50 protein-coding genes and 1 pseudogene (2 of these 51 running past the window's edge) are annotated in these 55,263 nt (G+C 70.4%); 29 read left to right on the top strand and 22 right to left on the bottom strand.

Translation table 11 applies throughout. The features are described from left to right. The 3 genes in view from gspD to gspF are tightly spaced (at most 15 nt apart) and all read left to right on the top strand, a layout consistent with a single transcriptional unit that may run on beyond the window. On the top strand, positions 1-1,120 hold the 3' portion of the coding sequence (gspD, locus tag ACG04R_RS19630; protein WP_394414718.1) for a type II secretion system secretin GspD. 1,085 nt of this gene lie to the left of the window's left edge; the window shows 1,120 of its 2,205 coding nt (coding positions 1,086-2,205); its start codon lies beyond the left edge, outside the window; the stop codon is at positions 1,118-1,120. A 15-nt stretch (positions 1,121-1,135) separates the two neighbouring features. Next, positions 1,136-2,563, top strand: a complete 1,428-nt coding sequence (gspE, locus tag ACG04R_RS19625; protein WP_394414715.1) for a type II secretion system ATPase GspE — start codon at positions 1,136-1,138, stop codon at positions 2,561-2,563. Between the two features lies 1 nt (position 2,564). Next, positions 2,565-3,776: a type II secretion system inner membrane protein GspF gene (gene gspF / locus ACG04R_RS19620; RefSeq protein ID WP_394414712.1), complete on the top strand. Its 1,212-nt coding sequence runs from the start codon at positions 2,565-2,567 to the stop codon at positions 3,774-3,776. Positions 3,777-3,959: 183 nt separating this feature from the next. Here gspF and ACG04R_RS19615 read toward each other — a convergent pair whose 3' ends face one another. Together ACG04R_RS19615 and ACG04R_RS19610 are read right to left on the bottom strand one after the other, a co-directional pair. Next, a complete protein-coding gene (locus tag ACG04R_RS19615) occupies positions 3,960-5,519 on the bottom strand; it encodes a methyl-accepting chemotaxis protein (RefSeq protein ID WP_394414709.1) in 1,560 nt (519 codons plus the stop codon). A gap of 90 nt (positions 5,520-5,609) precedes the next feature. Next, positions 5,610-6,398 (bottom strand): substrate-binding periplasmic protein, encoded by a 789-nt coding sequence (locus ACG04R_RS19610; protein WP_394414706.1) that lies wholly within the window; start codon positions 6,396-6,398, stop codon positions 5,610-5,612. Between the two features lie 62 nt (positions 6,399-6,460). Here ACG04R_RS19610 and ACG04R_RS19605 point away from each other — a divergent pair, with 62 nt between their 5' ends. Then, positions 6,461-7,378 carry a 5'-nucleotidase gene (locus tag ACG04R_RS19605; protein WP_394414703.1) on the top strand — a complete coding sequence of 306 codons (918 nt, stop codon included), beginning with the start codon at positions 6,461-6,463 and terminating at the stop codon, positions 7,376-7,378. On the opposite strand, the gene ACG04R_RS19600 is transcribed toward ACG04R_RS19605, so the two are convergent. After that, positions 7,375-7,887 (bottom strand): DUF3455 domain-containing protein, encoded by a 513-nt coding sequence (locus tag ACG04R_RS19600; RefSeq protein WP_394414700.1) that lies wholly within the window; start codon positions 7,885-7,887, stop codon positions 7,375-7,377. The genes ACG04R_RS19605 and ACG04R_RS19600 overlap by 4 nt on opposite strands. Positions 7,888-7,945: 58 nt before the next feature. After that, positions 7,946-9,046 carry a HupE/UreJ family protein gene (locus ACG04R_RS19595; RefSeq protein ID WP_394414697.1) on the bottom strand — a complete coding sequence of 367 codons (1,101 nt, stop codon included), beginning with the start codon at positions 9,044-9,046 and terminating at the stop codon, positions 7,946-7,948. A gap of 129 nt (positions 9,047-9,175) precedes the next feature. On the opposite strand from ACG04R_RS19595, the gene ACG04R_RS19590 reads away from it, so the two are divergent. Both ACG04R_RS19590 and ACG04R_RS19585 read left to right on the top strand, forming a co-directional pair. Continuing rightward, positions 9,176-12,520 (top strand): S41 family peptidase, encoded by a 3,345-nt coding sequence (locus ACG04R_RS19590; protein WP_394414694.1) that lies wholly within the window; start codon positions 9,176-9,178, stop codon positions 12,518-12,520. Between the two features lie 215 nt (positions 12,521-12,735). After that, positions 12,736-14,358 (top strand): diguanylate cyclase, encoded by a 1,623-nt coding sequence (locus ACG04R_RS19585; RefSeq protein WP_394414691.1) that lies wholly within the window; start codon positions 12,736-12,738, stop codon positions 14,356-14,358. Positions 14,359-14,394: 36 nt separating this feature from the next. Here ACG04R_RS19585 and ACG04R_RS19580 read toward each other — a convergent pair whose 3' ends face one another. The 4 genes from ACG04R_RS19580 to tyrS all read right to left on the bottom strand — a co-directional run bounded on the left by ACG04R_RS19580 (position 14,395) and on the right by tyrS (position 18,983). Further along, the gene (locus ACG04R_RS19580) at positions 14,395-16,752 is read right to left on the bottom strand and encodes a TonB-dependent receptor plug domain-containing protein (protein WP_394414688.1); all 2,358 of its coding nucleotides are present in this window, start codon (positions 16,750-16,752) and stop codon (positions 14,395-14,397) included. A 110-nt stretch (positions 16,753-16,862) separates the two neighbouring features. After that, complete coding sequence (locus ACG04R_RS19575; protein WP_394414685.1) at positions 16,863-17,192, bottom strand: hypothetical protein; 330 nt, start codon at positions 17,190-17,192, stop codon at positions 16,863-16,865. Between the two features lie 14 nt (positions 17,193-17,206). Beyond that, complete coding sequence (locus tag ACG04R_RS19570) at positions 17,207-17,743, bottom strand: hypothetical protein (protein WP_394414682.1); 537 nt, start codon at positions 17,741-17,743, stop codon at positions 17,207-17,209. 13 nt (positions 17,744-17,756) lie between these two features. Continuing rightward, entirely contained in the window at positions 17,757-18,983 is a 1,227-nt protein-coding gene (tyrS, locus tag ACG04R_RS19565; RefSeq protein ID WP_394414679.1) for a tyrosine--tRNA ligase, read from the bottom strand. 235 nt (positions 18,984-19,218) lie between these two features. Between tyrS and ACG04R_RS19560 the strand changes: the two genes are divergently transcribed. Beyond that, complete coding sequence (locus tag ACG04R_RS19560; RefSeq protein WP_394414677.1) at positions 19,219-20,607, top strand: M23 family metallopeptidase; 1,389 nt, start codon at positions 19,219-19,221, stop codon at positions 20,605-20,607. Continuing rightward, positions 20,585-21,700 (top strand): anhydro-N-acetylmuramic acid kinase, encoded by a 1,116-nt coding sequence (locus tag ACG04R_RS19555; protein WP_394414674.1) that lies wholly within the window; start codon positions 20,585-20,587, stop codon positions 21,698-21,700. Before ACG04R_RS19560 ends, ACG04R_RS19555 begins: the two co-directional genes overlap by 23 nt. Here the strand turns inward: ACG04R_RS19555 and mdtD are convergent. The 4 genes from mdtD to rplM all read right to left on the bottom strand — a co-directional run bounded on the left by mdtD (position 21,697) and on the right by rplM (position 24,528). Beyond that, complete coding sequence (mdtD, locus tag ACG04R_RS19550; protein ID WP_394414671.1) at positions 21,697-23,145, bottom strand: multidrug transporter subunit MdtD; 1,449 nt, start codon at positions 23,143-23,145, stop codon at positions 21,697-21,699. The two genes, ACG04R_RS19555 and mdtD, sit on opposite strands and share 4 nt — an antisense overlap. Before the next feature lie 61 nt (positions 23,146-23,206). Further along, positions 23,207-23,569 (bottom strand): iron-sulfur cluster insertion protein ErpA, encoded by a 363-nt coding sequence (erpA, locus tag ACG04R_RS19545; RefSeq protein ID WP_268167289.1) that lies wholly within the window; start codon positions 23,567-23,569, stop codon positions 23,207-23,209. A 128-nt stretch (positions 23,570-23,697) separates the two neighbouring features. Continuing rightward, positions 23,698-24,090: a 30S ribosomal protein S9 gene (gene rpsI / locus ACG04R_RS19540; protein ID WP_394414668.1), complete on the bottom strand. Its 393-nt coding sequence runs from the start codon at positions 24,088-24,090 to the stop codon at positions 23,698-23,700. 9 nt (positions 24,091-24,099) lie between these two features. After that, positions 24,100-24,528 (bottom strand): 50S ribosomal protein L13, encoded by a 429-nt coding sequence (gene rplM, locus ACG04R_RS19535; protein ID WP_088482271.1) that lies wholly within the window; start codon positions 24,526-24,528, stop codon positions 24,100-24,102. Positions 24,529-24,737: 209 nt separating this feature from the next. Between rplM and ACG04R_RS19530 the strand changes: the two genes are divergently transcribed. The 3 genes from ACG04R_RS19530 to ACG04R_RS19520 all read left to right on the top strand — a co-directional run bounded on the left by ACG04R_RS19530 (position 24,738) and on the right by ACG04R_RS19520 (position 27,658). Next, positions 24,738-25,547, top strand: coding sequence for a GNAT family N-acetyltransferase (locus tag ACG04R_RS19530; protein ID WP_394414665.1), 810 nt, complete (start codon positions 24,738-24,740; stop codon positions 25,545-25,547). A 132-nt stretch (positions 25,548-25,679) separates the two neighbouring features. After that, complete coding sequence (locus ACG04R_RS19525; RefSeq protein WP_394414662.1) at positions 25,680-26,564, top strand: DUF2726 domain-containing protein; 885 nt, start codon at positions 25,680-25,682, stop codon at positions 26,562-26,564. Positions 26,565-26,599: 35 nt separating this feature from the next. Continuing rightward, positions 26,600-27,658 carry a serine/threonine protein kinase gene (locus ACG04R_RS19520; protein WP_394414659.1) on the top strand — a complete coding sequence of 353 codons (1,059 nt, stop codon included), beginning with the start codon at positions 26,600-26,602 and terminating at the stop codon, positions 27,656-27,658. Positions 27,659-27,661: 3 nt separating this feature from the next. Here the strand turns inward: ACG04R_RS19520 and ACG04R_RS19515 are convergent, their stop codons facing one another. Then, a complete protein-coding gene (locus tag ACG04R_RS19515) occupies positions 27,662-28,060 on the bottom strand; it encodes a YybH family protein (protein WP_394414656.1) in 399 nt (132 codons plus the stop codon). A gap of 190 nt (positions 28,061-28,250) precedes the next feature. Between ACG04R_RS19515 and ACG04R_RS19510 the strand changes: the two genes are divergently transcribed. The 11 genes and pseudogenes from ACG04R_RS19510 to ACG04R_RS19460 all read left to right on the top strand — a co-directional run bounded on the left by ACG04R_RS19510 (position 28,251) and on the right by ACG04R_RS19460 (position 40,391). After that, positions 28,251-29,126, top strand: coding sequence for a recombinase RecA (locus tag ACG04R_RS19510; RefSeq protein ID WP_394414653.1), 876 nt, complete (start codon positions 28,251-28,253; stop codon positions 29,124-29,126). Next, the gene (locus ACG04R_RS19505; protein ID WP_394414650.1) at positions 29,095-30,393 is read left to right on the top strand and encodes a DNA polymerase Y subunit UmuC family protein; all 1,299 of its coding nucleotides are present in this window, start codon (positions 29,095-29,097) and stop codon (positions 30,391-30,393) included. The genes ACG04R_RS19510 and ACG04R_RS19505 overlap by 32 nt, the downstream gene beginning before the upstream one ends. After that, positions 30,390-33,764, top strand: coding sequence for an error-prone DNA polymerase (locus ACG04R_RS19500; protein WP_394414647.1), 3,375 nt, complete (start codon positions 30,390-30,392; stop codon positions 33,762-33,764). Before ACG04R_RS19505 ends, ACG04R_RS19500 begins: the two co-directional genes overlap by 4 nt. An 84-nt stretch (positions 33,765-33,848) precedes the next feature. Next, positions 33,849-34,820, top strand: coding sequence for a protein-methionine-sulfoxide reductase catalytic subunit MsrP (msrP, locus tag ACG04R_RS19495; protein ID WP_394414644.1), 972 nt, complete (start codon positions 33,849-33,851; stop codon positions 34,818-34,820). 85 nt (positions 34,821-34,905) lie between these two features. Continuing rightward, positions 34,906-35,517 (top strand): protein-methionine-sulfoxide reductase heme-binding subunit MsrQ, encoded by a 612-nt coding sequence (locus ACG04R_RS19490; protein ID WP_394414641.1) that lies wholly within the window; start codon positions 34,906-34,908, stop codon positions 35,515-35,517. Positions 35,518-35,556: 39 nt separating this feature from the next. Further along, a pseudogene (locus ACG04R_RS19485) lies at positions 35,557-36,096 on the top strand (NAD(P)/FAD-dependent oxidoreductase); the annotation flags it as partial. Between the two features lie 312 nt (positions 36,097-36,408). Then, the gene (locus ACG04R_RS19480) at positions 36,409-36,807 is read left to right on the top strand and encodes a dihydroneopterin aldolase (protein WP_394415000.1); all 399 of its coding nucleotides are present in this window, start codon (positions 36,409-36,411) and stop codon (positions 36,805-36,807) included. A 6-nt stretch (positions 36,808-36,813) separates the two neighbouring features. Next, complete coding sequence (gene ttcA / locus ACG04R_RS19475) at positions 36,814-37,728, top strand: tRNA 2-thiocytidine(32) synthetase TtcA (protein WP_394414638.1); 915 nt, start codon at positions 36,814-36,816, stop codon at positions 37,726-37,728. A gap of 61 nt (positions 37,729-37,789) precedes the next feature. Next, positions 37,790-38,407, top strand: coding sequence for a DUF4136 domain-containing protein (locus ACG04R_RS19470; RefSeq protein ID WP_394414634.1), 618 nt, complete (start codon positions 37,790-37,792; stop codon positions 38,405-38,407). A 78-nt stretch (positions 38,408-38,485) separates the two neighbouring features. Beyond that, a complete protein-coding gene (gene glmU, locus ACG04R_RS19465) occupies positions 38,486-39,865 on the top strand; it encodes a bifunctional UDP-N-acetylglucosamine diphosphorylase/glucosamine-1-phosphate N-acetyltransferase GlmU (RefSeq protein ID WP_394414631.1) in 1,380 nt (459 codons plus the stop codon). A gap of 106 nt (positions 39,866-39,971) precedes the next feature. Then, positions 39,972-40,391 carry a hypothetical protein gene (locus ACG04R_RS19460; RefSeq protein ID WP_394414628.1) on the top strand — a complete coding sequence of 140 codons (420 nt, stop codon included), beginning with the start codon at positions 39,972-39,974 and terminating at the stop codon, positions 40,389-40,391. A gap of 60 nt (positions 40,392-40,451) precedes the next feature. On the opposite strand, the gene ACG04R_RS19455 is transcribed toward ACG04R_RS19460, so the two are convergent. After that, complete coding sequence (locus ACG04R_RS19455; protein ID WP_394414625.1) at positions 40,452-41,603, bottom strand: BON domain-containing protein; 1,152 nt, start codon at positions 41,601-41,603, stop codon at positions 40,452-40,454. 142 nt (positions 41,604-41,745) lie between these two features. Then, entirely contained in the window at positions 41,746-42,591 is an 846-nt protein-coding gene (locus ACG04R_RS19450) for a phytanoyl-CoA dioxygenase family protein (RefSeq protein ID WP_394414623.1), read from the bottom strand. Positions 42,592-42,676: 85 nt separating this feature from the next. On the opposite strand from ACG04R_RS19450, the gene ACG04R_RS19445 reads away from it, so the two are divergent. Further along, positions 42,677-43,207: an SRPBCC family protein gene (locus tag ACG04R_RS19445; RefSeq protein ID WP_394414620.1), complete on the top strand. Its 531-nt coding sequence runs from the start codon at positions 42,677-42,679 to the stop codon at positions 43,205-43,207. 3 nt (positions 43,208-43,210) lie between these two features. Here the strand turns inward: ACG04R_RS19445 and ACG04R_RS19440 are convergent, their stop codons facing one another. Further along, positions 43,211-43,897 carry a hypothetical protein gene (locus tag ACG04R_RS19440; RefSeq protein WP_394414617.1) on the bottom strand — a complete coding sequence of 229 codons (687 nt, stop codon included), beginning with the start codon at positions 43,895-43,897 and terminating at the stop codon, positions 43,211-43,213. Positions 43,898-44,009: 112 nt separating this feature from the next. Next, entirely contained in the window at positions 44,010-46,244 is a 2,235-nt protein-coding gene (locus ACG04R_RS19435) for a penicillin-binding protein 1A (RefSeq protein ID WP_394414614.1), read from the bottom strand. Between the two features lie 150 nt (positions 46,245-46,394). Between ACG04R_RS19435 and ACG04R_RS19430 the strand changes: the two genes are divergently transcribed. Both ACG04R_RS19430 and ACG04R_RS19425 read left to right on the top strand, forming a co-directional pair. Continuing rightward, positions 46,395-47,432 carry a M4 family metallopeptidase gene (locus tag ACG04R_RS19430; RefSeq protein WP_394414612.1) on the top strand — a complete coding sequence of 346 codons (1,038 nt, stop codon included), beginning with the start codon at positions 46,395-46,397 and terminating at the stop codon, positions 47,430-47,432. Between the two features lie 6 nt (positions 47,433-47,438). After that, positions 47,439-47,744: a protealysin inhibitor emfourin gene (locus ACG04R_RS19425; RefSeq protein WP_394414609.1), complete on the top strand. Its 306-nt coding sequence runs from the start codon at positions 47,439-47,441 to the stop codon at positions 47,742-47,744. A gap of 33 nt (positions 47,745-47,777) precedes the next feature. Here ACG04R_RS19425 and ACG04R_RS19420 read toward each other — a convergent pair whose 3' ends face one another. From ACG04R_RS19420 to ACG04R_RS19405, 4 genes are all read right to left on the bottom strand, one after another. After that, positions 47,778-48,470: an ABC transporter ATP-binding protein gene (locus ACG04R_RS19420; protein WP_394414606.1), complete on the bottom strand. Its 693-nt coding sequence runs from the start codon at positions 48,468-48,470 to the stop codon at positions 47,778-47,780. After that, complete coding sequence (locus ACG04R_RS19415; RefSeq protein WP_394414603.1) at positions 48,467-49,693, bottom strand: ABC transporter permease; 1,227 nt, start codon at positions 49,691-49,693, stop codon at positions 48,467-48,469. Before ACG04R_RS19415 ends, ACG04R_RS19420 begins: the two co-directional genes overlap by 4 nt. Before the next feature lie 13 nt (positions 49,694-49,706). Further along, on the bottom strand, positions 49,707-50,909 hold the full coding sequence (locus ACG04R_RS19410; RefSeq protein WP_394414600.1) for an efflux RND transporter periplasmic adaptor subunit: 1,203 nt from the start codon (positions 50,907-50,909) through the stop codon (positions 49,707-49,709). Positions 50,910-50,996: 87 nt separating this feature from the next. Continuing rightward, the gene (locus ACG04R_RS19405) at positions 50,997-51,842 is read right to left on the bottom strand and encodes a transposase (protein ID WP_394414596.1); all 846 of its coding nucleotides are present in this window, start codon (positions 51,840-51,842) and stop codon (positions 50,997-50,999) included. A gap of 74 nt (positions 51,843-51,916) precedes the next feature. Between ACG04R_RS19405 and ACG04R_RS19400 the strand changes: the two genes are divergently transcribed. The 3 genes from ACG04R_RS19400 (at position 51,917) to ACG04R_RS19390 (ending at position 53,178) form a co-directional block, all read left to right on the top strand. Further along, positions 51,917-52,156, top strand: coding sequence for a hypothetical protein (locus ACG04R_RS19400; protein ID WP_394414593.1), 240 nt, complete (start codon positions 51,917-51,919; stop codon positions 52,154-52,156). Between the two features lie 17 nt (positions 52,157-52,173). Further along, positions 52,174-52,803, top strand: a complete 630-nt coding sequence (locus tag ACG04R_RS19395; RefSeq protein ID WP_394414590.1) for a UPF0149 family protein — start codon at positions 52,174-52,176, stop codon at positions 52,801-52,803. 63 nt (positions 52,804-52,866) lie between these two features. Continuing rightward, entirely contained in the window at positions 52,867-53,178 is a 312-nt protein-coding gene (locus tag ACG04R_RS19390) for a hypothetical protein (RefSeq protein ID WP_394414587.1), read from the top strand. 18 nt (positions 53,179-53,196) lie between these two features. Here the strand turns inward: ACG04R_RS19390 and ACG04R_RS19385 are convergent, their stop codons facing one another. After that, positions 53,197-55,014 (bottom strand): ABCB family ABC transporter ATP-binding protein/permease, encoded by a 1,818-nt coding sequence (locus ACG04R_RS19385; RefSeq protein WP_394414584.1) that lies wholly within the window; start codon positions 55,012-55,014, stop codon positions 53,197-53,199. Positions 55,015-55,067: 53 nt separating this feature from the next. Between ACG04R_RS19385 and ACG04R_RS19380 the strand changes: the two genes are divergently transcribed. After that, positions 55,068-55,263, top strand: the 5' portion of a protein-coding gene (locus ACG04R_RS19380; RefSeq protein WP_394414581.1) for an acyl-CoA thioesterase. The gene runs 209 nt beyond the window's last position; the window shows 196 of its 405 coding nt (coding positions 1-196); the start codon lies at positions 55,068-55,070; the stop codon falls past the right edge of the window.

The raw sequence follows: 55,263 nt of genomic DNA, 5'->3' as shown, positions 1-55,263 counted from the left end.
CACCGCCTCGACGTCGCCGCTGTCGGCCTCGGCCGGCCCGTCCACCGGTGGCTTCGTGCAGGCCGACCCGTCGACGAACTCGCTCATCATCACGGCCGCCGAGCCGCTGTACCGCCAGGTGCGCGCCGTCATCGACCAGCTCGACGCGCGCCGCGCCCAGGTCTACGTCGAGTCGCTGATCGTCAAGATCGACAACACCAAGGCCGGACAGTTCGGCGTGCAGTGGCAGAACCTGTTCGGCAGCAGCGGCGACGGCTCCATCACCGGCGCCGGCACCAACTTCGGCACGGGCCTGTCCAACATCATCACCGCCACGGCGGCCGTGGCCAGCGGCACCTCCGGCGTGACGACGGCCCTGAGTTCCAGCTCCGCCCCCGCGGGCCTGAACCTCGGCGTGCTGAAGAAGTTCGGCACCCACTACACGCTGGGCGCGATGGCCAACTTCCTGGAGAGCCAGAGCGGCGCCAACGTGCTGTCCACGCCCAACCTGATCGCGCTGGACAACGAGGAAGCCCGCATCGTCATCGGCCAGAACGTGCCCTTCGTGACCGGCTCCTACGCCAGCAGCACCAGCAGCTCCAGCACGGTCAGCCCGTTCACGACGGTGGACCGCAAGGACGTCGGCCTGACGCTGAAGATCAAGAGCCAGATCGGCGAAGGCGGCACCATCCGCATGCAGGTCTACCAGGAGAACTCCTCCGTCGTGTCCGGCACCAGCAGCAGCACCAACGGCCCGACGCTGGACAAGAGCGCCATCGAGACCTCGGTGGTCGTCGACAACGGCGACGTCATCGTGTTGGGCGGCCTGCTGAAGGACGAGTACAGCGACGGCGACGATGGCGTGCCAGGCCTGTCCAAGATCCCGGTCATCGGCAACCTGTTCAGCAGCAAGAGCCGCAAGCGCGTGAAGACCAACCTGATGGTCTTCCTGCGCCCCGTCGTACTGCGCACGGCGGATAGCGCCAACGAGATCTCGTTGAGCCGCTACGAAAGCATCCGCGCCGTACAGCAGGACCTGCAGCCCGCCAAGAGCGTCCTGCTGCCCGACACCGGCGCACCCGTGCTGCCCGATCCCAAGGCGCCGGTCGGCAAGATCGTGCCACCACAGCCGCAGCAGTAAGGCCGAGCGTCGCCCATGGCCGCCAACCGCCACCCCCTGCCCTACGCCTTCGCGAAGGCCAACTGCGTGCTTCTGGAAGACGACGGCAGTGCGCTGACGTTGTGGATGCCGCCCGAAGTCGGCTGGGCCACGCTGTCCGAGGTGCAGCGCCAGTACTCGGTGGACCGCCTCGAAGCGGAGCCCGCCAACACGCTGATGGCACGCATCAACGCGGCCTACGCCGGCAGCGAGAGCAGCGCGGCCGTCGTCGTCGGCGAGGTCGAGAGCGCGGTGGACCTGTCGCGCATGATGCAGGACCTGCCCGCCGTGGAAGACCTGCTGGAAGCTGCCAACGATGCGCCCATCATCCGCATGCTCAACGCGCTGCTGACGCAGGCCGCGAAGGACGGCGCGAGCGACATCCACATCGAGCCCTACGAGCGCAGCAGCTCGGTGCGCTTCCGCGTCGACGGCACGCTGCGCGAGGTCGTGCAGCCCAACCGCGCGCTGCACGCGGCGCTGATCTCGCGCCTGAAGATCATGGCCGAGCTGGACATCGCCGAGAAGCGCCTGCCACAGGACGGCCGCATCTCGCTGCGAATCGGCGGCCGCGCCATCGACGTGCGCGTGTCCACGCTGCCTTCCGCCCACGGCGAGCGCGCCGTGCTGCGCCTGCTGGACAAGAGCGAATCCAAGTTCACGCTCGAAGGCCTGGGCATGGACGGCCATGTGCTGTCGGCGTTCAAGAAGCTCGTGCAGCAGCCGCACGGCATCGTGCTCGTCACCGGCCCGACCGGCTCGGGCAAGACGACCTCGCTGTACGCCTCGCTGCAGACCGTCGACACCAGCACGACCAACGTGCTGACCGTCGAGGACCCGATCGAGTACGAGCTGCCCGGCATCGGCCAGACCCAGGTCAACGCCAAGATCGACCTGACCTTCGCCAAGGCCTTGCGCGCCATCCTGCGCCAGGACCCGGACGTCATCATGATCGGCGAAATCCGCGACTACGAGACCGCGCAGATCGCCATCCAGGCGTCCCTCACGGGCCACCTGGTGCTGGCCACGCTGCACACCAACGACGCGCCCAGCGCCGTCACGCGGCTGACCGACATGGGCGTCGAGCCCTTCCTGCTCAGCAGCTCGCTGCTGGGCGTGCTGGCCCAGCGACTCGTGCGTCGGCTGTGTCCCGTCTGCAAGACGCAGGACGACCACGGTCGCTGGCACCCCGTCGGCTGCGAAGCCTGCGGCCAGACCGGCTACAAGGGACGCACGGGCGTCTACGAGCTGATGGTGGCCGACGAAGCCGTGCGCGGCCTCATCCACAACCGTGCGCCGGAAAGCCAGCTGCAGGCGGCCGCCACGGCCAACGGCCTGCGCTCGATGCGCGAGGACGGCGAACGGCTCATCGAGGCCGGCGTGACGTCGCTCGAAGAAGTGCTGCGCGTGACCCGGGAAGGCTAAGGTGCCCGCCTACAAGTACGAAGCCCTCACCGATTCCGGCCGCCAGACCAGCGGCCTGATCGAGGCCGACAACCCGCGTGCCGCGCGTGCCGCCGTGCGGGCCCAGGGCATCACGCCGCTGTCCATCGAGGTGGTGCAGCAGCACGGCGCGCAGGAAGGCAGCCGCTTCGCGCGCCGCGTGTTCAGCGCGACCGCACTGGCCGTCTGGACACGCCAGCTCGCCGGCCTCGTCGGCTCGGGCCTGCCCATCGAGCGCGCGCTGACCGCACTGGCCGACGAGAGCGAGGACACCCGGCAGCGCGAGCTCATCAGCCAGCTCAAGGCCGAGGTCAACGCCGGCTCGGCCTTCGCACGCGCGCTGGCCACAGCGCCGCGCGAGTTCGACGACGTCTACCGCGGCGTCGTCTCGGCCGGCGAGCAGAGCGGCGCACTGGGCCAGGTGCTGGAGAAGCTGGCCGACGACCTGGAGGAGCGCCAGGACCTGAAGTCCAAGCTCGTCGGCGCCATGGCCTATCCGGCCATCGTCTCGCTGATCTCGGTCTTCATCGTCATCTTCCTGGTCACCTACGTCGTGCCACAGATCGCGACCGTGTTCACCAGCTCCAAGCGCGCGCTGCCGGCGCTGACGGTTGCGATGCTGGCCATCAGCGACTTCGTGCGCCACTGGGGCTGGGCGATGCTGATCGCGCTGATCGCCGGCGGCCTGCTGCTGCGCCAGGCGCTGAAGGCACCGGCCTTCCGGTTGCGCTTCGACGCCGGCATCCTGAGCCTGCCGCTGCTGGGCCGCCTGGCCCGCGGCTACAACGCGGCGCGCTTCGCCGGCACGCTGGCCATGCTGGCGGGCGCCGGCGTGCCCATCCTGAAAGCCTTGCAGGCCGCGGCCGAGACGCTGTCCAACCGCGCCATGCAGGCCGACGCGCTGGATGCGCTGGTGCAGGTGCGCGAAGGTGCGCCGCTGGGCTCGGCGCTGGCGGGCAAGAAGCGCTTCCCCGGCATCCTGGCGATGTTCGCGCGCCTGGGCGAGCAGACCGGCCAGTTGCCCGAGATGCTGGGCCGCGCCGCGCGTCAGCTCAGCGTGGAAGTGACCCGCCGCTCCATGGCTGCCGCCACGCTGCTGGAGCCGCTGCTCATCGTCGCGATGGGCGCCGTCGTGCTGCTCATCGTGTTGGCGGTGCTGCTGCCGATCATCCAGCTCAACACCTGGGTCAAGTAGACCACCCCTACCGCAGCGGAGCTGCGGCCCCTCAAGGGGCACTCCCGACTGACCGGCGAAGCCGGATCAGTGGGAGTCGCTGGAAGGGATGCGGCGCCGCGCGCGCATCGGGCATTTCGGGCCGAACACCGGGCGGCTCCCAAGTCGTTCCACGTGGTCAAGGTCCCGCTCGGACCGGGAGCCTCAGTTCAAGCGGAAGGTGGCGACGACGCTGCTGAGGCGGCTGGCCTGTTCCTTCAGGCTTTCGGCGGCGGCGGTGGATTGCTCGACCAGCGCCGCGTTCTGCTGCGTCATCTTGTCGAGGTCGGCCACGGCCAGGTTGATCTGGCCGATGCCCTGGCTCTGCTCCTGGGTGGCCGTGCTGATCTCGCCCACGATGTCGGTCACGCGCTGCACGCTGTCGACGATCTCGTTCATCGTGCTGCCGGCGTCCGCCACGAGACGCGAACCCGCCTCGACGCGATCCACGCTGGCGCCGATGAGTGCCTTGATCTCGCGCGCCGCCTCGGCACTGCGCTGGGCCAGCGTGCGCACTTCGCCGGCCACGACGGCAAAGCCGCGGCCCTGCTCGCCGGCACGCGCGGCCTCGACCGCCGCATTCAGCGCCAGGATGTTGGTCTGGAAGGCAATGCCGTCGATGGTGCCGATGATGTCGCCGATCTTGTGGCTGGACTGCTGGATATCGGTCATCGTGTTCACCACCTGGGCCACGACGTTGCCGCCGCGCCGGGCCACGTCGGCCGCGGAACCGGTCAGCTGGTTGGCCTGAGCGGCCGAGTCGGCGCTGTGCCGCACGGTGCCCGTCAGCTCCTCCATCGCGCTCGCCGTCTCCTCCAGGTTCGACGCGGCCTGCTCCGTGCGGCTGCTCAGGTCCAGGTTGCCGGTCGCGATCTCCGCGCTGGCCGTGGAGATGTTGTCGACAACGCTGCGCACCTCCTGCAGCGCGCGGCGCAGGGCGTCACGCATCGCGTCGATGGCGCGCAGCAGCTGGCCGGTCTCGTCGTTGCCGTAGTGGCGCTGGGCCTCGCCGGTCAGGTCCATGTCGGCGATGGCGCGGGCCGAGCGCTCGGCCTCGCGCAGCGGGCCGGTGATGCCGCGCGTCAACACGACGCTCAGCGCGATGCCGGCCACCAGCGCCAGCGCCGTGCAGCCCACCAGCAGCCAGACAGTGCGCTCGCGCAGCGCCTCGACCTGCCGCGCCGAAGCGTCCAGCTGTTCACGCTGGCGCTGGGCCAGGCTGGCGACGGCATCGAGATACGTCTTGGACGCCGGCTCGAAACGGTCGGCGAACAGCTTGGCAGCGCCCTCTGCATCACCCGCCTTCTTGGCCTTGCTGACCTCCTCTCGTGCGGCCAGGTAGGCCTTGCGCTGCTCGCCGATGCGGGCGAACAACTCACGCTCCTCGGGAGAGTCCAACGCGGTCTCGATCTGCTTCTGCAGTTCGCTGGTCTCCTTGATGGCTGCCGCGGTGGCTGGCGCGAAATACTCGATCAACGAGGGGTCGCTGCTCTTGGCGATGGCCGCAGCGCGCTGCACGCCCGAGCTGGTGTTGCGCATCCAGTCCACCGCGGCGCGCTCGACCTTCAGGCTGCGCTCCAGCATGTCCTCCACCTCGGCACCCAGCGCGCGCAGCTGCCAGACGGCCACAAGGCTGCTGAACACCGACAGGCCGAGGATGCAGGACAGCACCAGCGCCAGCCGGCGGCCGATGGAGCCCTGGCGGGCAGCAGAGAACGAAGTCATCGCGAGCACTCCCAAAACCACGCATGTTCCGCCGTGGTGCGCCTGCGCACCAGCCCGGACAGAGGGTAAACCCTAGATTCGCGAAATGCGTCACGCAATTGACGCCACACCGCCGCGCCCCCGCACCAACTCGGCCGCCGCGGCGATCTCGCGCGCGACCAGCGGCTCGACCTGGCCGTCCCGCTGCAACTGCTCGACGGCGGTGTTGAAGGCCGCCAGCAGCGCCGCGCCCCCCTCGTGACTGCGTGGCAACGCGAGATGGATGGGCGTCACGCCCAGCGCGGCGGCACCGCTGGCGATGCGCCTCTCGAAGGCCGGCAATTCCAGCAGCATGCGACCGCCCAGCTCGGTGGCCACCACGTAGTCGAGGCGGCCGCGCAGCAGCTTGGCGAAGTTGTGCTCATCGGCCGAGACCTCCTCGCAGTGGAAGTCGCCCAGCCGACGCGCCGCATCAAAGGCCTCGCCGTAGGACCAGCCGCGGATGACGCCGACGCGCTTGCCGGTCAGATCGGCCAGGCCGCGAAAGGGCACGCCGGCCGAGTAGACCGACAGCCGCTCCAGGAAATAGGCCTGACTGAACAGCCAGCGCTGCTCGCGCTCCGGCGTGCGGATGACGGCGCCGGCCAGCAGCTGGCCACCGTCCACGTCGGCCAGCAGGCGCTTGAACGGCAGCGCCCGCAGCTCGCAGGGCCGCCCCAGCGCCGCGAAAGCCAGGCCGACCAGCGCCGGATAGATGCCGCGCGCGGCCGGTTGCGCGCCAGCCCGGTACATCGTCGGCAGGCTGCCCTCGTCGAAGCCGATGGCCAGCGGGCGCAAGCCCTGGCCCCGGGCCTGCCCGGCCAGGGCGGCACACGCGGCGAGGCAGTGTCTGCGCTTCAACGCTTCTCTCTCCCGAAGACGTGCATCCTAGGCCGAGGTGGGAGCCCGCGACAATGCCGCCCATGCCTGCCACGCTCACCGGTCAACTCGTCGTCGCGATCTCGTCACGGGCCCTGTTCGATTTCGAGGCCGAGAACGAGGTGTTCGAGGCCGGCGACGACCATGCCTACATGGCCTTGCAGCAGCAGCGCCTGGACGAGCCCGCGCCACCCGGCGTGGCCTTCTCGCTGGTGCAGAAGCTGCTCGGCTTCAACGCCGGCGGGCCGCCGCAGGTGGAGGTGGTGGTGCTGTCGCGCAACGACCCGATCTCCGGCATGCGCGTGTTCCGTTCGGCCAAGCACTACGGCCTGGCCATCGAGCGCGGCGTGTTCACGCGCGGCGCATCGCCGTGGCGCTACCTGCGGCCGCTGGGTGCGCAGATGTTCCTGTCCACCAACGAGAGCGACGTGCGCCAGGCGCTGGCCGCCGGCGTGGCCGCCGCGCGCGTGATGCCGCAGGCCGCACGCGCGTCCGCCGCCCATCCGCGCGAGCTGCGCATCGCCTTCGACGGCGATGCGGTGCTGTTCTCCGACGAGGCCGAGCAGGTCTTCCAGCGCGACGGCCTCGCGGCCTTCCGCGAGCACGAGCTGCAGCGCGCCCACCTGCCGCTGCCGGCCGGGCCGTTCAAGCCGGTGCTGGAGGCGTTGCACCGGCTGCAGCAGTCCCCCGGCGGCGGCATGCATGTGCGCACGGCGCTGGTCACCGCGCGCAGCGCGCCGGCGCACGAGCGCGCCATCCGCACGCTGATGGACTGGGACATCGAGGTCGACGAGGCCATGTTCCTGGGCGGCCTGGCCAAGGGCGAGTTCCTGCGCGAGTTCGAGCCGGACTTCTTCTTCGACGACCAGGTGGGCCATGTCGAGAGCGCCGCCGCGCACGTGCCGGCGGGCCAGGTGGCGGCCGGCGTCGCGAGCACGCTCGCCCGCGGGCAGCGGCCCTAGCGGTAGAAGAGGTAGGTCGCCGTGTAGTAAACGCGCTGCTCCTGGCCGGCAGCCGTACAGGACTCCGCTGGCGGCGCGACGCCTCCGACTGTAGCCACGCGCTGGATGCTCCTGGCCTCGGCGAGCACGCCGCTGCCGTCGTGGCCCTTGGCCGCCAGCAGCAGCCAGGGGATGGCCGTGGCCGGCGTCGGCCCGGGGTCGCGCGCCTTCACCTCGCCGACGACGCGGCTGCCGTCCAGGGCCTCCCAGGTCGGCCCGGCGTAGTGCTTGCCCAGCGGCTTGCCGGCGCGGTCGGTGAGATTCGCCTCCGGCGCGCGGAAGGTCCAGGCCAGGCCGCTGCCATCAGGCTTGGCCGCGCAGTCGTAGATCTGCACACCCCGCGCCAGCGCCTCCAGGTACAGCGTCTGCCCCGCGGGCGGCTGCAAAGCGCCGGGCACCTGCGGCGGCATGGGCGCCGTGGCGCAGGCCGCCAGACCGAGGGCGGGAAGCAAGACGAGGGCTGCACGCATGGGTCGCCTTTCGGGACGCAAAAAAGTCATTCTAGGAAGAGGCCAGGCGGCCGGTGCATCAGGGCAGCAGCTGCAGCGTCAGGCTGCGCTCGGCCAGCCACAGCGCCGCCAGCGCGGCGATGGCACTGGAGCCGGCCGGCACGACCCAGCGACGGTAGGCCGCGCGGTTGCGCAGCGCCAGCGCCACCGGCAGCAGCAGCGCGACGACGCCGAGCTGGCCCAGTTCCACGCCGACATTGAAGCCCAGCAACGGCCCCACCAGTTCGGTCCCGCGCAGGCCCAGGTCCGTCAGCGGCCCGGCGAAGCCGACGCCGTGCACGAGCCCGAACATGCCCACCATCGCCCAACGCGGGCCGGGCACGATGGGGTGGAGGTTGTCCAGCGCGGCGAGCAGCACGGTCAGCGCGATCAGCGATTCGATCCAGCGCGACGGCGGGGCGATGGCGCCGCTGGCCGCCAGGCCCAGCGTGATGGAGTGCGCCACCGTGAACGCGGTGACGAGCTTCAGCGTCTCGACGAACGCGCTGCGCGCGCTGGCCCGCGGCGCCCAGCCCGCGCCGTCGCGCCGCCACACGGCGACGAGCAGCAGGGTGACGAGGAACAGCACGTGGTCCAGCCCACTGGCGATGTGGGCCATGCCCTCAACGACGAAACCGGCCAGGCCTCGACCCTCGATGCCCAGCCGCTGCGGGCCGGCGCCAGGCACCAGCACCAGCGGTTCGCCCGCCGCACCGGCCAGGCGCGCCAGCGCGCGATGGCTGGCATCGGTGCGGGCGAAGACGCGGTAGTCGATCTGCAGCTCGCGCACGGGGGCCGGGCAATGCCAGTGGCTGACGAGCACCGCGTGCTGACTATCGCTGTGCTCGCCGAGCTGCGGTGGGTCGCGGCGCAGCAGCATGCACGGCGCACCGTCGGCCGTGAAGCTCAAGCCCTCGGCGGCCAGGCGTTCGATGTCGGGCCAGCGCGCGCTCACCTCGTCCCAGCTCGGCGTGCCGTCGCCGTCGGCGTCCAGGCCCAGATCGCGATCCAGGTCGCGCAGCGACAGGTCCAGGCGCTGCTCGACGTCCGCGCCGTCGACACGGAAAAACAGGTAGCCCTCGCTACCCTGGTGGGCCCAGGCAGCGGTGCAAAGCAGCAGCAGGATGAGCCCGCGGATCACAAATCGGGTTCCGTTCGAGAGCGAAGAGACGGGCATCTTGCCAGCCCGCCCGGCCTCGGGATTCACCCGGCGTGACGAATCGCCCCCCTTCCCTGCGGCAACACAATCCGCGCTCCCCGAGGAGAACCCATGCCCCGATTCCGCCTTGCCGCACTCGCGGCCCTGTGCGCCACAAGCGCCTGGGCCGGCACCAGCGGCTTCTACCGCCAGCCCGCCCTGCAGGGCGACTCCGTCTATCTCGTCGCCGAAGGCGACCTGTGGCGGGTCAGCTCACAAGGCGGCGACGCCCAGCGCCTGACGACGCACCCCGGCCTGGAAAGCCAGCCCGCCGTGTCGCCCGATGGCCGCTGGCTGGCCTTCACCGGTCAGTACGACGGTGGCACCGAGATCTACCTGATGCCCACGGCCGGCGGTCCGCCGAAGCGGCTGACGTGGGAAGGCGGCGGCATGCGTGTGTGGGGCTTCAGCGCCGCCGGTGAAGTCGTCTACACCGGCCTGGACGCCCGCCCCGGCGCACAGCTGTTCGCGCTGGACCCGAAGACCGGCCAGCGCCGCCAGCTGCCCGTGGGTCAGGCCAGCGACGGCGCACTGAGCGCCGACGGCAAGACGCTGTACTTCACGCGCAACGGCCTGCGCAGCGACAACGCGCGCCAGTACCGCGGCGGCGCCATCGCACGGCTGTGGTCGCTGGACCTGACCGGCAGCGCCGAGGCGAAGCCGCTGCTGGCCGAAGGCAACAACGACCGCCGCCCGATGCCCTACCGCGTCGGCGGCGAGGACCGCATCGCGTTCCTGTCGGACCGCGACGGCACGGTCAACCTCTGGAGCGTCAACGCGCAAGGTGGCGACCTGCGCCAGCACACGCGGCACCAGGGCTGGGACATCCGCCACGCCAGCATCGACGGCAGCCGCGTGGCCTACGCGCTGGGGGCCGACCTCTACCTTGTCGACCTCGCCCAGGCCGCCGAACCCAGGAAGCTCGACATCGCGCTGGGCGGCGACTTCGACCAGCAGCGCGATCGCTGGATCAAGCGGCCGCAGGACTTCCTGACCGACATCTCGTTCGCCCCCAACGGCGAGCGCGTGCTGCTGGCCGCACGCGGCCACCTGGCCACGCAGGGCGTGCAGGCACTGCGCCGCGCCGAGCTGCCGCAGCCGGCCGACGGCCGTTGCCGCAAGGGCGAGTTCAGCAGCAACAGCAAGAGCGTGTTCGCGCTGTGCGACTTCAGCGGCGAGACCGAGGTGTGGCGCTTCGCCGCCAACGGCACGGGCCAGCCCGCGCGCCTCACCAGCGGCACCACCACGCAACGCCGCGACCTGCTGCCCTCCCCCGACGGCCGCTGGCTGGCGCACACCGACAAGGAAGGCCACATCTGGCTGACCGACCTGAAGGCCGCCGCACCCGCCGCGGCCGCCACCCGCGAGATCGCCCACGGCCGCCTCGGCGACGACCCGCCGCAGCTGCTGGCCTGGAGCCCCGACGGCCAGGCCCTCATCTGGCGCCTGCCGCTGCGCCACCCCGACCGCAGCCAGCTGCAGCTCTACCGCGTCGCCGACGGCCACACCCACACACTGACCAGCGACCGCTACGACAGCGACGGCGCCGCCTTCAGCCCCGACGGCCGATGGCTGTACTTCGCGTCCGCCCGCAACTTCCAGACGACCGGCAACGGCAGCCCCTGGGGCGACCGCAACACCGGCCCGTTCTTCGGCTTCCGCAGCAAGCTCTACGCGGTGGCGCTGCAGCCGGGCCTGCGCTCGCCGTTCGCAGCCAAGGACGAGCTGGAGTCACCCGCCGACAAGCCCGCAAGCAACACGCCGGACGAGGACAAGAAGCCCGCCGCCGCGGCCAAGCCCGAGACCAAGGACGACAAGAAACCCGCCGGGAAGAAGGAGCAGGAGAAGGGCAAGCCCGCCATCGAGTTCGACGGCCTGAACGCCCGCCTCTACGAGCTGCCAGTGCCTGCCGGCACGTTCTCGGGGCTGCGTACCGACGGCAAGCGCCTGTGGTTCCTGGACCGCAACTTCGACGGCAAGGCCCAGCTCAAGTCCATCGCCATCGACAACCAGGGCGGCCCGGTCGAAGTAATGGCCAGCGACGTGCGCGACTACGCGCTCAGCGCCGATGGCAAGAAGCTGATGCTTGTGCGCAACCAGGGCCAGGGCGCGCCCGAGGTGTTCATCGTCGACGCGGCCCCCAAGCTGCCCGCCGACACCGCCAAGCAGACCGTGCGCTGGGGAGACTGGCAGATCGCCACCCAGCCCCGTGCCGAGTGGCGACAGATGTTCGCCGACGGTTGGCGCATGCACCGCGACTACTTCTACGACAAGGACATGCACGGCGTCGACTGGACGGCCGTGCGCGCCAAGTATGAGCCGCTGGTGGACCGCGTGACCGACCGCTTCGAGCTGGCCGAGCTGATGGCGCAGATGGCCTCGGAGCTGGGCGCGCTGCACAGCCAGGTCGGGCCGGGCGACACCCGGCGCGCGGCGGACGAGCCGGGCCTTGCCGGCCTGGGTGGGCGCTTCTCGCGCGTGCCCGGCGGCTGGCGCATCGACGCCATCTACGGCCACGAGGCGGAGCTGCCGTCCGAGGCGCCGCCGCTGGCCGCCCCGGGACTGGGGCTGAAGGTGGGCGACGTCATCACCGCCGTCAACGGCCGGCCCACGGCCGACGCGCCGCACCTGCTGGAGCTGCTGCGCGGCCAGGCCGGCCACCAGGTGCTGCTGGACGTGAAGCAGGGCGACAAGACCGTGCAGCGCATCGTCACGCCGGTGGCGCAGATGCGCGAGAACCAGCTGCGCTACAACGACTGGCGCGTCAGCCGCGCCCGCACCGTGGAGCAGGCCGGCCAGGGCCGCATCGGCTACGTGCACCTGCGGGCGATGGGCGCGGAGGACATCGCCGACTTCGTGCGCGAGTTCTACGCCGCCAACGACCGCGACGGCCTCATCATCGACGTGCGCTACAACAACGGCGGCAACATCGACAGCTGGATTCTCGAGAAGCTGCTGCGCCGCGCCTGGGCCTTCTGGCAACCGCGCTCGCCGGCCGGCACCGACGTCTACCCCAACATGCAGAACGTCTACCGGGGCCACACGGTGGTGTTGATGAACGAGGACACCTACAGCGACGGCGAGACCTTCTCCGAGGGCTTCAAGCGGCTGAAGATCGGCCCCGTCATCGGCCGGCGCAGCTCCGGCGCGGGCGTGTGGCTGTCGGACGGCAACCGCCTGCTCGACAACGGCATCATGCGCGCCGCCGAGACGGCGCAGCTGGACGCCCAGGGCCACGTCCTCATCGAGGGTGTCGGCGTGACGCCTGACATCGACGTCGACAACCCGCCGCGCGCCACCTTCCTGGGCCAGGACGCGCAACTGGACGCGGCGATCGCGACGCTGAAGCAGCGGATCGCCGAGCAGCCCGTGCCGGTCGTGAAGCCCGGCCCCTACCTCAGGCCCGTCAAGCCCTGACACCCTGGACGCCGGCGCCCCTCGATGGGGCGTCGGCTCGGCCAGCCGAGAAGCGGGCCGCCTGCGTGTGCCGGAATCATCATTTCCGGCCGCCTGTCGAAGGGCCGTCTCCCCGCCAGGGAGGCAACTGCCGTCACCATGCGCGCTGACAAGGAAATCCGGACCCGCGGCCCCGACAACGCGCCTGCAGCGCGTGAACGCCGCGGCCGCCGGACATGCACGGGAAGGGGCAGTACGTGACCGAGGGCAAGGACGACATCGCGCTGCACCGGGCGCACGAGGCGCTGCAGGTGGGCGACATCGACCAGGCGACCTATCTCGCCCGCCAGGTGCTCAAGAGCGCCCAGGCCAGCCGCGACGTGCTCCACGAGGGCCGCGCCCTCGCCTGCCTGGCGGACTGCGACCGGCAGCTGTCCCGGCTGCGGCGCGCGCACGCCAACGGCCAGTCGGCCGTGCACCTGCTGCGCCAGGCCCAGGACCTGGGCGGCGAGGTGATGGCACTGACGACGCTGGCGCACGTCGCGACGAACCTGGGCCGCGTGGACGAGGCCGTCGAGAGCGCGCTGCTGGCGGTCGGGCTGTCCGACGGGCTGCCGCTGTCGCACCTGCAGCCGCTGGTGCACAACTACCTCGGCGTGGCCTTCTTCTGGGGGCAGGACTTCGGCCGCGCCGAGGCCGCCTTCGAGCGCTCGGCCGACCTGGTGCACATCGACGAGCCGGCCGCCAGCCCGCTGCAGCCGCTGCTCAACCTCGCCTTCCTGGAAGCCTTCCGCTTCGCGGTGCTGCGCTTCGAGTCCGGCATCGCCCCGCCGCTCGGCAAGCTGCATACCCGGCTGGCGGACTGCGCCGAAATCATCGAGCGCCACGGCGACGAGGGGCTGATGTCGGGCATGGCGGAGGCCACCCGCTCGCTGTTCCATGTGCTCAAGGGCCTGGCGGCCGCGTGGTCGAGCGACCTGGAGACCGCCGCAGCCGAGCTGCAGTGGTGCGATGCCTGGCAGACGCGCTACGGGCGCACGACCTGGCTGGTCGGCATGCGGCGCTGGCTGGAGACCGAGGCCGCCTGGGCCTGCAACGATGCGGGCCTCGCCGCCGAGCTGGGCCGCGAGATGATCACGGCGGCCACCCAGTCCGAGCATGAACAGCTGGCCTGCCTGGGCCACCGCGTCGTGGCGACGATCGAACGCGCGCGCGGCCACAGCCACGCCGAGGCCGACGAGCTGCGCCGCCTCTACCAGCGGGAGCAGGCCATCCGGCGTGAGGCGCTGGACAGCCGCGACCAGGCCGCCGAATGGCAGCTGCAGGCCCGTGCGTCGGCCGACCAGATCCTGCGGCTGGAGTTCCGCTCACGCATGCTGGAACGGCTGTCGCTGGAGGACAGCCTGACCCGCATCCCGAACCGGCGCGCGCTGGACCGCCAGCTGCAGTCCCGCATGACCACGCCCACCGAGCCGGGGCGGCAGACCTGCGTGGCGCTCATCGACGTGGACCGCTTCAAGCAGATCAACGACGGCTTTTCCCACCATGTCGGCGACCAGGTGCTCAAGGTCGTGGCCGACGTGCTGACCCGTTCGGTGCGTACCGGCGATTTCGTCGCGCGGATGGCGGGCGACGAGTTCGTCGTGCTGTTCGGCCGCGCCACGCTGACGGAGGCGGAGCAGGTCTGCGCCCGCATGAAGTCCGCCATCCAGCAGCACGACTGGTGCGCCATCGCCGACGGGCTGCGGGTCAGCATCAGCGTCGGGCTGGAGCAGGCGCGCGCGGACGAGTCCATGCAGGCGCTGCTGCAGCGCAGCGACGACCGCATGTACGCCGACAAGCGGGGCCGCGACGCCTGAGCGCTTGAGCGCCCTTCAGCCCCGCCCGCCGCGGGGTCACCAGCGGTAGCCGACCTTCGCGAAATACTGCCGGCCATTGAAACCGAACGGCGAGAAGCTGCTGTAGGCCAGGATGCCGCCCACCGCGTTGGCCGCGATGACGCGGTCCGGGTAGCGGTTGGTCAGGTTGTCGACACCGGCATCGACGCTCCACCCCCCCTGCGCCCAGCCCGCCGACACATCGGCCAGCCAGGCCGGCGAGAAGATCTGGTCGTTGGTGGCGCTGGCCTGGCGCACCTCGTAGCCGCCGTAGCGCGTGGCGGCGATGCGGCCGCTCCAGGCGCCCCAGCGGTGTTCGGCGGCGAGCAGCAGCTTGTCCTTGGGCGAGCTGACGGTGGCGCGGGCCAGCGTCACGCGGTCGATCAGCGTCAGGCCGTTGGCGGTCAGCACGGCCGGGTTGTCGGCCACGCGGCGCACGGTGTTCTTGGTGTAGCCGTAGGCCAGCGTGAAGTCGCTGCGGCCCACCGAGCCCCAGTCCTGTCGCAACGTGCTGACGAGGTCCGCGCCACGCGTGCGCGTGTCCAGCACGTTCGTGAAGTAGCGGCCGGTGCTGACGTTCAGCCCCTGCGCGGCCAGCTGGTTCTTCAGCGCCGTGGGCAGCGAGAGGTTGGCCGACAGCAGGATGCGGTGGTCGATGTCGATCTGGTAGAGGTCCAGCGTCGTCTGCCAGTCGCGCGTGGGCGTCAGCTGCAGGCCGACACTGACGTTGCGCGACTTCTCGGCCTTCAGCGGCGTGTCGCCCAGCGCCTGCGCCGCGGCGGACGGCACGGTGAAGGTGCCGGCCTCGACCAGCGCACCGTTGATGAGGTTGGTGGACGTCGTCGCGAAGTACTGCTGCGCCAGCGACGGCGCGCGGAAGCCCGTCGACAGCGTGCCGCGCAGCGCGACGGCCGGGCTGACGACGTAGCGGCCCGACAGCTTGGCCGCCGTCGCCGAGCCGAAGTCGCTGTAGTGCTCGGCACGCAGCGCGGCCGTGGCGCTGAAGTCCTTCGTCAGCTGGCTTTCGACGTCGGCATAGACCGCCACGTCATGCCGGCTGTGGCTGCCGGCGTCGCTGGGCCGAAAGCCGGGGAAGCCCGACGAGCCGCCGCCGCTGTAGGAGTTGAGCTCGCCGGCGATGACCTCGTAGCGCTCCTGGCGCGCCTCGGCGCCCACCGTCAGCGCGACCGGGTTGGCGAGGCCCCAGTCCAGCTCGCGCGAGGCGTCGACGTTCACGAGCGTCTGCTGGTTGCGCAGGCCGCCGGCGTCGAAGCGCGTCGGGCTGGCCGCACCGAGCGAGTAGTTGGCGGTGTTGGACACGGCGATGTCGAAGCGGTTCTCGCCGTGGTTGAGGCTGACGTCCCACTGCCAGCCGGCCGCCTGGCCGCGCAGGCCCAGCACCAGGCCCAGGTCGCGCGTGCGGCTGTCCTCCAGCGGCAGGAAGCCCTCTGGGTAGAGCGACGCGACGCCGTTGGCCGCTGCCGTGGCCTGCGTGCGCCAGAACGCGGCGCTGGTGGTGTCGCGCTGGTTGACGCTGGCGTTGCCGTACAGCTGCACGCCGCCGGCCAGCTCGAACTGGCCGTTGACCAGCAGCGACTTCTGCGTGCTGTCGGGGTCGCCCAGGCGGTTGTTGACCTGGCCCTTGCGCGGCTCGGCGGCGGCGTCGCGCGTGTCGACGCCGGCGCGGTTGGTGCGCTGCTGGTGGCCGACCTCGGCCGCCAGGCGCAGCCAGCCGCCGCCCAGGTCCAGGCCCAGGCTGGCATCCAGCTGGCCGCGCTGGCCGTCGCCACGGTCGGTGGCGCCGATCTCGGCGCTGACGCTGCCACCCTTGGCGCCCTTCTTCAGCACGATGTTGATGACACCGGCAATCGCGTCCGAGCCGTACTGCGCCGCGGCACCGTCGCGCAGCACTTCGACGTGGTCGATGGCCGAGATCGGGATGGCGTTCAGGTCCGTCGGCGCCGAGCCGCGGCCCTGCGTGCCGTTGATGTTGACAACCGCGCCGGTGTGGCGGCGCTTGCCGTCGACGAGCACCAGCGTCTGGTCTGGCGACAGGCCACGCAGCTGGGCGGGGCGGACGGCGTCGGACGCATCGGTGAGCGACGGGCGCGGGAAGTTCAGTGACGGCAGCAGCTGCGCCAGCGCCGCGGCCAGCTCGGTCGTGCCGGCACGCTGCAGGTCGGCCGCGCTGATGACGTCCACCGGCGACTCGGACTGCGCCAGCGTGCGGTCCACGCGGCGCGTGCCGGTGACGACGACCTGCTGCAGCGTGACGGGTTCGGTGGTCTGCGCTGCGGCGGGCAGCACGGCGACTGCGGCGGCCAGCGCCAGCAGGCGGGGTGCGAAGGGAATGGAACGGAGACGATGGAAGATCATGAACGGCAGGCAGAACGCGAATTAGGACGCGTCAGCTTGCGTGTTTGATCTAAGGCCGGCAAAGAATCAAAACGACCCTCGTCATTCGGAATCCGGATTTGCCGCAAGCGTCAGAACTCGTCGCACATGTCCTGCCGTGTCGGCAGCGGCTCGTGGCGGCCGAACACCCACGCGTCGCCTTCGCGGTGACCGCGCAGCACGCGGGCGTGAGAGCCGCCGAACGTGCGGTCATCACAGGCGTGGAACGAGGTCCACGTGACCGTGTAGTGCACGGTGATTCCGAAGTCCGACACGTCGACCGCCGTGACCGCGACGTTGGCGAGCTGCGCCAGTTCGTCGAACTCGACGACGCTGAGGTCCAGCGCGGCATCGAGGTCGCCGCGCTTCACGCATTCGTCGACGTACCGGTGCAGGTCTTCGCCCGGTGCGGATGGCGTCACACGGATGCGGTGCGTCAGGGCGTGCACAGGAACGGCCGGCCCGGCTTGGCCACGACCTGCGGCGCGGGCTGCAACGGCGAGGCCAGCGCCGGCAGGCTGGTGGCGATGGCCTGGCGCGTCGCGTCGTCCAGCTCGCGTTGCAACGTCACGGTGTTCTGGCGGCCAAGCACGAAGTTGCCGATGTACACCGCGCGGCCGGAGCGCGCCTCGAAGGCCTGGTTCCGGCCGGCAAAGTCCGTGGGCGAAAAAGCGCTGTAGACATAGTGGCCCGGCGGCGCGTCGAAAGCGAAGTAGCGCGTCGGCGCCGGCGTGGCCGGTACGGTGGCCTCGAGGCGGTCGTACCGGAAGCAGCCGCCCGTGATGGCCTGCGCGCCGATGTCGTAGCGGTCCAGCGTCACACCGAAACGGGGATAGCTCCACGCACCAGCGACCGTCACGCCATAGACGACGACGGCACGGCCGGGAGGCACCTCACCGCCGTCGTGCGGCCGCACGCTGTTGACGACGCAGCCGGACAGCGTGACCGTCAGTGCGAGAAGCAAGAACCGCATGCGGCCGGCCGACTCAGCTCAGCACGACCCGCGCGAACTTGCGCTTGCCAACCTGCAGCACATGCTCGCCGGCGTCGAGCTTCAGCCCCTTGTCCGACAGCACCTCGCCCGAGCGGCGCACGCCGCCCTGCTCGATCATGCGCAGGCCCTCGCCGGTGGACGCGACGAGGCCGGCGGCCTTCAGCAGTTGGGCCAGGCCCATCGGCGCACCGCTCAGCTCCACGGTCGGGATGTCGTCCGGGATGCCGCCCTTGGCGCGGTTGTTGAAGTCGGCCTCGGCGGCGTCCGCCGCCGAGGCGCTGTGGAAGCGCGCGGTGATCTCCTTGGCCAGCGCGACCTTGGCGTCCTTCGGGTTGCGCCCGGCCGCGATCTCGGCCTTCAGCGCAGCGATGTCGGCGATGGACTTGAACGACAGCAGCTCGTACCACTTCCACATCTGCACATCGCTGATCGACAGGATCTTGGCGAACATCGTGTTCGGGGCTTCCGTGATGCCGATGTAGTTGTTCTTGGACTTGGACATCTTGTCGACGCCGTCCAGGCCTTCGAGCAGCGGCATCGTCAGGATGCACTGCGGCTCCTGGCCGTACTCCTGCTGCAGGTGGCGGCCCATCAGCAGGTTGAACTTCTGGTCCGTGCCGCCCAGCTCCAGGTCGGCCTTCAGCGCCACCGAGTCGTAGCCCTGCATCAGCGGGTAGAGGAACTCGTGCACCGAGATCGGCGTCTGCGCCGCGAAGCGCTTCGTGAAGTCGTCGCGCTCCATCATGCGGGCCACGGTGTACTTGGCCGCCAGCTGGATCAGGCCAGCCGCCCCCAGTGGCTCGCTCCACTCGGAGTTGTAGCGGATCTCGGTGCGCGCCGGGTCCAGCACCAGCTTGGCCTGGGCGTAGTAGGTTTCGGCGTTGGCCTGGATCTGCTCCTTGGTCAGCGGCGGGCGCGTCGCGTTGCGGCCCGACGGGTCACCGATCAGCGACGTGAAGTCACCGATCAGGAAGATGACCTGGTGACCCAGGTCCTGCAGCTGGCGCATCTTGTTCAAGACAACCGTGTGACCGACGTGGATGTCGGGCGCCGTCGGGTCCAGGCCCAGCTTGATGCGCAGCGGCACGCCGGTGGCAGCCGAACGTGCCAGCTTCTTCGTCCACTCCGCCTCGGGCAGCAGTTCCTCCACGCCGCGGCGGGTGATGGCCAGCGCCTCCAGGACGGCGTCGGTGATGGGAAATTGGGCAGCGTCGGACATGGCGGATCGCCAGCGGCTTGGCAGCTGGACGAATTTGTTAAGTTATTGATCTATCGGGGTTAACCGGCATGCCGGGTAGGCAGGAGCCGGTAGAATTCACCCCTTCGAGCCGGGGGTGTTGTTTCAACACAACCGACATGGATTTTAAGGGCAGCCCCGCCATCACCCGGCGCTGCTCTTCGCGTGGAACCGGCCAGGCCGGGATTGCCCCAGCGACAACCCCGGGAAGCCGAGCGTGACCGCAGTCCAGAAACGCCTACAGCAAGTCAAAACAGTCATCAACAGCGCGGAGGCCTTCGCCGCCCGTCATCCGCGCACGCTGACCGCCTCGGTCGTGGGCCTGCTGAGCTGCTTCGCCGTGACCGCCTTCGGCATCGCGCCGCTGGCCCCAGACGCCGCGACGCTGCCCAAGCGCACGCTGGTCGAGACACTGGAGACGCCCAGTATCGAAGCGCAGCTGGATGAGCTGGCAGCCACGCGCATCGGCCTGAGCCGCGCCGAGGCCACCCGCTCCAGCGACACGCCCGACAGCCTGCTCAAGCGCGCCGGTGCCTTCGACCCGGCAGCTGCCGCCTTCCTGCGCAGCGACCCGCTGGCCCGCCGCGTGCTGCAGGGCCGCGCCGGCAAGATGGTCCACGTGACGGCCGACGCCTCCGGGCAGGTGCAGAAGATCGTCGTGCGCTTCCCGGCCGAGAAGGTGGAGCAGCAGCAAAGTCATTTCACCCGCCTGACCATCGAGCGCGACGGTGCCGGCTTCACCGCCCGCACCGAACAGGCGCCGCTGCAGGCCCAGGTGGCCCTCGGCAGCGGCACCATCCGCACCTCGCTGTTCGCCGCCACCGACGACGCCAACATCCCCGACGCCATCGCCTCGCAGATGGCCGACATGTTCTCCGACGACGTCGACTTCCACCGCGAACTGCGCAAGGGTGACCGCTTCAGCATCGTCTACGAGACGCTGACCGCCGACGGCGAGCCGGTTCAGTGGGACGGCGGCGCCGGCCGACTGCTGGCCGGCGAGTTCACGAACAACGGCCACACCTACTCGGCGGTCTATTTCAAGGACAGCGCCACCGGCAAGGCCAGCTTCTACGGCTTCGACGGCCAGAGCAAGCGCCGCGCCTTCCTGGCAAGCCCGGTGGAGTTCTCGCGCATCACCAGCGGCTTCGCGATGCGTTTCCACCCCATCCTGAACACCTGGCGCCAGCACAACGGCGTGGACTACGGCGCGCCGACCGGCACGGCCGTGCGCTCGGTGGGCGACGGCACGGTCGAGATGGCCGGCTGGCAGAACGGCTTCGGCAACGTCGTCAAGATCCACCACAGCGGCGACCGCGAGACCGTCTACGCCCACCTGAGCAAGATCGATGTGAAGAAGGGCCAACGCATCGAGCAGGGCCAGCGCGTCGGCGCCGTCGGCATGACCGGCTGGGCCACCGGTCCGCACCTGCACTTCGAGTTCCACGCCGGTGGCCGGCTGATGGACCCACGCGTCATCGCGCGCGCCTCCGAGGCGGTGGCACTGCCCGGCTACGCCAGGGCGCAGTTCCAGGCCACGGTCGCCAGCGTGAAGACGCAGCTGGCCGTCGCGGAAACGATGGATGGCGTCTCTGGCGCCGAGTAAGCCCCATCGGCTCTACATCGGGCTGATGTCGGGCACGTCGCTCGACGGCATCGACGGCGTTCTCTTCGATGCGGCCTCGCTGGCCGTCACGGGCCACGTGCATGCGCCCTTCGCCCCGGCGCTGCGCGATGAACTGCTCGCGCTGAACGCGCCGGGCGACAACGAACTGCACCGCGCGGCGCTGGCCGCCAACGCCGTCGCCCGCGGCTATGCCGACGTCGTGTCGCAGTTGCTGGAAGCCACCGGCACGCGGCGCAGCCAGATCACCGCCATCGGCGCCCACGGCCAGACCGTGCGCCACCGCCCCGACGGCCTCGACGGCTACACGACGCAACTGCTGAACGGCGCGCTGCTTGCCGAGCAGGCCGGCATCGATGTGGTTTGCGACCTGCGCAGCCGCGACGTCGCCGCCGGCGGCCAGGGCGCGCCGCTGGTGCCGGCCTTCCACCGCGCCATCTTCGGCACGTCGGACACCGACGTGGCCGTGCTGAACCTCGGCGGCATCGCCAACCTGAGCCTGCTGTTCGCCGATGGCCGCACCGGCGGCTTCGACACCGGCCCGGCCAACTGCCTGATGGACGGCTGGACGGCCGTCCACCTCGGCGAAGCCTTCGACGCCGACGGCACCTGGGCCGCGACCGGCCACGTGCTGCCGGAACTGCTGGCCGTGCTGCAGGCCGAGCCCTTCTTCGCGCTGCCGCCGCCCAAGAGCACGGGGCGGGATCTCTTTCATCTCGACTGGCTGCAGGCACGGCTCACGCCCGGTCAGCGGCCGCAGGACGTGCAGGCGACGCTGCTGGAGCTGAGCGCCCGCAGCATCGCGGATTCGCTCAAGCACCAGATGCCGCAAGCCCGCACGCTGATCGCCTGCGGCGGCGGCGCTCGCAACGGTCGGCTGATGCAGCGCCTGTCCGAACTGCTGCCGGGTGTCGAGGTCGAGTCCAGCGCCACGCGCAACCTCCCCGTCGACCAGGTGGAAGCCGCCGCCTTCGCCTGGCTGGCGCATCGCTTTGTCGAGCGCCAGCCAGGCAACCTGCCGGCCGTCACCGGCGCAGCAGGCCCGCGGCTGCTGGGCGCGCTCTACCCGGCCTAGGCTTCGCCGCCGGGCTCCGCGCCACTGCGGCCGGGCCCCGCGCGGCTGTCCTGCGGCGCCAGCTGCCAGAAGATGCCGGCCGAGGCGATGGTGATCAACGCCATGCAGCCGAAGGTGGCCCGGAAGGCCGGCAGTGCCTGGGCCTCGCCGCTGCCGAAGACCTCCGTGAAGGCGGCCAGCACGGCGCCTGCCGCCGCGACGCCCATGCCCATTGCCAGCATCTGCACCATCGACAGCAGGCTGTTGCCGCTGCTGGCCGTCTCGGGCTCGAGGTCCTTCAGCGTCAGCGTGTTCATCGCCGTGAACTGCATGGAATTGACGGCGCCCAGCACGGCCAGTTGCAGGATGCGCAGCACCAGCGGCTGGTCGGGCGCGGCGAACACGAAGCTGGCCATCGCCAGGCCGACGAGGCCCGTGTTGACGACGAGCACGCGGCGGTAGCCGTGGCGGGTGATCAGCGGTGTCGTCACGCGCTTCACCGACATGCTGGCGATGGCGACCGGCAGCATCATCATGCCCGCCTGGGCGGGCGAGTAGCCCATCGTCACCTGCAGCAGCAGCGGGATCAGGAAGGGCATGCACGAACTGCCCAGGCGCGAGAACAGGTTGCCCAGCAGCCCGATGCGCAGCGAGCCGACGTGGAAGAGCTGGGGCGAGAACAGCGGGTCGGGCCGCCGCAGCGCGTGCAGCCAGTAGGCCGTCAGGCTGGCCAGGCCGAAGATCATCAGCACCAACACCGCGGCCTGACGCAGGCCCAGGCCCGACAGGCCGTCCAGCGCCAGCGAGATCGCGACCATGCCGAAGGCCAGCAACAGATAGCCGGCCAGGTCGAAGCGAGCCACCGTGGTCACCGGCGGCTTGGGCATGTAGCGCAGCGTGGCCAGCGCGCCCACGATGCCGACCGGCACGTTGATCAGGAAGATCCAGTGCCAGGTGACCACCTCGACCAGCCAGCCGCCCAGCGTCGGGCCGATCAGCGGGCCGATCAAACCGGGGATGGCGACGAAGCTCATCGCCTGCAGGAAGCGCTCGCGCGGGAAGGTCTTCAGCACGACGAGACGCCCGACGGGCAGCAGCAACGCGCCGCCCGCACCCTGCACGACACGCGCGGCCACCAGGCCGCTCAGGCTGGGCGACAGCGCACACAGCACCGAGCCGATGACGAACAGGACGATGGCGCCGACATAGACCCGCCGCGTGCCGAACCTGTCGGCCATCCAGCCCGAGGCCGGGATCAGCATCGCCATCGTCAGCGAGTAGGCGACGACCACCGACTGCATGCGCAGCGGACTCTCGCCCAGGCTGCTTGCCATGGCTGGCAACGCGGTGTTGACGATGGTGGCGTCCAGCGTCTGCATGAAGAAGCCGACGGCGACCAGCCACAGCAGGATGCGCAGCGACTGCTCCTGCCGCGGGCCGGTGGGGAGGGGCGACGTGGTGGTCATGGCCGACAAATGCAAAAAGCCGCCCGAAGGCGGCTTTGTCAGAACGAGGGCGCTGGCACGCTCAGACCGAGAAGCTCGATCCGCAGCCACAGGTCGTCGTGGCGTTCGGGTTCTTGATGACGAACTGCGCGCCCTGCAGGTCTTCCTTGTAGTCGATCTCGGCGCCCATCAGGTACTGCAGGCTCATCGAGTCGATCAGCAGCGTCACGCCGTTCTTCTGCATCTGCGTGTCGTCGTCATTGACGGCCTCGTCAAACGTGAAGCCGTACTGGAAGCCGGAGCAACCGCCGCCCTGCACGAACACGCGCAGCTTCAGGTCCGGGTTGCCTTCCTCGGCCACCAGGTCGCGCACCTTGTCGGCGGCGCTGTCGGTGAAGACCAGGGGCACGGGGATGTCGGTGGGGGTATCAAGCACGGCGCTCATGGCGGGCTCCTGTGAATCTGTACGGAAACGAATGTGGGGATTGTCGGCGCAAATACAAAAGGCCGCACGGAGCGGCCTTTTTGACAGGCCCGGCCGCATGGAGCGGCCGGTGCCGGGTCGAGCAGCGATTAACGCTTGCTGAACTGCTTCCTGCGGCGAGCGCCGTGCAGACCGACCTTCTTACGCTCGACTTCACGCGCGTCACGCGTGACGAAGCCGGCGCGGCTCAGTTCGGGCTTCAGGGTCGCGTCGTAGTCGATCAGCGCACGGGTGATGCCCAGGCGCAGCGCACCGGCTTGGCCGGATTCGCCGCCACCGTGCACGTTGACCTTGATGTCGAACGCTTCACCGTTGTTCGTCAGCAGCAGGGGCTGCTTGGCGATCATGATGGACGTCTGACGACCGAAGTAAGCGTCGATGGTCTTGCCGTTGACGATGATCTGGCCCGTGCCTTTCTTGATGAAGACGCGAGCGACCGACGACTTGCGGCGGCCAGTGCCGTAATTCCAGTTTCCGATCATGGCCGTTCCTTAGATCTCGAGAGCCTTGGGCTGCTGGGCGGTGTGCGGGTGCGTGGGACCTGCATAGACCTTCAGCTTCTTGACCATGGCGTAGCCGAGCGGGCCCTTGGGCAGCATGCCCTTGACGGCCTTCTCCAGCGCGCGGCCGGGGTGCTTGGCTTGCATGTCCTTGAACTTCGTGGCGTAGATGCCGCCAGGGAAGCCCGAATGACGGTAGTACACCTTGTCGGTGGCCTTGTTGCCGGTGACGCGGAGTTTGTCGGCGTTGACGATGACGATGAAATCACCCGTGTCGACGTGAGGCGTGTAGATGGCCTTGTGCTTGCCGCGCAAACGGAGTGCCACTTCGCTGGCAACACGTCCGAGCACCTTGTCGGTGGCGTCAATCACAAACCACTCGTGCGTCACTTCGGCCGGCTTGGCGCTGAAGGTCTTCATGAGAGTAGCTTTCGCTGTACCGGTCCCTCGAAGAGGAAGCCGGCGATGCATGGCTGAATATGTTCCGGCCTCGGTGCTGCTTTTCAAGCGCAGCCTCTCGACACGGTTCTTTCCCGCAGCCTTTTGACGGAAAAGCCCACGAGTGTAGCAGCGAAGCCCCTGGTTTGAAAGGCCCCTGCGCGTTACGCTTGCCTGCCAAACCGGCCACCATGCCACGCAAACCCGAATCCGTCCCCGCAGCTCCTCCTGCCGAACCCGTCACCGGCTGGGACGAGGTGCTGTCGGCGTTCGGCCCGGACCCGAACCCGGCGCCACCGCCCTCCCCTTCCACCGAGCCCACGGACGGCCCGCTCGCCACGGCCCGGGCGGCGCTCGAGCGGCTGTCGACCTGGGTGCCGATCCGCTCGCTGGCCCGCCGTCACCGCCGCCGCATGATCGAGCACCTGCTGGCAATGGACGCGCATGACCGCTACCTGCGCTTCGGCTATGCGGCTTCGGACGAGCAGATCCACAAGTACGCCCTCGGCATCGACTTCGCCCGCGACGAGGTGCTGGGCATCTTCAACCGCCGCCTGCAACTGGTGGCGCTGGCCCATCTTGCATACGGCGATCCGGTGCCCGGCGACCCGACCCGCACGATGGCCGAGTTCGGTGTCTCGGTGCTGCCGGAGTCGCGCGGCCGCGGCCTGGGCCGGCGGCTGTTCGAGACCGCCGCGCTGCACGCCCGCAACCGCGGCATCGACACCCTGTTCATCCACGCGCTGAGCGAGAACCGCCCGATGCTGAGCATCGCGACCGCCGCTGGCGCCATCGTCGAGCGCGACGGCAGCGAGTCCGCGGCCTACCTGCGCCTGCCGCCGGACTCGTTCGGCTCCCAGGTCGAGCAGGCTCTGGAACGCCACCTGGGCGAACTGGACTTCCAGTTCAAGCGCCAGGCCCAGGTCATCAGCGACTTCGTCGACAGCGTGGCGGAGGTCAAGGCGCATTTCGACTCGTCCGGCCGGGCCGCCAAGGAGTAACCGCCCAGTCGGAGGCCCCTCATACTGGGGGAATCGGGAATACCGATGAATCGGCTGTCACTTGATTGCGCTACATTGAACTCCCAATGCGCCGCAAGTCCGTCGGCGACGACGCCGAACTCCCCGAGGGACATGCCGTACGCCATCTACTGGATCGCCGCGCTGGCTGTTTGCGTGCTGGGCCTGGCCATCAGCCTGGTCTGGGCGCTGCGTCGCCCGGCGTATGCCAACAAAGGCCTGCCAGGTGAGTGGTCGCTGACTGCCCGGCCGGTGTTCACGAGCGATGAGCGCCGCGTCTTCCGCCTGCTGCGCGAGGCCCTGCCCCATCACGTCGTGCTGTCCAAGCTGCCGCTGGTGCGTTTCTGCCAGCCGACCGAGGCCAAGGAAGTGCGCTACTGGTTCGACCTGCTGGGCACCTCGCACGTGACGTTCGCCGTCTGCAGCCCCAACGGCCGCGTGCTGGCCGCCATCGACCTGGAAGGCGAACGGGGCGTCACGCCGCGCAGCCTGCAGATCAAGCACGCGGTGCTGTCGGCCTGCCGCGTGCGCTACCTGCGCTGCGGGATGGACCATCTGCCCAGCGTCGCCGAGCTGCAGCTACTCGTGCCCCAGGGCAGCAACCCGCGCGGCCCTCTGCCCGCACCGGCCGCGACATCCAGCCTGCCACGGCGCCGCGCAAGCATCGGCATGAGCATGAATACGGGCGAAGACGAATTCGGCAGCGACTGGGGTCAGTTCTCGCAGCCGCTGCCGCTGTGGCAGGACGCCAGCGTCTTCGGCAACGGTGGCGGCGGCAGCGAGCCCTACCCCGAACCGCGTCAGCCGCGCCACATGCAGACCCAGCCCATGCACATGCCGCAGCGCCGCCAACCCCAGCGCAGCCTGGACACGGCGCGCTACAACCCGCGCAGCCTGCCGGTGCTGGACGATGCCGATGAAGAAGCCATGATGGACGACATCGTGGGTGTCGTCGTCGACGCGCCGCGCTACGCCACCGAGCGCCCGCGCCGCCGCTGAAGGGGCCCCGCACCTCGACCGGCGACACTCGCCGGATGCACCACGCGACCCCAGACCTCAGCTTCGGCGACCTGACGCCGGAGTTCATGCTAGATGCCCTCGACGCTGCCGGCCTGCGCGCCGACGGCCGCATGCTGCAGTTGAACTCGTTCGAGAACCGCGTGCTGCAGGTGCACCTGGAAGACAGCCGCAACGGCAGCAACGTCGGCGTCGCCAAGTTCTACCGGCCGGCGCGCTGGAGCGATGCTCAGATCCTCGAAGAGCACGCCTTCGCCGCCGAACTGGCCGCAGCCGAGGTGCCCGTCGCCGCGCCATGGGTGCTGAACGGCGGCTCGACCTTGTTCCACTACCAGGGCCAGCGCCTGGCCGTCACGCCGCGCCAGGGCGGGCGCGGACCGGAGCTGGAAGACCCCGAGGTGCTGCGCTGGATCGGCCGGCTGCTGGCGCGGCTGCACGGCGTGGGCCGGCAACGACCGTTTGCCGAGCGCCTGTCCTGGGCCAGCGCCGCGCCGGCCCAGGCCGCACGCGACTGGCTCATCGGGCACGAGGCCATCCCGCCCGAGATCGCCCCGGGCTGGGACGACACCGTGCGCCGCGCCATCGACGCCATCCAGGCCGCCTTCGACAGCCTGCCCGACCTGCAGCTGACCCGGCTGCACGGCGACTGCCACCCCGGCAACATCCTGTGGACGCCCGACCGCGGGCCGCATTTCGTGGACCTCGACGACGCCGTCATGGGCCCGGTCGTGCAGGACCTGTGGATGCTGCTGCCGGGCGAGCCCGACGCCGCCCGCCGCCAGCTCAACGCCGTGCTGGACGGTTACGAGCAGATCGCCGAGTTCGACGACCGCGAGTTGCGCCTCATCGAGCCGCTACGCACGATGCGCATGATCCACCACAGCGCCTGGCTGGCTCGCCGCTGGGGCGACCCGGCCTTCCCGGTCGCGTTCCCGTGGTTCGGCACGCCCAACTACTGGATGGATCAGGTCGCGCTGCTGCGCGAACAACTGGAGGCCATGCGGCCCAAGGACGTGCCGCCGACGCTGGTGCGGGATGACGACTTCGTCGACTTCGACGGCGACGGGTTTGCCTGATTCCTAGCCAGGCTTCACGGGCGCCAGCAGGTTGGCGTCGCGGGCGATGACCCAGCGGCCGGCAACCTTCTTCAACACCGTCAGCGTGTGGCCGGCACGTTCGAGGGCTGCGCCGCCCGGCGGCGTGACGATGATGCGCAGCCGCGTCCACATGAAGGCCCAGTCGCCAACGACCTGGATCTCCTGGATGTCGCTGTCGCCGGCGATCTCCGGCCCGCCGGGCTGGGCCTGAGCGCGAGACAGGGTCTCGAACTCGGCCTTGTGCATGGGCGGCCGGCCCGGCGCCAGGAACACGACGTCGTCCGCCACCAGGCCCAGCACGGTGTCCACGTCGCCCGATTGGGACGCCGCCATCCACGTGGACACCGTCTCGCGGATGGCCGTCTCGTCACTGCTGATCATCGAAAACTCCTTGGCTTACTGGCTGGATCGCGGGCGCGACGATGCCCGTACCGCTCGCGTCAGGCGACGTCGGATGCTAGCGGCCGACGCAGGCCGATAGGTGGAAAATACTGGATATACATACAGTATTGTGATCTCATCCCAGCTCCGCATCCCTCCCCCGCCACACGCCTTTGATCGCTTTCCGGCCATGCAGTCCGTCCTTGCCGCCTCCGTCGCCAGCCCCCACCTGGCTCCATCGTTGCTGAAGCTGCCACCCGGGCAGCCGTCCCTCGAAGCCCAGTTGCAGGGCCGGCTGTGGCGCGGCAGCAGCTTCAGCACCACGGCCGACCCGACGCTGCCCAGCGGCTTCGCGACGCTGGATGCCGAGCTGCCCGGCGGCGGCTGGCCGCTGCGGGCCGTCACCGAGTTGCTGACGCCGCAAGCCGGCGTGTTGGAGTGGCGGCTGCTCGCGCCGGCGCTGCGCAACTGGTGGGCTAGTCAGGCGCTGCCGCCTGCCGCCGGCACGGGCCGCCGCGCTCGTGCCGAACCGGCGCTGCGTTCGCTGCTGCTCATCAACCCGCCCCACACGCCCCATCTGCCAGGCCTGCAGGCGCTGGGCCTGCCGCCGTCGGCACTGGTCTGGGTCAGCGCGGCCACGCCGGATCAAGCGCTGTGGGCGGCCGAACAGGCCATCAAGTCGCGCGTGGCCGTGCTGGCGTGGCTGCCCGAGGCACGGCCGGAGCAGATCCGGCGCCTGCAGGTCAACGCGCTGGCGTCGGACGCGCCCGCCTTCCTCGTGCGACCGGAGCGCGCGGGCCAACAGTCCTCGGCCGCGCCGCTGCGCCTCGTCGTGAAGCCTGGTGACGACTGGGAGCTGGACGTGCACCTGCTCAAGCGACGCGGGCCCGCGCACGAGGGCTGGCTGGCGCTGCCGGCCGTGCCCGGCGCGGTCGAGCCGCTGCTGACGGCCGCCCGGCGCAAGCCCCAGCCGGCACCGGCACCAGTGCCTGCCCCCGCCCCGACACCGGTCAGCACGCCAACGGAGCGCGACCATGCGCTGGCTCGCCCTGTGCTGCAGGCCTGATGCCCCGGCCGGCGACATCGACGCCCTGGCCTGGCTGGCGCTGAGCTTCACGCCACGCGTTGCCCGGCTGGAGGAGGCGGTCGTCGCGGAGGTGTCGGCCAGCCTGCGGCTGTTCCGCGGCGCCCGCGCGCTGCGGCTGCGGCTGCAGGCGCAGGCCGATGAGGCCGGCCTCGCGCTGGGCGCCAGCGCCTGGGCGCCGACGGCGCTGGCCGCACTCGCGCTGGCGCGCTGCCCCGAGCCACCCCGGCGAGGTGCCTTGAGCGAACGCCTGGACGCGCTGCCACTGCTGGCGCTGACCGCTGCCCTGGCCCACCACGCCATGCTGGCCCGCCTGGGCTGCACGTGCCTGGGCGAGCTGCGCCGCCTGCCGCGCGCGGCGCTGGCCAGACGCTTCGGCCCGGCGCTGCTGACTGCGCTTGACCAGGCCTACGGCGACCGACCCGAAGTACACGACTGGCTGACGCTGCCCGACCGCTTCGACGCGCGGCTGGAGCTGCCCTGGCGCGTCGAGCATGCGCCCGTGCTGCTGCACTTCGCCGAGACGCTGCTGCGCCAGCTCTGCGCCTTCCTGGCCGCCCGCCACGCTGGCGTGCGGGCGCTGCGCCTGGCCTGGCAGCACGACGCGATGCGCGCCCGCGACGTGGCCGACGGCGGCGAGCTGACCGTCGCCACGGCCGACACGACGCGCGACCTGCCCCGCCTGACGCGGCTGCTGGCCGAGCACCTGGCCCGCACGACGCTGGCCGCGCCAGCCGGCGAGATCACGCTCAGCGCCGACACCGTGCTGCCGCTGCAGGAACTGAGCGCCGGCCTGCTGCCCGGCCACACCGACCCGCAGGAGCGCACGACGACCCACGCGCTGCTGGAGCGGCTGTCGGTGCGGCTGGGCGCCGCCCGCGTGCGCGAGGGCCGGCTGCACGAAGACCACCGGCTGGACCGCATGCAGCGCTGGCTGGCGTGGCCGTCGTCCGCACAGTCGCCCGCCGTACGCCGCCCGCCGGGGCCGCAGCCCACCTGGCTCGTCGAGCCGCCGCTGCCGCTGCGCTGCGACGCGCGCGAGCAGCCGATGTACTGCGGCCCGCTGACACGCATCAGCGGGCCGCATCGCGTCGAAGCTGGCTGGTGGGAAGGCCCCGCCGAGCTGCAGACGCGCGACTATTTCGTCTACCGCAGCGCGGCGCGCGGGCTGCTGTGGATCTATCACGAGCGGCTGTCGGTCACCGAGTCCGCGGCGTCGGGCTGGTTCCTGCAGGGGGTGTTTGCATGAGTCCCCCACAGTCGAACCGTGACGAACATTTGCACGAGCTGCGCCAACTTGGCTTTGCATCGGATGCCGACCTGCGGCGCGTGGCCGACGCGCAGTCGCCCATCGCCACGCCGCGCGGCCCGGCCCGCCCGGGCGAGCCGCCGCCGCGCGAGCTGCCGCGCTACGCCGAGCTGCACTGCCTGACGGCATTCAGCTTCCTGCGCGGCGCGTCCGAGCCGCAGGAGCTGGTGGAGCGCGCCATCGTGCAGGGCTACGAGGCGCTGGCCATCACCGACGAGTGCTCGCTGGCCGGCGTCGTGCGCGCGCACAAGCAACTGCGTGAGATGCGCGAGGCGGCGCACCACGCGCTGAAGGAGGCGGCCAAGGAGGCCGGCGATCCCGTCGAGGACATCGAGCAGCCCCAGTTGCTGAAGCTGCTGATCGGCAGCGAATTCCTCGTCCGCGACGACGCGGGCACGCCGCGCTTCAAGCTCGTGCTGATCGCGCAGAACCTGAACGGCTACGGCAACCTCAGCCAGTTCATCACGCGGCTGCGGCGGGCCAGCCCGGTCAAGGGCGAGTACACACTGCACTGGCGGCAGATCGCACCGGAGAAGCTGGCCGACTGCCTGGTGCTGCTCGTGCTGCCGCGCGAGGCGAGCGACGCCGAGCTGACCACGCCCGCGCACTGGGCGCTGCGCCACTTCGCCGGCCGCGCATGGCTGGCCGTCGAGCTGCTGCGCGAGGCCAGCGACGCGCTGTGGTTGCAGCGGCTGCAGGCGCTGTCCGACGAGACGGCGCTGCCGCTGGTCGCCGCCGGCGACGTGCACTTCCACGTGCGCTCGCGCAAGGCGCTGCAGGACGTGATGACCGCCACGCGGCTGGGCCGCACGGTGGCCGAGTGCGGCTTCGACCTGCAGCCCAACGCCGAGCGGCACCTGCGCAGCCGCTATCGCATCTCGCAGCTCTGCCCGCCGGAACTGATGCGCGAGACGCTGCGGGTCGCGGCACGCTGCACGTTCAGCCTGAACGAGATCAGCTACCAGTACCCGAGCGAAGTCGGGCCTGCTGGCGTGACGCCCCGCCAGCGCCTGCGCAACCTGACCTACGCCGGGGCCGAAAAACGCTGGCCATGGAACGAGAAGGGCGTAGGTGGCGTCCCTGACAAGTGGAAGCACCGCATCGAGCACGAGCTCGAACTGATCGAAGACCTCGGCTACGAGCACTACTTCCTGACCGTGGCGGAGATCGTGGATTTCGCGCGGGGCGAGAAGATCCTCTGCCAGGGCCGCGGCTCCGCGGCCAACAGCATCGTCTGCTACTGCCTGCACGTCACGTCGGTGGACCCGGATCGCTCGACGCTACTGTTCGAGCGCTTCATCAGCCGCGAGCGCAACGAGCCGCCGGACATCGACGTCGACTTCGAGCACGAACGCCGCGAGGAGGTCATCCAGCATCTCTACAAAAAGTACGGACGCGAGCGCGCCGCGCTGACGGCCGTCGTCATCTGCTACCGGCCCAAGAGCGCGATCCGCGACGTCGGCAAGGCGCTGGGCTTCAGCGAAGAACAGCTCGACATCATGAGCAAGGACCACAGCGGTTGGCCCGGCCAGGTGCTGCCGGAGGACCACCGCACCGCGCTGCTGCAGCAGCTCGGCATGGCCGACGACGACCCGCGCCTGCAGCAGCTCATCACGCTGGGCCGCCAGCTCAACGGCCTGCCGCGGCACCTGTCACAGCATGTCGGCGGCTTCGTGCTGACGCAGGGGCTGCTGGAGCGCCTGGTGCCCATCGAGAACGCGACGATGGAGGACCGCAGCGTCATCGAGTGGGACAAGGACGACATCGACGAGCTGAAGATGATGAAGGTCGACGTGCTGGCGCTGGGCATGCTCACGGCGATCAAGAAGTGCTTCGACCTCGTCAACCCGATGCGCGGCACGGATATCGACCTGACCATCCCCGACAACGACGAAGCCACCTACGACATGATCTGCAAGGCCGACACCATCGGCGTGTTCCAGATCGAGTCGCGCGCGCAGATGTCCATGCTGCCGCGGCTGCAGCCGCGCACCTACTACGACCTCGTGGTCGAGGTCGCCATCGTGCGGCCGGGGCCCATCGAGGGCGGCATGGTGCACCCCTATCTGAAGAACCGCGCGCTGCCGGAAGACCAGGTGGAGTACCCCAGCGAGGCGCTGAAGGAAGCCCTCTGGCGCACCCGCGGCGTGCCCATCTTCCAGGAGCAGGTGATGCAGATCGCGATGATCGCCGCCGGCTTTTCCGCGGGCGAGGCCGACGAGCTGCGCCGCGCCATGGCCGCCTGGAAGCGCCCCGGCGTGCTCGACAAGTACTACGACAAGGTCGTCAGCGGCATGCGCCGCAACGGCTACGAAGACGCCTTCGCCGAAAGCATCTTCCGGCAGATCAAGGGCTTCTCCAGCTACGGCTTCCCCGAGAGCCACGCCGCCAGCTTCGCGCTGCTGACCTACGTCAGCTCCTGGCTCAAATGCCACGAGCCCGCGGCCTTCCTGTGCGCGCTGCTGAACTCGCAGCCGCTGGGCTTCTACACGCCCAGCCAACTGGTGCAGGACGCGCGCCGGCACCAGGTCGAGGTGCGGTCCATCGACGTCAACCACAGCGGCCACGACAGCACGCTCGAACCCCGTGACGGCGAGCATCAACCCGCGGTACGCCTGGGCCTGCGCCTCGTCAGCGGGCTGGGTAAGGAGGCGGCCCTGCGCATCGAGTCGGCCCGCGCCCAGAGCCCTTTCATTCACTCGCAAGACCTCGCCTTCCGCGCCCGCCTCACGCAGGCCGACATGCAGCACCTCGCCGCCGCCGATGCGCTGACCAGCCTTGCCGGCCACCGCCGTCAGCAGGTCTGGCAGGCCTCGGCGCTGCACGCGATGCCGGCGCTGCTGCAAGGCAGCCTGCTGCCCGAGGACGATCTCGAACTGCCCGCCGCCGCCGAGGGCGAGGAAGTGCTGTGGGACTACGCCGCCACCGGCCTCACGCTGCGCCGCCACCCGCTGGCGCTGCTGCGCCCGCGCCTGGCCAAGGACGGCCTGCTGAGCGCCCGCCAACTGGACGCCGTCAAGAGCGGCCGCCGCGCCAAGGCTTGCGGCATCGTCACCGGCCGGCAAAAACCGCAGACCGCCAAGGGCACGCTCTTCGTCACGCTGGAAGACGAGACCGGCAACGTGCAGGTCATCGTCTGGCCCAAGGTCTACGAAGAACACCGCTCGACGATCCTGGGCGCGCGGCTGCTGGCGGTGGAAGGGGTCTGGCAGCGCGGAGATGGCGACGTGCGCCACCTACTGGCGCAGCGCTTTACAAATCTCAACCCGCTGCTGGGCAGATTGCCGACGGAGAGCCGGGACTTTCGGTGACGTCCGACATCGTTGCGGTTCCGGGTGTAAGTTGCGGCCGGGTCGCCGCGACCCACCAGCCATCCCGATCGCGAAAGCCCTCTCATGCTGATCCGAGTCCCCGCCCTCCACGAACCGCTTCCCAGCGAGATCACCCCGCGCCACGCCTACCTGAACCGCCGCAGCGCGCTGGCCGGCCTGGGCGCGGTTGCCGCCTCTCCGCTGGCGCTGGCCCAGCCCGTCGCGCCTGGCGGCGGCAAGCTGCCCAAGCTGGCGGGCGCGCGCTCGGCGGTGGCCGGCGCCTTCGTGATGGACAAGCCGACGAGCTACGCCGACGCGACCTCGTACAACAACTTCTACGAGTTCGGCACCGACAAGGCCGATCCCGCTTCCTACGCCCACACGCTGAAGACGCGGCCCTGGACGGTCAGCATCGAGGGCGAATGCGCCAAGCCCGGCCGCTTCGACATCGAGGCGCTGCTCAAGCTCAGCGCCATGGAGGAACGCCTGTACCGCCTGCGCTGCGTCGAGGGCTGGAGCATGGTGATCCCCTGGATGGGCTATTCGCTGTCGGAACTGCTCAAGCAGGCCCAGCCCACCTCCAAGGCCAAGTACGTCGAGTTCACGAGCCTGGCCGACAAGGCGCAGATGCCCGGCGTGCGCTCCGGCGTGCTGGACTGGCCCTACGTCGAAGGTCTGCGCATCGACGAAGCCATGCACCCGCTGGCGATGCTGGTGTTCGGCATGTACGGCGAGGTGCTGCCCAACCAGAACGGCGCGCCGCTGCGCGTGGCGCTGCCGTGGAAGTACGGCTTCAAGTCGGCCAAGAGCATCGTCAAGATCCGCTTCACCGAGAAGGAGCCCGTCTCCAGCTGGACGAAAGCCGCCCAGCAGGAATACGGCTTCTATTCCAACGTGAACCCCAATGTGCCCCACCCGCGCTGGAGCCAGGCCACCGAGCGCCGCATCGGCGAGGACGGGCTGTTCGCCAGGAAGCGCCCGACGCTGATGTTCAACGGCTACGAGGCCCAGGTCGGGCAGCTCTATGCCGGCATGGACCTGAAGAAGAACTACTGACCCGATGAAGCGTCTGCTGACGAATGCGCTGCAGGACAAGCGCCGGGCCGCCCCAAGCTTGGCCGCTCCCCTTGGGGGACGGACGATGCGCAGCATCGTCCAAGGGGCCTTGCTGAATGGCGCAGCCAAGCCCCTGCTGTTCCTGGCGTGTCTGCTGCCGCTGGCCTGGCTGGTCTACGCGGCAGCCACCAATCAACTCGGCGCAAACCCTGCCGAGGCGCTGATCCGCCGGCTCGGCGACTGGACGCTGCGCGGCCTGTGGCTGACGCTGGCGATCACGCCGCTGCGCGAGCTGGCCGGCCTGGCCGCGCTGGCGCGATTCCGCCGCATGCTGGGCGTGTTCAGTTTCGTCTACGCCAGCCTGCACCTGCTGGCCTACGGCTGGCTGGACATGGGGCTGGAGGTGGGCGACATCGCCGCCGACATCGCCAAGCGGCCCTTCATCCTGATGGGCTTCACCGCCTGGGCGCTGATGCTGCCGCTGGCGGCCACCAGCTTCAACCGCGCCATCAAGGCCCTGAGCGCCAGGCGCTGGCAGGCCCTGCACAAGACCGTCTACGCCGTCTCGGTCATTGCGCTGCTGCACTTCATCTGGATGCGCGCCGGCAAGCACAACTTCGCCGAGCCGGCCGTCTACGGCGTGATCCTTGCCGCGCTGCTGGGGTGGCGGGTCTACCGGCGGATCACCCGGAAATAGCCCCGGCTGGGATAATCCGCGGCTTTGCCCCGGCTGCCCATGCCCAACACCCTTTCCTTCGACGTTGCCATCCTCGGCGGCGGCCCCGCGGGCTGCAGCGCCGCGTCGTGGCTCGCTCAGCTGGGGCTGTCGACGCTGCTGGTCGAGCGCGAGCCGCAGCTGTGCGCCGCGCTGCGCGGGCTGGACTTCCGCCAGGATTGGGTGCTGGGCCAGCCCGCCGCTGCGCTGACGGACCTGGCGCTGAACTACGCGAATCAGGTCCAGGCCACACCCGGCATCGCGCTGCGCCTGCGCAGCACGGCCGAATCGGCCCGTCACGCCGCCGGCGCCTGGACGCTGCAGCTGGCCAGCGGCGAACACGTGCACGCCCGCGCGCTGCTGGTCGCCACCGGCCTAAGGCTGCTGCGCCCGGCACGCTACTTCGCCGTGCCGCACCCGCGCGTGCTGGACGCCACCGCGCTGACCCAGCGCCGCGACGCGCTGCCCGCCGGGCGCGTGCTGGTGCTGGGCGCCGGCGACAACGCAGCCGAGAACGCGCTGTTCCTGGCCGACCGCGGCAGCGACGTGACGCTGTGGGCGCGCGGCAGCTGGCGCGCACAGGTCCACCTCATCAACCGCGTCGAGTCCCATCCGCGCATCCAGCTGCGCCTGGCCACGCCGCTGCCCGACGGGCTGCGTGCCGACGACGCCGGCGTCACGGTGGGCGACGAACGCTTCGACCTCGTCGCCGCGCTGCTGGGCTTCGAGCCCGAGCCGTCCGCCTTCGGCCTGCTGAGCGAGCACGACCGCCCGCACGCCTTCGTCGCCGGCGACGCCAGCGGCCGCTGGCACCCCTGTGTGCAGACGGCGCTGGCCGACGGCGTGCAGGCCGCCAAGCTCATCGAGCAGGCGCTGCGCCCGGAAGCCGCCGCAGCCGCTCCGCAGCGCTTCAACAACCGCCAGGTCATCCACCTGCAGGGCCTGCGCTTCAAGGCCAACCTGGGCATCCTGGACTTCGAGCGCGACGGCCCGCAGCCCATCCAGGTGGACGCCGAAGTCAACCTCGGCGCGCTGCCCATCGTCGCGCGCGACGCCGATATCGGCCGCGTGCTGGACTACCGCCGCATCCGCGCCGCCATCATCGACGAGTGCACCACCGAGCACACCGACCTCGTCGAGGCGCTGGTGGGCAAGCTCAGCAACCGCCTGATGAGCCTGACCGGCGTCGTCGGCGTGCGCGTGAAGCTGACCAAGCTCGAAATCTTCCCGGACTGCGAAGTCGCAGTCAGCTCCGAAACCGGAATCTGGTGACCCACCATGTCTGAAGTCCTCGATCTCGACCAAGCCGCCGCCGACAAGAAGGCAGCCCACGAAATCAACAAGCTGTCCAAGCGCCTGCACCGCCAGGTGGGCCAGGCCATCACCGACTTCAACATGATCGAAGACGGCGACAAGGTCATGGTCTGCCTGTCCGGTGGCAAGGACAGCTACGCGATGCTGGACATCCTGCTGAACCTGCAGCAGCGCGCGCCGATCAAGTTCAGCCTCGTCGCCGTCAACCTCGACCAGAAGCAGCCCGGCTTCCCCGAGGACGTACTGCCCACCTACCTGAAGAGCCGCGGCGTCGACTTCCACATCGAGAACCAGGACACATACAGCATCGTCAAGAAGCTGGTGCCCGAGGGCAAGACGACCTGCAGCCTGTGCTCGCGCCTGCGCCGCGGCATCCTGTACCGCGTGGCCGGCGAGCTGGGCGCGACGAAGATCGCGCTGGGCCACCACCGCGACGACATGGTCACGACACTGTTCCTGAACATGTTCTTCGGCAGCCGCATGAAGGGCATGCCGCCCAAGCTGGTCAGCGACGACGGCAAGAACGTCGTCATCCGCCCGCTGGCCTACGTGAAGGAGCCTGACCTCGTGCGCTGGGCCGAGCACCGCGAGTTCCCGATCATTCCTTGCAACCTCTGCGGCAGCCAGGAGAACCTGCAGCGTGTGCAGGTCAAGGCCATGATCAACGAGTGGGAGAAGCGCTACCCCGGCCGCATCGACAACATCTTCACGGCCATGGGCAACATCGTGACCTCGCACATGATGGACAAGAAGCTGTTCCCGTTCGAGACGATGAAGGCCACCGGCGTGGCCGACGCCGGCGGCGACATCGCCTTCGACGATGACGAATCTTGCGCGACGCCGTCCACCACCGGCGCGGTGATCACACTGCAACGCTGATTTACACGAGGGCAATCCGGCGCGGTCAGAATGCGGCAATCGACATGATGGAGATGCCGCCATGAACCGCCGCCTGATCCTCACCGCCCTCGCCGCCGCCTCGGCCGCGGCCATCACCGGCTGTGCCGGGCCCTACACCGTGTCCGCCGACGTTTCCAGTTATGGCAACTGGCCGGCGGGCCGCCAACCCGGCACCTACGCGTTCGACCGCCTGCCCTCGCAGCAGCAGAACGACGAGGCCGCCAAGCGCCAGACGGCGCTGGAAGACGCGGTGAAGTCCGCGCTGGAGAAGGCCGGCTTCAAGCCCGCCGCCGACGCCAAGACCGCCGACGTGCTCGTCACGCTGGGCGCCCGCGTGACCGCCTACGACCCCGTGCCCTGGGACGACCCGCTGTGGTGGCGCTGGCGCGGCCGCCTGCTGTATCCGCGCTACGGCTACGTCGGCGCCGGCCCCTGGGGCTGGCGCCAGGACCCGTTCTTCGACCGCCGCTACGACCGCGCCGTGGCCGTGCTGATGCGCGACCGCGTCAGCGGCGAAGCGCTGTACGAGTCGCACGCCAGCAACGAGGGTTTGTCGTCGAGCGACGCGCTGCTGCAGCCGCTGTTCGACGCCTCGCTCGCCGAATTCCCCAAGGTCGAGCCGAAATCGCACCGCGTGGCCGTGCAAGCCGTGCGCTAAAACGCACGGACCTGCTCGGGGCGCGACGCCCGCCTGCCCATAATCGCGACTTCGTCGAAACGTAGTCGCAAGGCAGGCATGGCGCTGAACATCGTGATCATGGCGGCGGGCAAGGGCACCCGCATGAAGTCCGCAACGCCCAAGGTGTTGCACAAGCTCGCGGGCCGCTCACTGCTGGCCCACGTGCTGAAGAGCGGCGAGCCGCTGCAAGCCGCCGCGCGCATCGTCATCACCGGCCACGGCGCCGAGCAGGTCGAGGCAGCCGTCGCCGCGCCGGGCATCTCCTTCGTGCGCCAGATGCCCCAGCTGGGTACCGGCCACGCCATCCAGCAAGTCGTGCCGGCCCTCGTCGGCGAAGGCACCACCCTCATCCTGAACGGCGACGTGCCCCTCATCGAGACGGCCACCGCCAAGGCCCTCATCGATGCCTGCGCCGGCCATGCGCTGGTGCTGCTGACGGTGGACCTGTTCGACCCCACCGGCTACGGCCGCATCATCCGCAACAAGGACGACGGCGGCGTGCTGGCCATCGTCGAACACAAGGACGCCACACCCGAGCAGCGCCTCATTCACGAGGGCTACAGCGGCATGATGGCCGCGCCGACGGCGTCGCTGAAGCGCTGGGTGGGACAACTGAACAACAACAACGCCCAGGGCGAGTACTACCTGACCGACATCGTCGCGATGGCCGTCGCCGAGGGCCTGCCGGTGCTGGGCATCAAGGCCAGCAGCGAGACCGAGGTGCTGGGCGTCAACGACCCCGTGCAACTCGCACAGCTGGAGCGCGCTTTTCAGGCCCAGCAGGCCGAGGACCTGATGCGCGCCGGCGTGCGCCTGGCCGACCCGGCCCGGTTCGACCTGCGCGGCACGCTGACGCACGGCCAGGACTGCGAGATCGACGTGAACTGCGTGTTCGAAGGCGACGTGCAGTTGGGCGACAACGTACGCATCGGCGCCAACTGCGTGATCCGCAACGTGAAGATCGCGTCCGGCGCCCGCATCCACGAGTTCACCCACATCGATGGCGAGGCGCTGGGCGCCAGCGTCGGCGAGGGCGCGTTGATCGGCCCGTTCGCCCGCCTGCGCCCCGGCGCGCAGCTCGGCAACGAGGTCCACATCGGCAACTTCGTCGAGGTAAAGAACTCCACGCTGGCCCACGGCGCCAAGGCCAACCACCTGGCCTACCTGGGCGACGCGACGGTCGGCGAGCGCGTCAACTACGGCGCCGGCAGCATCACGGCCAACTACGACGGCGCCAACAAACACCGCACGACCATCGGCAACGACGTGCACGTGGGTTCCAACTGCGTGCTGGTGGCCCCGGTCACGCTGGGCGACGGCGCGACGATCGGCGGCGGCTCCACCATCACCAAGGACGTGGCGCCCGGCAACCTCGCCGTGGCGCGCGGCAAACAGGTGGCGCTGAACGGCTGGACCCGTCCGACGAAGAAGCGTTGAATAGTGACTTAGTTCCGGCGATTGCCTCCCGCCGCCCCGGTTGAGGGGGCGTCCGCCGGACCGGCCCGCCGTTAGGATGGCTTCACGCACGAACACCGCAGTCCCCATGGCCCACGAACTCGACTTTGCCGCGCTCTCGCTGGATGACGCCGTCCCGGCCGACCTGGGTGCATTCGAGGCCATCCAGGCCCGCGAAGAAGCCAACGCCCGCCATCGCGCGCTGGAGCTGAAGGCGCAGGCCTGCGACAACGCCGCCGAAGCCTGCTACTACCTGGCCCGCAGCCTGGGCGCCGCGCGCGACCTGCCGCAGGACGGCGAAGCCAGCCTGGAACTGCTGTTCCAGCTGATCGGCGCGCTGGCCGACCTGCCCACCGACATCGCCACCGCGCCGCTGCCCGAGATCGAAGGCGGCCGCGACGATGGCATCACCGAACTCTGCCTGCAGCTCGAAGCTGCCCGTGAAGTGACGGAAGAAGCGCTGATCGACGCCGAGCTGGCGCCGGCCCGCAGCCAGTTCTGCCACTGAGCTGAACCCGCTCACGAAAAAGGCGCCCCAAGGGGCGCCTTTTGTTATTGGACGGAGCGATCAGAGACCGTTCTGCGTCGACGCCTGGCTCACGACCGCCGCCGGCGGCAGCGTGAGGCGGTTGTCGACCGCCTTGACCCCGGTGGCCGACGACGCGACGACGGTGGCTCGCTCGCGGGTCGGTGCGTCCGGCGCCTGGCCTTCGAGCCTGACGACGCCATGGTCCGTGCTGACAACGATGGGCACGGCGGCCAGCGTCGAGTCCGCCGCCAGCGCACTGCGCACCTTCAGCGTGATGCCGCTGTCCTCCGGTGACGGCAGCGGTGCCTGGGCCAGCGGGGCCACCGGCGTCGCCGCAGCGGCACTGGCCGACGTGTCAGGCGTGGCCGCAGCCACCGGCGGCGTGCTGGGCGACGCCGAAGGCGGGGTCTGCGGTGCCGTGCCCGGACTCACCGTCGGGCCTGCGGCGGTCGGTGGCAGCGTGATCGGCGCGTTGCCCGGCGGGATCGTCAGCGGCCGGTCGCTCTCCAGCGGCATGGCCGGCGCGGCGGCCACGGCCGTCGGCGGTTGCAGGGCCGGCGAAGGCCGCAGCGGCTCCAGCGCGCCGCTGCCCGGTGCAGCTCGCGCGACCAGATCAGGACGAGCCGCCGGGGCGTCCGCCTGGGCGAGCCGGCGCGGCTCGACGGCAGGTTTCACCGTGGTCACCGGCGGGCCCAGGCGGGCAGGCTCGGCGGCGGGCGGGGGCGCGGCGGCGGCCGTCGTGCCCGCCTCCTCGGCAGGCGCCGTCGGTGTCGCCTCGGGTGCCGGCGTGGCGGCTGCCACCTCGGTCGGCGGCTCGACGCTGCCCGTCGCAAGGGTGGGCGGCGCACTCGGGGTCATCGGGCGGTTCGCCGCCCAGAGGGCGACGGACGCGATGACCGCGGCGCCAGCACCGGCAGCGACCATCCAGCCCAGCTTGTGGTCACGCTGGGGCGGCAGCGTGGCTTCACGGTGCTGGGGTCGCGCGGCAGACGGGCCAGGGTCGACGCGCGGCGCCTCGGCGGCGGCCGGCGGCGAAGCCAGCGACTCGCTGATGTGCGTGCCGTTGGTCAAGGGCCTGGCGCCGGACCGCAGGGCCGCCACGCCCACCCGGCGCGTGGCCGACCTGTCCGACGGCGTCGAGTCGATGTGGTTGGCCCAGCCCTCGGCATGCATGGATTTCGGGAATTTCATGTTGGCCTCCTGTCGTCGTGTGATCGACGTTTGCGGTGAAGCCAACTTTGCGTGCGGGCCAGCCAGGCTCTTGCCGGCGCAGGCTCCCTCGTTTTGTAGGACAAGGGAACGGGGGCGTGAGCAGTTGTGAGTGCGGTGAGGGCTAGAAGCCAGGCACGCTGGCGCGTTGCAGCCAGTTGCGCGGCGAGTAGCGGCTGCCCGCATCCGTCACGTGCAGCGTGTAGGCATGGCGCGACTTCTCGGAGCGGTTGGCGGCCGAGTAGTGCGGCAGCAGGCCGTGGAAGACGACCAGCGAGCCGGCCTCGACCTCCAGCGGGATGGCCTGCCGCGAGTCCGCCGCCGGCCAGGGCGTGGCGTCGACCTGCTCCATCCAGGCCTTGCGGCCCTCGCGCACGAAGCGCTCGCGCAGCACGCCGCGCGCGCCACGGTGGCCGCCGGGCTCCGTCCACAGGCAGCCGTTCTGCAGCGTCGCGTCTTCCAGCGCGAACCAGAAGGTCGTCACGGTGACCGGGTCGCTCTCGAAGAAGCTGGCGTCCTGGTGCCAGCGCACCTCGCCACCGATGCCGGGCTGCTTGAAGATGAACATGCTCTGCCAGACCTGCGGCTTCGCCAGGCCCAGCCCTGCGGCCACGCCGCGCAGCGCGTCGCCGGTGGAGAAGGCACGGAACACCGGGTCCAGGTCGTGCATCGCGTGGCCGATCTTGTTGATGGCCAGCTCCTTCGCCACGCGCAGCCGACCCTGGTCGTCGAAAGCCTCCTCCTCGAAGAAGCAGCGCACCTGATCGCCGCTGTCGAGGAAGTAGTCGTCCACGTGGCGCTGCTGCTCCTCGGTCGTGAAGACGGGGCGCTGCTCGCCCGGGTCGAAGGCGTCGACGATCTGCAGCGCGCGCCCGCGCAGCGCGGCGATCTCGGCGGCGGACTTGAAGCCGGGGATGACGAGGTAGCCCTGGTTGGCGTACAGGGAAGCGAGGTTGGCGTCGATCTTCATGACTTTGTGGGAAGGACTTGTGCCGATTGTGTGGCCACATCCGTGCGCCCACAGTCCCGCGCACATCACGCCCGAAGGAGCTCCGATGAAAGCGCTGAAAGTCCTGTTGGTCGCCGTCGTCGTGCTGCTGGCCCTGCTCGCCGGCGGCGGGCTGCTGCTGTCGCCGAAGTTCTCGGTCTCGCGGACGACCGTCATCAACGCCGCGCCCGACAAGATCTACGCCCTCGTCGCCGACCCGCGCGCCTGGAAGGCCTGGAGCGCCTGGAACCGGCGCGACCCGGCCATGGCCATCGAGTACAGCGGTCCGGCCTCGGGCGCGGGCGCCGTGTGGGCCTGGAAAAGCAAGAGCCAGGGCGACGGCCGCATGACGTTCACGACCGCCGACGCGCCCAGGCGGCTGGGCTACGAGTTGTTCTTCCCCGACTTCGGCACCACGTCCAGCGGCGAGTTCCGGCTCGACGCCAACGGCGGCGGCACGCAGGTCACTTGGACGATGGACGGCGACATGGGCGCCAACCCGCTGAACCGCTGGATGGGCCTGTTCATGGACAGGATGGTCGGGCCGGACTTCGAGGCCGGCCTGACCAACCTCAAGGCGCTCGCTGAAAAGCCCTGAGCCTCAGCTCGGCTCCCAGGCCAGCACCAGCGCCAGCGCGGCCTCGGTGACGGCGCGGCCGACCGGCGTGGCCGGGTCGGGTCGGCGCAGCCGCGGCTGCGGGCCGCTGAGGTCCAGGCTGCCGACCACGGTGCCCTGGTACAGCATCTCGTAGCCGACGGCGGCCGTCTGCGGCTGCGCACTACCTTCCAGCAGGTGCACGGAGCGCAACCCCACGGTCAGCTCGCCGCGGCGGTACGCGCCCTCGCGGCTGAGCTTGCCGCGGCGCAGCTGGCCCTCGCCGATCTGCAGCATCGCCGCCGGCGCGCTGCCCCATTTGCAGCTCAGCACCCAGGGTCTGGCGCTCACCAGGCGGGCATTGGCGCTCGGCTCGGGCGTCCAGCCTTCGCAGACGGTGGCGTTGTCCGCCGCGCCGGCATTGAAGCGCAGCGGCGTGCGCAGGTCGGCCGGCAAGGGCTCGAACAGCGCCAGCCGGTCGGCGCCGCGCTCGTAGTGCACGCGCTGGCCGCTCAGCGTGAACTCGCCCTGCCGCCCCCACGCCGACTTGCCGAAGCGCTCCTCCGCCACGCCGGCCACCGACGGCGACTGGGCCATGCGCGCATCGCGCGGCACGCGGGACGGCGCCTGCACCGCGGCACAGCCGGCCAGCAGCAGGACAAGGGAAGCGATGACGAGCGCGGAACGCGGCATGGCGAGGGGGTCAGAGGCGTTGAGGAGGAACAACTCTAGGTCCGCGCCGCCGGCCCAATGAACTGTTACCCGGCGTTGCGTCCTGTCGCGCACGCCTGCCCCGCCTGAGTGGTCAGGGTGTCTGGGGCTCCGACGCCGCAGCCTCCGGCGCCGAGGCAGAGGCCGCCGGCATGCCGATGCGCGCGATGGCCAGGTCACCCGCGAACTCGCTGTAGAACCAGTCGTCGCCCACCTTCACGAGGCCGTCGTCCGGTGGTGCGATCAGCGTGTTGGGCTGGCCCTTGAGCGCGACGGCCATCGTCGCCGCCCAGACGGGCAGCGCCAGGCCGCCGCCACTCTCGCGTTCGCCCAGCGACTTCGGCGTCGGGTAACCGATCCACACGGCGCCGACGCGCGAGGCCTGGAAGCCGCAGAACCACGCGTCGACGGCGTCGTTGGTCGTGCCCGTCTTGCCGTACAGGTCCCAGCGGCCCAGCAGCGCACTGGCCCGGGCGCCGCTGCCCTCGCGCGTGACGGCAGCGAGCAATTGCGACGTCATGAAGGCGTTGCGCGCGCTGATGGCCTGCCGCAGCTTGGGCGGCTCGGCCTGGAACAGCACCTCGCCCTGCGCGTCCTGCACCTTCTGGATCAGCCAGCCGGTGGGCTGCTGCCCCGCCTCGGCGAAGACGGCGTAGGCCTGCGCCATCTGCAGCGGCGTGACGGAACCGGTGCCCAGCGCCAGCGTCAGGTTGTCCGGCTGGCGCTGGTCGTCGAGGCCGAAGCGTGCGGCCCAGTTGCGCACCCGCTGCGGGCCCATGGCCTGGACCAGCCGGATGGACACCATGTTCTTGGACCGGGCCAGCGCCTCGCGCAGCGTCAGCGCGTCTTCGTACTGGCCGTCGTAGTTGCGCGGCGCCCAGTCGCCCTGCACGAAGGGCTGGTCACTGACCTGCGTGCCGGCCCAGGCGCCCTGCTCGATGATGGCCGAGTAGATGAAGGGCTTGAAGGCCGAGCCCGGCTGGCGGTAGGCCTGCGTGGCGTTGTTGACCTGGTTGCGCGTGAAGTCGAAGCCACCCACCATCGCCCGGATGGCGCCCGTGGCCGGGTCCAGCGTGACGACGGCGCCTTCGGCCTGCGGCGTCTGGCTGAGGGTCCATTGCTTGCCGGACTCCAGCACCCGAACGACGGCGCCGCGCTTGGCGCTCTGCAGCGGGCGCTGCGCGGCGCCCTTGAGCGTGATGCGCTCACCATCGGACAGCACCAGCCGGGCACCGTTCTTGTCCTGCTCCAGCAGCACGGCGGTGCGCAGCTCGCCGAGGTCGGGGTGGGCATCAAAGGCGGCGTCCAGCGCCTCGTCCAGGCCGTCGGCCTTGTCGTCCGTGCCAGGCAGGTCCACCGTCGCCTCCGGGCCGCGGAAGGGCTGGCGGCGCTCCAGCTCGAACAGCGCGTGGCGCAGCGAGTCCTGGGCCGCCGCCTGCTCGGCGTAGAACAGCGTCGTCGTCACCGTCAGGCCGCGCGTGTAGGCCTCCTCGCCGAAGCGCAGCACCATCTCGGCGCGCACCTGCTCGGCGGCGTGGTCGGCCACGCCCGCCAGGCGCTTGGGATGCAGGATCTCCAGCGGCTGCTCGCCCGCTGCCTTGGCCTGCTCGGGCGTGATGAGGCCCACCGCCGCCAGCCGCTCCAGCACGACGGCCTGGCGGCGCTTGGCGCGGCCCAGGTGAACGGCCGGGTTGTAGCCCGCGGGGTTCTTGGGCAAGCCGATCAGCAGCGCCATCTCGGCCGTGTTGAGCTTGTCCAGGCTCTTGCCAAAGTAACGCTCCGAGGCCGCCGCAAAGCCGTAGGCGCGGTTGCCGAGGAAGATCTGGTTCATGTAGATCTCGAGGATCTGCTCCTTGGTCAGCGCGTGCTCGATCTTGATCGCCAGCAGCGCCTCGACGACCTTGCGCGTCCAGCGCTGCTCCTTGGTCAGGTAGGTGTCACGCGCGAGCTGCTGCGTGATCGTCGAGGCGCCATGCAGCGGGCCGCCGTGCGTGATGTTGCGGAAGAAGGCCCGCACGATGCCGCTGAAATCCACGCCCGAGTGGGTCCAGAAATCCGCGTCCTCCAGCGCCAGCAGCGAGTCCTGCATGGACTTGGGGATGTCCTTCAGCGGCACGAAGCGGCGCCGCTCGGCACCGAACTCGCCGATGAGCTGGCCGTCGGCACTCATCACGCGCAGCGGCTGGTGCGGTTGGTAGTCGGTCAGCGTGTCGAGCGCCGGCAGCTGCACCCAGACGATGGCCGCGACGATGGAACCCAGCAGCAGCACGCCCAGCGGCAGCGCGATGAGCGCACCCAGCCACGGGCGTTGGACGAAGAACTTGAGCATGGGTGCATCGTAGGCGGTCCGCGGCGACAGCTTCGCGCAAGCCCCCGGCAACGCTTTGAGGATGCGCCGCCCTCCTCGTCCACAACTGTGGGGTCGAGGTCGGCGGGAGGCTTGCCTAAGCTGAGGGCCTCACCTTCCGACGAGGACGCCATGCGAATGATCTGCACCTGCCACATCGTGCCCAAGGACGTGCTGGAACGTCTGGCCGGAGACAAGAAGCTCAGCGCCGAACTGCGCCAGGCCGCGCGTGCCAGCGCCCGCCTCAGCGACGGCCTGCGCGCACTGCGCAACCAGGCCGGCGCGCTGACGCAGCTGGCCCACGAGGCTGGTGCCCACCTCGTCGAGCTGGCGCCCTCGCCCAAGGTCACGGTCTACGACTGCAAGAACACGCAGACGCTGCCCGGCACGCCGCTGCCGGGCGCCAAGGCCTCCAAGGACGCGACCGCCAAGCGCACCTTCGCCGAGACCACGCTGGTCGCCAAGTTCTACAAGACGGTGTTCAACCGCAACTCCATCGACGACGCCGGCATGACGATGATGTCCAGCATCCACTTCGGCAAGGGCTACAACAACGCGATGTGGAACGGCACGCAGATGGTCTACGGCGACGGCGACGGCAAGCTCTTCGTCGACTTCACCAAGGGCGACGACGTCATCGGCCACGAGCTGACCCACGGCGTCACGCAGCACAGCCTGCAGCTGGCCTACAGCGGCGATGCAGGTGGCCTCAACGAGAGCGTGTCGGACTGCTTCGGCTCGATGTTCCGGCAGTGGAGCGCCAAGCAGGACGTGAATGCCGCCGACTGGCTGATCGGCGCCGACATCATGGGCCCCACAGCCAAGGCCAAGGGCTACAGGGCGCTGCGCAACATGGCCAAGCCCGACGACAAGGCCGCGCTGGCGCCGCAGCCCACGCTGTACTCGCAGATCACGCCCGGCATGGACCCGCACTACAGCAGCGGCCCGCCCAACCTCGCCTTCTGCACCGCCTGCAAGACGCTGGGCGGCAACAGCTGGGAGAAGATCGGCCAGGTCTGGTACGCCGCGCTGACCACGTCCGGCGCTCACCCCAACATGACCATGCCCCAGTTCGCCGCCCGCACCCGCCAGCTCGCCGCGCAGAAGTACGCGGCGCAACCCGCCGTTGCCTCGGCCGTGGACGCGGGCTGGAAGAAGATCGGCCTGTGAGCCTCGATGCAGCCTGAAGACCGCCTCGACATCGAACGCCTGGGCGGCTTCGCCGGCATGGGCGGCCCCGGCGCGCGCATCCGCAGCACGGGCAGCCTGGTCGGACACGCGCTCAGCGCCGACGAGCGTCAGCACCTGGCTGCGCTGTTCGGCGGCGCGCTCCCCGCCGCCGGCCACCCCGGCGCGGCCGACGGCTTTCGTTACCGGCTCACGCTGCACCCAGCCGGCGGCGGCGCGCCCAGCAGCGTCGAGCTGCCGGAGTCGGCCGTGCCCGAGCGGGTGCGCGACAGCGTCCACGACGAACTGATCTGAGCCCGCCGCCGCCTGCGAGCGGCGCACCACGCATCAGCCCGGCTTGATGCGGCCGTCCACCACCTCGATGAGCCGATCACAGCGCTGCGCCAGCGCCGGGTTGTGCGTCACGAACAGCACCGCCGTGCCCGACTCGGCACTGAAGCGGCGCAGCAGCATGAAGACGGCCTCGGCGCTGACCGTGTCGAGGTTGCCGGTCGGCTCGTCGGCCAGCAGCAGCGGTGGCTGCATGGCCAGCGCCCGCGCCACGGCGACGCGCTGCTGCTGGCCGCCGGAGAGTCGGTCCGCCGGCCGGCCCGCGACCTCGGCCAGCCCCACGGCCGCCAGCAGCTCGGCCGCCCGCGCCTGCATGGCCGGGTCCGGAAAGCCGCGCTGGCCCAGCATCGGCAGCATGACGTTCTCCAGCGCGCTGAAGGCCGCGATCAGGTGGTGGTACTGGAAGACGAAGCCGATGCTGCGCCCGCGCAGCCGCGTCAACGCGGCGTCGTCCAGCGTGGCGACGTCCTGCCCCTGGATGAGGAGCCGGCCGGCGGTGGGCCGGTCCAGCAGGCCGACGAGATTGAGCAAGGTGCTCTTGCCCGACCCGGACGGCCCCATCACGGCGCAGAACTCGCCCGGCTGCAGCGTCAGGTCGATGCCGTGCAGCACCTCGGTCTCGATGGGCGTGCCGACGTTGAAGGCCTTCCTCACGCCGACGAGCTGGACGGTGGGCGGCGTCGTGCTCATCCGCGGATCGCCACGACGGGGTCCAGCCGCGCGGCCCGCAGCGCCGGGGCGAAGGCGGCCATGAGGCCGGTCAGCGCCGCCAGCGCCACGGCCACGACGAAGAGCGTCGGATGCAGCTCCAGCAGCCACAGCGGCGTGCCGTCGGGGTTGCGCTCGATGCGCGTCCACAGCAGCAGCGCGGCCGCGCCCAGCGCGCAGCCGAGCAGCGCGCCGCCAAAGCCCAGCAGCGCGCCCTGGATCAGGAAGACGCGCAGCACGCGGCCGCGCGTGACGCCCATCGCCCGCAGGATGCCGATCTCGCGCGAGCGCTGCACGACGGACACGACCAGCACGCTGGCGATGCCGAAGGCCACCGACAGGCCGACGAAGAAGCGGATCGACGTGTTGGCCGTGCTCTGCGCGTTGATGGACGAGAAGAACTGCGCGTTGTTGCGAATCCAGCTGTCCGCCTCGACGCCGGTGACGGCCGTGATGCGCTGGGCGACGCCCTCGGCGCCCCAGACGTCGGTCACCGTCACCTCCAGGCTGGTGGCGCCGCCGGGCAGGCCCATCAGGCTCTGCGCGGTGTGCAGCGGCGCGAAGGTGGTGCGCTGGTTGGCGCCGCGGTTGCCGAGGTCGAAAAGGCCAGCGACGTTGAGCGTGGTCTGTGCGCCCGACGGCGCCGTGAGGGCCAGCTTGTCGCCCACGCCGACGCCGAGGTCGCTGGCCAGGTCCACACCGATCAGCAGGTCGTTGGGCCCCAGGCGCGCCTCGCCCTGCGTGATCTTGTCGGGCAGCGGCACGATGCGGAAGTAGTCGCGCGCGTCGACGCCCACCACCGAGATCGAGCGGCTGGCCGCGCCGCGCGCGAGCAGCGCCGAGCCGCTGACGACGGGCGTCACGATCATCACCTCCGGCATGGCCTGGAGCTGGGCCTGCACGGCGGGCCACTGGTCGATGGAGCGCACGCGCTGCAGCGGCGCCTGCACGGTGGCGCCGGCCTGCTCGCCCGGCGCGGCCGGCAGCTGGCGGGCCGCCTCCTTGGGCGGCAGCAGCTGGATGTGAGCTTGGCCCGTCAGCACGCGGCGGATGAAGTTGCCCTGCAAGCCCAGCAGCAGCTCGGACATGAAGACGATGACGGCCACGCCGATGGCCACACCGCCGATGATGAAAGCCGTCTGCATGCGCCCCTCGCGCAGGAAGCGCAGCGCGACGATCCACTCGAAAGGCTGCCAGGACTGCATGCGCCGCCTGCCGTCAGGGCGCCGCGTCGCGCAGGCGCACGCGCGCACCATCGCGCAGCGTGATGCTCGCGGGCAGCAGCCTGTCGCCGGGCTGCAGGCCGGCCGTCACCTCGGTCCAGCCCCCCGAGCTGGCGCCCACCTGGATGTCCACGCGCCGGGCCCGCTTGCTCTCGACGCGCAGCACCCAGGGCCGGGGGCTGCCCGGGTCGTGCACGGCGTCGCTGGGCGCCAGCACGGCCTGCGGGCGCCGCGCCACCTCGATGTTGACGGAGACCGTCATGTCCTGCCGCAGCTCGGGCGGCGGCTGCGGCACGTCCAGCTTGGTCGTGACGGCACCGGTCTGGGCGTTGATGCCTGGGTTGACGTAGGCCAGCCGCGCGTCGAAGCGGCGCTCGGGGTAGGCCTCGGCGCTGGCGCTGGCCGGCTGCCCCAGCACCAGGTGGCGCAGGTTCTTCTCGTCCACTTGTACGACCAATTGCGTCAGCCCCTCGGGCGACAGCGTCATCAGCGTGCGCCCGGGCGCCACCTGCTCGCCGGGTTCGACCGCGCGGGCGATCAGCACGCCCGCGGCCGGCGCGGTGATGCGGCTGTAGCTCTCGCGCACGCGGGCGGCGTCCAGCGCCGTGCGTGCGGCCTCGAGATTGGCCTGGGCCAGCGCGAAATCGCTGCCACGAGGCTGCTCGCTCTGGGCCTGCTTGACGGCCCCGCTCCACTGCGCCTCGGCCAGGTCGCGCGCCTTGGCGGCGTCGTCCAGCGCCGCCTGGCCGATGAAGCCCTGGCGGAACAGGTCGCTCTGGCGCTGGTACTGGGCGCGCGCGTTGTCCAGGTTGACCTGGGCCTGGCGCACGGCCAGCAGGGCCACCGGCCCTTGCACCTCGACAAGCTGGCGCAGCTTTGCCTCGGCCTGGGCCCGCTGCGCCTCGGCCGCGCGCACGGCGGCCTGCAGTTCGCGGCCGTCCAGCTCGATCAGCAGTTGGCCACGCTCTACGCGCTGGCCCTCGGCCACCGGCACGGCGGTGACATTGGCCGTGAGCTGGGCGCCGAGGTCGATGCGGTGCGGTGTCTCGACATGGCCGCTGGCGACGATGGTCTGCACGAACTCCGCGCGCTTCACCGTGTAGGCGGCGGCAGACGTGCCGTGCCACAGCCCCCAGCCCGCAGCGCCGACCAGCACGAGCGCCACGCCCCCGGTCACGATCCATTGCTTGGCAACCATGTCCCTCCCGTCCAAACCGGGAGCCATTGAACGACGCCGACGACGACGCCGGGTTGATCGGGCTCAAGGGACCGGCATCGGGCGGCTTCAGACCGCGCGTTCCGCCGCGGAGATCAGCCGGCTGATGCGCGACACCGACAGGCCCAGTTGCCCGGCCAGGTCGGTCATCGCGACGCCGCCCTCGGTGTGGGCCAGCCACAGCGCCTGCTCGCGGATGCCGCTGGCGCGCTTGAGCCACTCGGCCCAGCTCGTGCGCGCCACGCGCCGCGGCGCGACGGCGGCGGCACGCATGCGCCGGGCGAAGTCGGCATCGCCCAGGAAGATCTGCTCGCGCAGCCGGCCCGGGAAGAGCTGCAGCCCCGGCTCGGAGGCGACGAGGCGGGCGTAGCGATCCCCAGCCAGGCGGTGCTGGGCGGCCGTCACGGCCGGGCGGTCGAGCAGGAAGCTGTGCAGCCCATCGACGTCCAGCCACTCCGGTGCAGCCTCCAGCCCCGCCAGCGCGCGGAAGCTGGAGCCCGCCCAGCCGGCGGCGCCGCGCGCCACGCCCTCGCGCACGGGGCCGAGGTCCACGTGGCGGCAGGCATCCAGCAGGTGGCGCTCGCGGTCCACCAGCACGGCGTGGAAGCGCCCCTGGAACAGCGGCCCACCGAAGCCATCACGGCGCTGGCGGTGCTGGGTGTAGACGCCGTTGACGTGGCGCATCAGCGCAGACAGATTGGCGCGGCGCGTGAACAACAGCAGATCGTAGTGCTGGGGCAGCAGTGCGTAGGCCAGCGCGATGGCGTCGAAGCGGTGCAACGCCTGGGCCAGCAGCGCGAGCATCTCGGCGCGGTCCAGTTCGTCGGCAAAGGCGGGCCGGCTGCTCTCGGGCGGGCAGTGGGCGCTGATCAGGTAGACCGCGCCGGCAATCTCGAGTCGAGCGGGCCGGGCCATGCGCCACATTAAGTCGCGCCGCCCGGAATGGCAAGATGGCGGCCTGCCGGCGCCTCATGCGCCCGGCAGTCTCCATGAAGACCCACCAGATCGAAATCCAGAAATTCAAGGCCGCCAGCAACAACCTGGCCGGCCAGATTCAGTTCAAGGTCGATGCGCTCGTGTCGAACCGCACGCCCATCGACGGCATCGAGCCCAGCAGCATGCTGGTGATGACAGAGCAAAACGCCCGCGTGCTGATGGCCCTGCTGAAGGCGCAGATCGCCGAATTCGACAGCAAGAAACCCAAGAGCCGCCATGGCCGCCACGGCTGAGCCCACGAGTCCACGCCATGCAATACCCCCAATACAACCCCGCCTCCGACAACCGCCCGCTGTCCGACGACGAGCTGAACGACCTCGATGAGCTGCTTTCCGTGCTGCCGAGCGACGGCGCGCTGAACATCGAGGCGCTGGACGGCTACCTCGCCGGCCTGCTGCTGACGCCAGGCCGCCCGCTGTCCCACCTGCCCGGCGACGCCTGGCTGCCCGTCGTCTGGGGCGGTGACGGCGAGCCCGAGCCGGCGCCCTTCGTCAGCGGCAAGCAGCGCAAGAAGGTCGTCATGCTGGTGCTGCGCCACTTGCAATCCATCGCCACGGCCTGGACGCAGCACCCCAAGGCCTGGGAGCCCATCTTCAGCTTCGCCGACGGCGAGAGCGAGACGGACGACGAGGACGAGGCCCCCGAGTACGCCGACGCCGAGGACTGGGCCGCCGGCTTCCTGATCGCCGTGGACCTGGCACCCGAGGCCTGGAAGCCCTGGTTCGACGGCGGTGAGACGGCCCCGCTGCTGGCGCCCATCGCCGCGCTGGGCACCGAGGACGGTCCGCTGGCCGACGCCGGTGCCGAGGCCCGCGACGAAGCCAGCCGCGCAATTCCTGACGCCATGCTGGCACTGTGGGCGATTCGCCAGAAATCGTGAGAAGCGGTCTTTATCCCCTCATCGCAGGTGGTTGACGGCGCGGCTTTGGTTCAAACTCGACCCATGCTTCACACCGCGCTCGCCGTCCTGGGCCTCGCCATCTGCGTCTTGCTGGCCGTGCACATGGCCCTGCCCTGGCGCTTGCGAAGCCGGGTGGACGCGCAGTTGGCCCGCCTGGGCGGCTGGCTGCAGGCGCAGCTCGACCGTGCCGTCGGCTGGCGCCGCCGCCAGCGCCAGACCCGTGCCGCCGCGCTGGAGGCCGACCGCGTCATCCGCCGCGCCCGCGAGTCGGCGCAGCATGGCCGTGTTGAGGGCGAGTGGGATGGCAACGTCTACCGCCCCAAGAGCTTCGAGAAGCCCAAGAAGCCGCACTGAAGCGGCCGCCGGCTGCGCTCAGTCGCCGCCGGACTGCTGCAAGCGCCACATCTCCGCGTAGCGGCCACCACGGGCCAGCAGCGCGTCATGCCGGCCGCGTTCGATGATGCGGCCCTGCTCCAGCACGAGGATCTCGTGGGCGTCCACGACCGTCGACAGCCGGTGCGCGATGACCAGCACGGTCTTGTTCTGGCCTACCGACTCCAGCTCCGCCTGGATGGCGCGCTCGTTGGTGGAGTCCAGCGCCGACGTGGCCTCGTCGAAGATGAGGACGGGCGGGTTCTTCAGCAGCGTGCGGGCGATAGCCACGCGCTGCTTCTCGCCACCCGACAGCTTGAGCCCGCGCTCGCCGACCATCGTGTCGTAGCCCAGCGGCGTGGCGGCGATGAAGCCGTGGATGTGGGCGGCGCGGGCCGCGGCCTCCACCTCGTCCTTGGCCGCGCCGGGCCGGCCGTAGGCGATGTTGTAGGCCACCGTGTCGTTGAACAGCACCGTGTCCTGCGGCACGATGCCGATGGACTTGCGCAGGCTGGACTGCGTGACCGCGCGGATGTCCTGGCCGTCGATGCGAATCACGCCGCCGTCGACGTCGTAGAAGCGGTAGAGCAGCCGCGCCAGCGTGCTCTTGCCCGAGCCGCTGGGGCCCACCACCGCGACCTTCTTCCCCGCCGGGATCTCGAAGCTGACGCCGTGCAGGATGGGCCGGGCCGGGTCGTAGGCGAAGCGCACGTCGTCGAACACGACACTGGCGCCCTTCACCTGCAGGTCGGTGGCGCCGGGCACGTCGGCCACCTCGCGCTCGCGGTCCAGCAGCAGGAACATCTTCTCGATGTCGGTCAGCGCCTGCTTGATCTCGCGGTAGATGACGCCGAGGAAGTTCAGCGGGATGTAGAGCTGGATCATGAAGGCGTTGACCATCACCAGGTCACCCAGGCTCATGTGGCCGGCAACGACGCCCTGCGTGGCCCGCCACAGCATCAGCACCAGCGCCGTGGCGATGATGAGCTGCTGGCCGGTGTTCAGCATCGACAGCGTCGTCTGGCTCTTGAGCTGCGCGCGGCGCAGCTTCTCCAGGCTCTCGTCGTAGCGGCGCGACTCGAAATCCTCGTTGTTGAAGTACTTGACCGTCTCGTAGTTCAGCAGCGAGTCGATGGCCTTGCTGTGCGCGACCGAGTCCAGCTCGTTGAGCGTTTTGCGGAACTGCGTGCGCCAGTTGGTGACGACGACGGTGAAGGTCACGTAGACCACCAGCGCCGCGACGGTGATGCCGGCGAACCAGACATCGAACTTCACGCCCAGCAGCGTCAGCACGAGCACGACCTCGATCAGCGTCGGCACGATGCTGTAGAGCGAGTAGCTGATCAGCGAATGCACGGCGCGCGTGCCACGCTCGATGTCGCGCGTCATGCCGCCGGTCTGGCGCTCGAGGTGGAAGCGCAGGGACAGGTCGTGCAGGTGACGGAACACCTGCAGCGAGATGCTGCGCGACGTACCCTCGGTGGCCTTGGCGAAGATCAGCTCGCGCAGCTCGGTGAACAGCGAGGTCGACAGCCGCAGCGCGCCGTAGGCCAGCAGCAGGCCCAGCGGCACGACGAGCAGCGTCTGCGGCGAGCCCGGCTTCAGGTCCAGGCTGTCGATGAGGTGCTTGAGCAGGATGGGCACGCCCACGTTGCTGAGCTTGGCGCCCACCATGAAGGCCAGCGCCAGGCCGACGCGCCAGCGGTAGCGCCACAGATAGGGCAGCAGGCGACCGACGGTGCCCCAGTCACCGCGGACGGCGGGAACGGCAGCATTGGGCGTTGAAGGCAGGTCGATGGCGCGCGGCGTGGATCTCATGGGAGCGGTCAGGGCCGAAAATGGCGGCAGTCCGATTGTCCCAAGTGAACACCATGTCCCAGGAATCAAGCCCCGCCCCGCACAAGGCCGGCGACCGCGAGCTCGTGCTGCGCGTGATGCCCATGCCCGCCGACTCGAACGCCAACGGCGACGTGTTCGGCGGCTGGATCATGGCGCAGGTGGACATCGCCGGCTCCATCCTGCCAGCGCGCCTCTCGCGCGGCCGCATCACGACGGTGGCCGTCAACG

Origin of the sequence: Pelomonas candidula (assembly GCF_043555985.1) — a bacterium.
Taxonomy (GTDB): Bacteria; Pseudomonadota; Gammaproteobacteria; order Burkholderiales; family Burkholderiaceae_C; genus Pelomonas; species Pelomonas candidula.
This window is presented reverse-complemented; position numbering and strand designations above follow the sequence as displayed.

What these genes read in the sequence shown, in the direction of transcription:
- gspE (WP_394414715.1), top strand. Translation starts at nt 1,136, where the DNA reads ATGGCCGCCAACCGCCACCCCCTGCCCTACGCCTTCGCGAAGGCCAAC.
- ACG04R_RS19615 (WP_394414709.1), bottom strand. Translation starts at nt 5,519, where the DNA reads ATGACTTCGTTCTCTGCTGCCCGCCAGGGCTCCATCGGCCGCCGGCTG.
- ACG04R_RS19605 (WP_394414703.1), top strand. Translation starts at nt 6,461, where the DNA reads ATGCCTGCCACGCTCACCGGTCAACTCGTCGTCGCGATCTCGTCACGG.
- ACG04R_RS19600 (WP_394414700.1), bottom strand. Translation starts at nt 7,887, where the DNA reads ATGCGTGCAGCCCTCGTCTTGCTTCCCGCCCTCGGTCTGGCGGCCTGC.
- ACG04R_RS19590 (WP_394414694.1), top strand. Translation starts at nt 9,176, where the DNA reads ATGCCCCGATTCCGCCTTGCCGCACTCGCGGCCCTGTGCGCCACAAGC.
- ACG04R_RS19585 (WP_394414691.1), top strand. Translation starts at nt 12,736, where the DNA reads ATGCACGGGAAGGGGCAGTACGTGACCGAGGGCAAGGACGACATCGCG.
- ACG04R_RS19580 (WP_394414688.1), bottom strand. Translation starts at nt 16,752, where the DNA reads ATGATCTTCCATCGTCTCCGTTCCATTCCCTTCGCACCCCGCCTGCTG.
- ACG04R_RS19570 (WP_394414682.1), bottom strand. Translation starts at nt 17,743, where the DNA reads ATGCGGTTCTTGCTTCTCGCACTGACGGTCACGCTGTCCGGCTGCGTC.
- tyrS (WP_394414679.1), bottom strand. Translation starts at nt 18,983, where the DNA reads ATGTCCGACGCTGCCCAATTTCCCATCACCGACGCCGTCCTGGAGGCG.
- ACG04R_RS19555 (WP_394414674.1), top strand. Translation starts at nt 20,585, where the DNA reads ATGGCGTCTCTGGCGCCGAGTAAGCCCCATCGGCTCTACATCGGGCTG.
- mdtD (WP_394414671.1), bottom strand. Translation starts at nt 23,145, where the DNA reads ATGACCACCACGTCGCCCCTCCCCACCGGCCCGCGGCAGGAGCAGTCG.
- erpA (WP_268167289.1), bottom strand. Translation starts at nt 23,569, where the DNA reads ATGAGCGCCGTGCTTGATACCCCCACCGACATCCCCGTGCCCCTGGTC.
- rpsI (WP_394414668.1), bottom strand. Translation starts at nt 24,090, where the DNA reads ATGATCGGAAACTGGAATTACGGCACTGGCCGCCGCAAGTCGTCGGTC.
- rplM (WP_088482271.1), bottom strand. Translation starts at nt 24,528, where the DNA reads ATGAAGACCTTCAGCGCCAAGCCGGCCGAAGTGACGCACGAGTGGTTT.
- ACG04R_RS19530 (WP_394414665.1), top strand. Translation starts at nt 24,738, where the DNA reads ATGCCACGCAAACCCGAATCCGTCCCCGCAGCTCCTCCTGCCGAACCC.
- ACG04R_RS19525 (WP_394414662.1), top strand. Translation starts at nt 25,680, where the DNA reads ATGCCGTACGCCATCTACTGGATCGCCGCGCTGGCTGTTTGCGTGCTG.
- ACG04R_RS19520 (WP_394414659.1), top strand. Translation starts at nt 26,600, where the DNA reads ATGCACCACGCGACCCCAGACCTCAGCTTCGGCGACCTGACGCCGGAG.
- ACG04R_RS19515 (WP_394414656.1), bottom strand. Translation starts at nt 28,060, where the DNA reads ATGATCAGCAGTGACGAGACGGCCATCCGCGAGACGGTGTCCACGTGG.
- ACG04R_RS19510 (WP_394414653.1), top strand. Translation starts at nt 28,251, where the DNA reads ATGCAGTCCGTCCTTGCCGCCTCCGTCGCCAGCCCCCACCTGGCTCCA.
- ACG04R_RS19505 (WP_394414650.1), top strand. Translation starts at nt 29,095, where the DNA reads ATGCGCTGGCTCGCCCTGTGCTGCAGGCCTGATGCCCCGGCCGGCGAC.
- ACG04R_RS19500 (WP_394414647.1), top strand. Translation starts at nt 30,390, where the DNA reads ATGAGTCCCCCACAGTCGAACCGTGACGAACATTTGCACGAGCTGCGC.
- msrP (WP_394414644.1), top strand. Translation starts at nt 33,849, where the DNA reads ATGCTGATCCGAGTCCCCGCCCTCCACGAACCGCTTCCCAGCGAGATC.
- ACG04R_RS19490 (WP_394414641.1), top strand. Translation starts at nt 34,906, where the DNA reads ATGCGCAGCATCGTCCAAGGGGCCTTGCTGAATGGCGCAGCCAAGCCC.
- ttcA (WP_394414638.1), top strand. Translation starts at nt 36,814, where the DNA reads ATGTCTGAAGTCCTCGATCTCGACCAAGCCGCCGCCGACAAGAAGGCA.
- ACG04R_RS19470 (WP_394414634.1), top strand. Translation starts at nt 37,790, where the DNA reads ATGAACCGCCGCCTGATCCTCACCGCCCTCGCCGCCGCCTCGGCCGCG.
- glmU (WP_394414631.1), top strand. Translation starts at nt 38,486, where the DNA reads ATGGCGCTGAACATCGTGATCATGGCGGCGGGCAAGGGCACCCGCATG.
- ACG04R_RS19460 (WP_394414628.1), top strand. Translation starts at nt 39,972, where the DNA reads ATGGCCCACGAACTCGACTTTGCCGCGCTCTCGCTGGATGACGCCGTC.
- ACG04R_RS19455 (WP_394414625.1), bottom strand. Translation starts at nt 41,603, where the DNA reads ATGAAATTCCCGAAATCCATGCATGCCGAGGGCTGGGCCAACCACATC.
- ACG04R_RS19450 (WP_394414623.1), bottom strand. Translation starts at nt 42,591, where the DNA reads ATGAAGATCGACGCCAACCTCGCTTCCCTGTACGCCAACCAGGGCTAC.
- ACG04R_RS19445 (WP_394414620.1), top strand. Translation starts at nt 42,677, where the DNA reads ATGAAAGCGCTGAAAGTCCTGTTGGTCGCCGTCGTCGTGCTGCTGGCC.
- ACG04R_RS19440 (WP_394414617.1), bottom strand. Translation starts at nt 43,897, where the DNA reads ATGCCGCGTTCCGCGCTCGTCATCGCTTCCCTTGTCCTGCTGCTGGCC.
- ACG04R_RS19435 (WP_394414614.1), bottom strand. Translation starts at nt 46,244, where the DNA reads ATGCTCAAGTTCTTCGTCCAACGCCCGTGGCTGGGTGCGCTCATCGCG.
- ACG04R_RS19430 (WP_394414612.1), top strand. Translation starts at nt 46,395, where the DNA reads ATGCGAATGATCTGCACCTGCCACATCGTGCCCAAGGACGTGCTGGAA.
- ACG04R_RS19425 (WP_394414609.1), top strand. Translation starts at nt 47,439, where the DNA reads ATGCAGCCTGAAGACCGCCTCGACATCGAACGCCTGGGCGGCTTCGCC.
- ACG04R_RS19420 (WP_394414606.1), bottom strand. Translation starts at nt 48,470, where the DNA reads ATGAGCACGACGCCGCCCACCGTCCAGCTCGTCGGCGTGAGGAAGGCC.
- ACG04R_RS19415 (WP_394414603.1), bottom strand. Translation starts at nt 49,693, where the DNA reads ATGCAGTCCTGGCAGCCTTTCGAGTGGATCGTCGCGCTGCGCTTCCTG.
- ACG04R_RS19410 (WP_394414600.1), bottom strand. Translation starts at nt 50,909, where the DNA reads ATGGTTGCCAAGCAATGGATCGTGACCGGGGGCGTGGCGCTCGTGCTG.
- ACG04R_RS19405 (WP_394414596.1), bottom strand. Translation starts at nt 51,842, where the DNA reads ATGGCCCGGCCCGCTCGACTCGAGATTGCCGGCGCGGTCTACCTGATC.
- ACG04R_RS19400 (WP_394414593.1), top strand. Translation starts at nt 51,917, where the DNA reads ATGAAGACCCACCAGATCGAAATCCAGAAATTCAAGGCCGCCAGCAAC.
- ACG04R_RS19395 (WP_394414590.1), top strand. Translation starts at nt 52,174, where the DNA reads ATGCAATACCCCCAATACAACCCCGCCTCCGACAACCGCCCGCTGTCC.
- ACG04R_RS19390 (WP_394414587.1), top strand. Translation starts at nt 52,867, where the DNA reads ATGCTTCACACCGCGCTCGCCGTCCTGGGCCTCGCCATCTGCGTCTTG.
- ACG04R_RS19385 (WP_394414584.1), bottom strand. Translation starts at nt 55,014, where the DNA reads ATGAGATCCACGCCGCGCGCCATCGACCTGCCTTCAACGCCCAATGCT.